Source organism: Streptomyces sp. NPDC093598 (assembly GCF_044764825.1).
Classification (GTDB): Bacteria; Actinomycetota; Actinomycetes; order Streptomycetales; family Streptomycetaceae; genus Streptomyces.
In genome coordinates, this window is record NZ_JBIWIV010000009.1 from 170,304 (window position 1) to 226,040 (window position 55,737).

52 protein-coding genes and 1 riboswitch (2 of these 53 running past the window's edge) are annotated in these 55,737 nt (G+C 71.9%); of the genes, 39 read left to right on the top strand and 13 right to left on the bottom strand.

Features of this window, described 5'->3' with window-relative positions:
• From carB to ACIRDU_RS25365, 9 genes are all read left to right on the top strand, one after another.
• On the top strand, positions 1-1,713 hold the 3' portion of the coding sequence (carB, locus tag ACIRDU_RS25325) for a carbamoyl-phosphate synthase large subunit (RefSeq protein WP_403583003.1). 1,596 nt of this gene lie to the left of the window's left edge; only the last 1,713 of its 3,309 coding nucleotides appear in the window; its start codon lies off the left edge, out of view; its stop codon occupies positions 1,711-1,713.
• 70 nt (positions 1,714-1,783) lie between these two features.
• Positions 1,784-2,890 (top strand): quinone-dependent dihydroorotate dehydrogenase, encoded by a 1,107-nt coding sequence (locus ACIRDU_RS25330; RefSeq protein ID WP_403583005.1) that lies wholly within the window; start codon positions 1,784-1,786, stop codon positions 2,888-2,890.
• Complete coding sequence (gene pyrF, locus ACIRDU_RS25335; RefSeq protein ID WP_403583008.1) at positions 2,887-3,732, top strand: orotidine-5'-phosphate decarboxylase; 846 nt, start codon at positions 2,887-2,889, stop codon at positions 3,730-3,732. Before ACIRDU_RS25330 ends, pyrF begins: the two co-directional genes overlap by 4 nt.
• 277 nt (positions 3,733-4,009) lie before the next feature.
• The gene (locus ACIRDU_RS25340; protein WP_003977346.1) at positions 4,010-4,333 is read left to right on the top strand and encodes an integration host factor; all 324 of its coding nucleotides are present in this window, start codon (positions 4,010-4,012) and stop codon (positions 4,331-4,333) included.
• 58 nt (positions 4,334-4,391) lie between these two features.
• Positions 4,392-4,985, top strand: a complete 594-nt coding sequence (gene gmk, locus ACIRDU_RS25345) for a guanylate kinase (RefSeq protein WP_403583011.1) — start codon at positions 4,392-4,394, stop codon at positions 4,983-4,985.
• Positions 4,986-5,053: 68 nt separating this feature from the next.
• Entirely contained in the window at positions 5,054-5,326 is a 273-nt protein-coding gene (gene rpoZ, locus ACIRDU_RS25350; RefSeq protein ID WP_003988945.1) for a DNA-directed RNA polymerase subunit omega, read from the top strand.
• 142 nt (positions 5,327-5,468) lie between these two features.
• Positions 5,469-6,671, top strand: coding sequence for a bifunctional phosphopantothenoylcysteine decarboxylase/phosphopantothenate--cysteine ligase CoaBC (gene coaBC / locus ACIRDU_RS25355; protein WP_403583013.1), 1,203 nt, complete (start codon positions 5,469-5,471; stop codon positions 6,669-6,671).
• A 236-nt stretch (positions 6,672-6,907) separates the two neighbouring features.
• Positions 6,908-8,116, top strand: coding sequence for a methionine adenosyltransferase (metK, locus tag ACIRDU_RS25360; RefSeq protein ID WP_403583015.1), 1,209 nt, complete (start codon positions 6,908-6,910; stop codon positions 8,114-8,116).
• 118 nt (positions 8,117-8,234) lie between these two features.
• A complete protein-coding gene (locus tag ACIRDU_RS25365; RefSeq protein WP_403583018.1) occupies positions 8,235-10,400 on the top strand; it encodes a primosomal protein N' in 2,166 nt (721 codons plus the stop codon).
• A gap of 99 nt (positions 10,401-10,499) precedes the next feature.
• Here the strand turns inward: ACIRDU_RS25365 and ACIRDU_RS25370 are convergent, their stop codons facing one another.
• The gene (locus ACIRDU_RS25370; protein ID WP_403583021.1) at positions 10,500-11,036 is read right to left on the bottom strand and encodes a hypothetical protein; all 537 of its coding nucleotides are present in this window, start codon (positions 11,034-11,036) and stop codon (positions 10,500-10,502) included.
• A 325-nt stretch (positions 11,037-11,361) separates the two neighbouring features.
• Here ACIRDU_RS25370 and fmt point away from each other — a divergent pair, with 325 nt between their 5' ends.
• Together fmt and ACIRDU_RS25380 are read left to right on the top strand one after the other, a co-directional pair.
• Positions 11,362-12,294 (top strand): methionyl-tRNA formyltransferase, encoded by a 933-nt coding sequence (fmt, locus tag ACIRDU_RS25375; protein WP_403583024.1) that lies wholly within the window; start codon positions 11,362-11,364, stop codon positions 12,292-12,294.
• A gap of 138 nt (positions 12,295-12,432) precedes the next feature.
• Positions 12,433-13,860: an RsmB/NOP family class I SAM-dependent RNA methyltransferase gene (locus ACIRDU_RS25380; protein WP_403583027.1), complete on the top strand. Its 1,428-nt coding sequence runs from the start codon at positions 12,433-12,435 to the stop codon at positions 13,858-13,860.
• Here the strand turns inward: ACIRDU_RS25380 and ACIRDU_RS25385 are convergent.
• Positions 13,841-15,982 carry an MMPL family transporter gene (locus ACIRDU_RS25385; RefSeq protein ID WP_403583030.1) on the bottom strand — a complete coding sequence of 714 codons (2,142 nt, stop codon included), beginning with the start codon at positions 15,980-15,982 and terminating at the stop codon, positions 13,841-13,843. The genes ACIRDU_RS25380 and ACIRDU_RS25385 overlap by 20 nt on opposite strands.
• Positions 15,983-16,113: 131 nt before the next feature.
• On the opposite strand from ACIRDU_RS25385, the gene rpe reads away from it, so the two are divergent.
• From rpe to ACIRDU_RS25420, 7 genes are all read left to right on the top strand, one after another.
• Positions 16,114-16,800: a ribulose-phosphate 3-epimerase gene (gene rpe / locus ACIRDU_RS25390; protein WP_031138926.1), complete on the top strand. Its 687-nt coding sequence runs from the start codon at positions 16,114-16,116 to the stop codon at positions 16,798-16,800.
• Positions 16,801-16,878: 78 nt separating this feature from the next.
• Positions 16,879-17,922 (top strand): sugar-binding transcriptional regulator, encoded by a 1,044-nt coding sequence (locus ACIRDU_RS25395; protein ID WP_184843610.1) that lies wholly within the window; start codon positions 16,879-16,881, stop codon positions 17,920-17,922.
• A 3-nt stretch (positions 17,923-17,925) separates the two neighbouring features.
• A complete protein-coding gene (locus ACIRDU_RS25400; protein ID WP_403583032.1) occupies positions 17,926-18,297 on the top strand; it encodes a barstar family protein in 372 nt (123 codons plus the stop codon).
• A gap of 108 nt (positions 18,298-18,405) precedes the next feature.
• Positions 18,406-19,848 carry a GuaB1 family IMP dehydrogenase-related protein gene (locus ACIRDU_RS25405; protein ID WP_403583034.1) on the top strand — a complete coding sequence of 481 codons (1,443 nt, stop codon included), beginning with the start codon at positions 18,406-18,408 and terminating at the stop codon, positions 19,846-19,848.
• 726 nt (positions 19,849-20,574) lie between these two features.
• Positions 20,575-22,044, top strand: coding sequence for an amino acid permease (locus ACIRDU_RS25410; RefSeq protein ID WP_403583036.1), 1,470 nt, complete (start codon positions 20,575-20,577; stop codon positions 22,042-22,044).
• A gap of 10 nt (positions 22,045-22,054) precedes the next feature.
• Entirely contained in the window at positions 22,055-22,507 is a 453-nt protein-coding gene (locus ACIRDU_RS25415) for an Lrp/AsnC family transcriptional regulator (protein WP_031138916.1), read from the top strand.
• Between the two features lie 136 nt (positions 22,508-22,643).
• A complete protein-coding gene (locus tag ACIRDU_RS25420) occupies positions 22,644-23,840 on the top strand; it encodes an MFS transporter (protein ID WP_403583037.1) in 1,197 nt (398 codons plus the stop codon).
• Here ACIRDU_RS25420 and ACIRDU_RS25425 read toward each other — a convergent pair.
• Positions 23,809-24,345: a Repetin gene (locus ACIRDU_RS25425; protein ID WP_403583039.1), complete on the bottom strand. Its 537-nt coding sequence runs from the start codon at positions 24,343-24,345 to the stop codon at positions 23,809-23,811. The genes ACIRDU_RS25420 and ACIRDU_RS25425 overlap by 32 nt on opposite strands.
• Positions 24,346-24,641: 296 nt before the next feature.
• Between ACIRDU_RS25425 and ACIRDU_RS25430 the strand changes: the two genes are divergently transcribed.
• Together ACIRDU_RS25430 and ACIRDU_RS25435 are read left to right on the top strand one after the other, a co-directional pair.
• Positions 24,642-25,430, top strand: coding sequence for a carbon-nitrogen hydrolase family protein (locus ACIRDU_RS25430; RefSeq protein ID WP_403583040.1), 789 nt, complete (start codon positions 24,642-24,644; stop codon positions 25,428-25,430).
• Between the two features lie 47 nt (positions 25,431-25,477).
• Positions 25,478-27,175 carry a flavin monoamine oxidase family protein gene (locus tag ACIRDU_RS25435; protein WP_403583041.1) on the top strand — a complete coding sequence of 566 codons (1,698 nt, stop codon included), beginning with the start codon at positions 25,478-25,480 and terminating at the stop codon, positions 27,173-27,175.
• Here the strand turns inward: ACIRDU_RS25435 and ACIRDU_RS25440 are convergent.
• Entirely contained in the window at positions 27,172-27,885 is a 714-nt protein-coding gene (locus ACIRDU_RS25440) for a DUF5995 family protein (RefSeq protein ID WP_403583044.1), read from the bottom strand. The two genes, ACIRDU_RS25435 and ACIRDU_RS25440, sit on opposite strands and share 4 nt — an antisense overlap.
• Before the next feature lie 175 nt (positions 27,886-28,060).
• Here ACIRDU_RS25440 and ACIRDU_RS25445 point away from each other — a divergent pair, with 175 nt between their 5' ends.
• Complete coding sequence (locus ACIRDU_RS25445; RefSeq protein ID WP_403583236.1) at positions 28,061-29,197, top strand: glycoside hydrolase family 6 protein; 1,137 nt, start codon at positions 28,061-28,063, stop codon at positions 29,195-29,197.
• Here the strand turns inward: ACIRDU_RS25445 and ACIRDU_RS25450 are convergent.
• Both ACIRDU_RS25450 and ACIRDU_RS25455 read right to left on the bottom strand, forming a co-directional pair.
• Entirely contained in the window at positions 29,176-30,555 is a 1,380-nt protein-coding gene (locus tag ACIRDU_RS25450; protein WP_403583046.1) for a uracil-xanthine permease family protein, read from the bottom strand. The genes ACIRDU_RS25445 and ACIRDU_RS25450 overlap by 22 nt on opposite strands.
• Before the next feature lie 86 nt (positions 30,556-30,641).
• The gene (locus tag ACIRDU_RS25455) at positions 30,642-31,991 is read right to left on the bottom strand and encodes an MFS transporter (protein ID WP_403583048.1); all 1,350 of its coding nucleotides are present in this window, start codon (positions 31,989-31,991) and stop codon (positions 30,642-30,644) included.
• On the opposite strand from ACIRDU_RS25455, the gene ACIRDU_RS25460 reads away from it, so the two are divergent.
• The 10 genes from ACIRDU_RS25460 to ACIRDU_RS25505 all read left to right on the top strand — a co-directional run bounded on the left by ACIRDU_RS25460 (position 31,982) and on the right by ACIRDU_RS25505 (position 41,137).
• Complete coding sequence (locus ACIRDU_RS25460; protein WP_403583050.1) at positions 31,982-33,316, top strand: ROK family transcriptional regulator; 1,335 nt, start codon at positions 31,982-31,984, stop codon at positions 33,314-33,316. The two genes, ACIRDU_RS25455 and ACIRDU_RS25460, sit on opposite strands and share 10 nt — an antisense overlap.
• A 176-nt stretch (positions 33,317-33,492) precedes the next feature.
• A riboswitch (FMN riboswitch) is annotated at positions 33,493-33,623 on the top strand.
• A 144-nt stretch (positions 33,624-33,767) separates the two neighbouring features.
• Positions 33,768-34,376, top strand: a complete 609-nt coding sequence (locus ACIRDU_RS25465; protein ID WP_403583053.1) for a riboflavin synthase — start codon at positions 33,768-33,770, stop codon at positions 34,374-34,376.
• Positions 34,373-35,014, top strand: a complete 642-nt coding sequence (locus ACIRDU_RS25470) for a nicotinamide riboside transporter PnuC (protein ID WP_403583056.1) — start codon at positions 34,373-34,375, stop codon at positions 35,012-35,014. The genes ACIRDU_RS25465 and ACIRDU_RS25470 overlap by 4 nt, the downstream gene beginning before the upstream one ends.
• Entirely contained in the window at positions 35,011-36,297 is a 1,287-nt protein-coding gene (locus tag ACIRDU_RS25475) for a bifunctional 3,4-dihydroxy-2-butanone-4-phosphate synthase/GTP cyclohydrolase II (protein WP_403583059.1), read from the top strand. Before ACIRDU_RS25470 ends, ACIRDU_RS25475 begins: the two co-directional genes overlap by 4 nt.
• A gap of 20 nt (positions 36,298-36,317) precedes the next feature.
• A complete protein-coding gene (gene ribH, locus ACIRDU_RS25480) occupies positions 36,318-36,803 on the top strand; it encodes a 6,7-dimethyl-8-ribityllumazine synthase (RefSeq protein WP_403583060.1) in 486 nt (161 codons plus the stop codon).
• A 34-nt stretch (positions 36,804-36,837) separates the two neighbouring features.
• On the top strand, positions 36,838-37,110 hold the full coding sequence (locus tag ACIRDU_RS25485; protein ID WP_019983911.1) for a phosphoribosyl-ATP diphosphatase: 273 nt from the start codon (positions 36,838-36,840) through the stop codon (positions 37,108-37,110).
• Between the two features lie 45 nt (positions 37,111-37,155).
• The gene (hisG, locus tag ACIRDU_RS25490) at positions 37,156-38,004 is read left to right on the top strand and encodes an ATP phosphoribosyltransferase (RefSeq protein WP_403583063.1); all 849 of its coding nucleotides are present in this window, start codon (positions 37,156-37,158) and stop codon (positions 38,002-38,004) included.
• A gap of 13 nt (positions 38,005-38,017) precedes the next feature.
• Positions 38,018-38,473, top strand: coding sequence for a PH domain-containing protein (locus tag ACIRDU_RS25495; RefSeq protein WP_403583066.1), 456 nt, complete (start codon positions 38,018-38,020; stop codon positions 38,471-38,473).
• A 247-nt stretch (positions 38,474-38,720) separates the two neighbouring features.
• On the top strand, positions 38,721-40,055 hold the full coding sequence (locus tag ACIRDU_RS25500) for a hemolysin family protein (RefSeq protein ID WP_403583068.1): 1,335 nt from the start codon (positions 38,721-38,723) through the stop codon (positions 40,053-40,055).
• Positions 40,052-41,137, top strand: a complete 1,086-nt coding sequence (locus tag ACIRDU_RS25505; protein WP_403583070.1) for a hemolysin family protein — start codon at positions 40,052-40,054, stop codon at positions 41,135-41,137. The genes ACIRDU_RS25500 and ACIRDU_RS25505 overlap by 4 nt, the downstream gene beginning before the upstream one ends.
• Before the next feature lie 19 nt (positions 41,138-41,156).
• Here the strand turns inward: ACIRDU_RS25505 and ACIRDU_RS25510 are convergent, their stop codons facing one another.
• The gene (locus ACIRDU_RS25510) at positions 41,157-43,016 is read right to left on the bottom strand and encodes an AAA family ATPase (RefSeq protein ID WP_403583073.1); all 1,860 of its coding nucleotides are present in this window, start codon (positions 43,014-43,016) and stop codon (positions 41,157-41,159) included.
• Between the two features lie 427 nt (positions 43,017-43,443).
• Positions 43,444-44,100 (bottom strand): uridine kinase, encoded by a 657-nt coding sequence (locus ACIRDU_RS25515; protein WP_403583075.1) that lies wholly within the window; start codon positions 44,098-44,100, stop codon positions 43,444-43,446.
• A 195-nt stretch (positions 44,101-44,295) separates the two neighbouring features.
• Here ACIRDU_RS25515 and ACIRDU_RS25520 point away from each other — a divergent pair, with 195 nt between their 5' ends.
• The 3 genes from ACIRDU_RS25520 (at position 44,296) to ACIRDU_RS25530 (ending at position 46,644) form a co-directional block, all read left to right on the top strand.
• Positions 44,296-45,675, top strand: a complete 1,380-nt coding sequence (locus ACIRDU_RS25520) for a peptidase C39 family protein (protein ID WP_403583078.1) — start codon at positions 44,296-44,298, stop codon at positions 45,673-45,675.
• Positions 45,676-45,771: 96 nt separating this feature from the next.
• Positions 45,772-45,912 carry an SCO1431 family membrane protein gene (locus ACIRDU_RS25525; protein WP_403583081.1) on the top strand — a complete coding sequence of 47 codons (141 nt, stop codon included), beginning with the start codon at positions 45,772-45,774 and terminating at the stop codon, positions 45,910-45,912.
• 75 nt (positions 45,913-45,987) lie between these two features.
• A complete protein-coding gene (locus tag ACIRDU_RS25530; protein WP_403583084.1) occupies positions 45,988-46,644 on the top strand; it encodes a TetR/AcrR family transcriptional regulator in 657 nt (218 codons plus the stop codon).
• Positions 46,645-46,693: 49 nt separating this feature from the next.
• On the opposite strand, the gene ACIRDU_RS25535 is transcribed toward ACIRDU_RS25530, so the two are convergent.
• Positions 46,694-47,959, bottom strand: a complete 1,266-nt coding sequence (locus ACIRDU_RS25535; RefSeq protein WP_403583087.1) for a glycoside hydrolase family 18 protein — start codon at positions 47,957-47,959, stop codon at positions 46,694-46,696.
• A gap of 332 nt (positions 47,960-48,291) precedes the next feature.
• Here ACIRDU_RS25535 and ACIRDU_RS25540 point away from each other — a divergent pair, with 332 nt between their 5' ends.
• A complete protein-coding gene (locus tag ACIRDU_RS25540; protein ID WP_403583089.1) occupies positions 48,292-49,464 on the top strand; it encodes an acyl-CoA dehydrogenase family protein in 1,173 nt (390 codons plus the stop codon).
• Here ACIRDU_RS25540 and ACIRDU_RS25545 read toward each other — a convergent pair.
• Together ACIRDU_RS25545 and ACIRDU_RS25550 are read right to left on the bottom strand one after the other, a co-directional pair.
• On the bottom strand, positions 49,427-49,675 hold the full coding sequence (locus tag ACIRDU_RS25545; protein WP_403583092.1) for a hypothetical protein: 249 nt from the start codon (positions 49,673-49,675) through the stop codon (positions 49,427-49,429). The genes ACIRDU_RS25540 and ACIRDU_RS25545 overlap by 38 nt on opposite strands.
• Positions 49,676-49,840: 165 nt before the next feature.
• On the bottom strand, positions 49,841-50,275 hold the full coding sequence (locus ACIRDU_RS25550) for a hypothetical protein (RefSeq protein WP_403583094.1): 435 nt from the start codon (positions 50,273-50,275) through the stop codon (positions 49,841-49,843).
• Positions 50,276-50,545: 270 nt separating this feature from the next.
• Here ACIRDU_RS25550 and ACIRDU_RS25555 point away from each other — a divergent pair, with 270 nt between their 5' ends.
• The 4 genes from ACIRDU_RS25555 (at position 50,546) to fxsA (ending at position 54,689) form a co-directional block, all read left to right on the top strand.
• Positions 50,546-50,986 (top strand): Lrp/AsnC family transcriptional regulator, encoded by a 441-nt coding sequence (locus tag ACIRDU_RS25555; protein WP_004002750.1) that lies wholly within the window; start codon positions 50,546-50,548, stop codon positions 50,984-50,986.
• Between the two features lie 96 nt (positions 50,987-51,082).
• Positions 51,083-52,684: an amidohydrolase gene (locus ACIRDU_RS25560; RefSeq protein ID WP_403583097.1), complete on the top strand. Its 1,602-nt coding sequence runs from the start codon at positions 51,083-51,085 to the stop codon at positions 52,682-52,684.
• A gap of 533 nt (positions 52,685-53,217) precedes the next feature.
• The gene (locus tag ACIRDU_RS25565) at positions 53,218-54,021 is read left to right on the top strand and encodes a polyprenol monophosphomannose synthase (RefSeq protein WP_403583100.1); all 804 of its coding nucleotides are present in this window, start codon (positions 53,218-53,220) and stop codon (positions 54,019-54,021) included.
• Positions 54,022-54,113: 92 nt separating this feature from the next.
• Entirely contained in the window at positions 54,114-54,689 is a 576-nt protein-coding gene (gene fxsA / locus ACIRDU_RS25570; RefSeq protein WP_403583102.1) for an FxsA family membrane protein, read from the top strand.
• Between the two features lie 123 nt (positions 54,690-54,812).
• Here the strand turns inward: fxsA and ACIRDU_RS25575 are convergent, their stop codons facing one another.
• Both ACIRDU_RS25575 and ACIRDU_RS25580 read right to left on the bottom strand, forming a co-directional pair.
• A complete protein-coding gene (locus tag ACIRDU_RS25575) occupies positions 54,813-55,187 on the bottom strand; it encodes an RNA polymerase-binding protein RbpA (protein ID WP_003977404.1) in 375 nt (124 codons plus the stop codon).
• 278 nt (positions 55,188-55,465) lie between these two features.
• Positions 55,466-55,737, bottom strand: the 3' portion of a protein-coding gene (locus ACIRDU_RS25580) for an MFS transporter (RefSeq protein ID WP_403583104.1). It continues 1,075 nt past the right edge of the window; 272 of the gene's 1,347 nt are visible here — the last part of the coding sequence; its start codon lies off the right edge, out of view; its stop codon occupies positions 55,466-55,468.

Sequence of the window (55,737 nt, forward strand, 5' to 3'; positions counted from 1 at the left end):
GCCGCCGAGTTCGCCGCGAAGACGCCGTACTTCTACTCCTCCTACGACGAGGAGACGGAGGTCGCCGCCCGCGAGAAGCCGGCCGTCATCATCCTGGGCTCCGGCCCGAACCGCATCGGCCAGGGCATCGAGTTCGACTACTCCTGCGTCCACGCCTCGTTCGCGCTGAGCGACGCGGGCTACGAGACCGTGATGGTCAACTGCAACCCGGAGACCGTCTCCACGGACTACGACACCTCCGACCGTCTGTACTTCGAGCCGCTGACGCTCGAGGACGTGCTGGAGATCGTGCACGCCGAGCAGCAGGCCGGACCGATCGCGGGCGTCGTCGTCCAGCTCGGCGGCCAGACCCCGCTGGGCCTGTCGCAGGCGCTGAAGGACAACGGCGTGCCGATCGTCGGCACCTCCCCGGAGGCCATCCACGCCGCCGAGGACCGCGGCGCCTTCGGCCGGGTCCTCGCCGACGCAGGCCTGCCGGCCCCGAAGCACGGCACCGCCACCACCTTCTCCGAGGCCAAGGCCATCGCCGACGAGATCGGCTACCCGGTCCTGGTGCGTCCGTCGTACGTCCTGGGCGGGCGCGGCATGGAGATCGTCTACGACGAGACCCGGCTGGAGTCCTACATCGCCGAGTCGACCGAGATCAGCCCCTCGCGGCCGGTCCTGGTCGACCGGTTCCTCGACGACGCGATCGAGATCGACGTGGACGCCCTGTACGACGGCGAGGAGCTGTACCTCGGTGGCGTCATGGAGCACATCGAGGAGGCCGGCATCCACTCCGGCGACTCGGCGTGCGCCCTGCCCCCGATCACGCTCGGCGGCTTCGACATCAAGCGCCTGCGCGCCTCCACCGAGGGCATCGCCAAGGGTGTCGGCGTGCGCGGCCTGATCAACATCCAGTTCGCGCTCGCGGGCGACATCCTCTACGTCCTGGAGGCCAACCCGCGCGCCTCGCGCACCGTCCCCTTCACCTCGAAGGCGACCGCGGTGCCGCTGGCCAAGGCCGCCGCCCGCATCTCGCTCGGCGCCACCATCGCCGAGCTGCGCGCCGAGGGCCTGCTCCCGGCGAACGGCGACGGCGGCGAGCTGCCGCTGGACGCGCCGATCTCCGTCAAGGAGGCCGTCATGCCGTGGTCGCGCTTCCGCGACATCCACGGCCGCGGCGTCGACACGGTCCTCGGCCCGGAGATGCGCTCCACCGGCGAGGTCATGGGCATCGACTCCGTCTTCGGCACGGCGTACGCCAAGTCGCAGGCGGGTGCCTACGGCCCGCTGCCCACCAAGGGCCGCGCGTTCATCTCGGTCGCCAACCGCGACAAGCGCTCGATGATCTTCCCGGCCCGCGAGCTGGTCGCCCACGGCTTCGAGCTGCTCGCCACCTCCGGCACGGCGGAGGTCCTCAAGCGCAACGGCATCAACGCCACCGTCGTGCGCAAGCAGTCCGAGGGCACCGGCCCGAACGGCGAGAAGACCATCGTCCAGCTCATCCACGACGGCGAGGTCGACCTCATCGTCAACACCCCGTACGGCACGGGCGGCCGCCTCGACGGCTACGACATCCGTACGGCGGCCGTGGCACGCTCCGTGCCCTGCCTGACGACGGTCCAGGCCCTCGCGGCGGCGGTCCAGGGCATCGACGCCCTCAACCGCGGCGACGTGAGCGTCCGATCGCTCCAGGAACACGCGGAACACCTGACCGCGGCCCGCGACTAGCAGCCCCGAGGGGGACACCGGAAACGGTGTCCCCCTCTTCGTGAGGACGCCATGTCTTCGTGAGGACACCATGTACAAGATCTTCTTCCGTCTCGTCTTCAAACGGCTGGACCCGGAGCAGGCCCACCACCTGGCCTTCCGCTGGATCCGCCTCGCCGCCCGCGTGCCCGTGCTGCGCACCTTCCTCGCCGCCGCGCTCGCGCCCCGGTACAAGGAGCTGCGCACCGAGGCCCTCGGCCTGCGCATGCACGGCCCCTTCGGGCTCGCCGCGGGCTTCGACAAGAACGCCGTCGGCATCGACGGCATGGCCATGCTCGGCTTCGACCACGTCGAGATCGGCACGGTGACCGGCGAACCGCAGCCCGGCAACCCCAAGCAGCGGCTGTTCCGCCTGGTCGAGGACCGGGCGCTGATCAACCGCATGGGCTTCAACAACGACGGCTCGCTGCGCGTCGCGGCCCGCCTCGCCTCCCGTACGCCCGTCTTCAAGCCGGTCGTCGGCGTCAACATCGGCAAGACCAAGGTCGTACCGGAGGAGGAGGCCGTCGCGGACTACGTGAAGTCCGCCGAGCGGCTCGCGCCGTACGCCGACTACCTGGTCGTCAACGTCTCCTCCCCGAACACGCCCGGCCTGCGCAACCTCCAGGCCACGGAGGCGCTCCGTCCTCTGCTCAGCGCCGTCCGCGAGGCCGCCGACCGCACGGTGTCCGCGCGGCGCGTCCCGCTCCTGGTCAAGATCGCTCCGGACCTCGCAGACGAGGACGTCGACGCCGTCGCCGACCTCGCCGTCGAACTCGGTCTGGACGGCATCATCGCCACGAACACCACCATCGCGCGCGACGGTCTCGGCCTGAAGGCCGACCCTTCCCGGGTCAAGGAGACCGGCGGCCTGTCCGGGGCGCCCCTGAGGGAACGCTCCCTGGAGGTCCTGCGCCGCCTCTACGCGCGCGTGGGCGACCGGATCACCCTGGTGGGCGTCGGCGGCATCGAGAACGCCGAGGACGCCTGGCAGCGCATCCTGGCGGGTGCCACGCTGGTCCAGGGCTACAGCGCCTTCATCTACGAGGGGCCCTTCTGGGGCCGCGCGATCCACAAGGGGCTCGCCGCTCGCCTGGCCACGAGCCCCTACGCCACGCTCGCCGACGCGGTGGGCGCCGACGTGAGGAAGACGGCATGAGTGGTCTCGAACCCTTCGGCGCCCGCCTGCGCCGGGCCATGGACGAGCGCGGCCCGCTGTGCGTCGGCATCGACCCGCACGCCTCCCTGCTCGCCGAGTGGGGCCTGAACGACGACGTCGCGGGCCTGGAGCGGTTCAGCCGCACGGTCGTCGAGGCCGTCGCCGACCGGGTCGCCGTGCTCAAGCCGCAGAGCGCGTTCTTCGAGCGCTTCGGCTCGCGCGGGCTCGCCGTCCTGGAGAGCTCGGTGGCCGAGGCGCGGGCGGCCGGCGCGCTGGTCGTGATGGACGCCAAGCGCGGCGACATCGGCTCCACCATGGCCGCCTACGCCGAGTCCTTCCTGCACAAGGACGCCCCGCTGTTCTCCGACGCCCTGACCGTCTCGCCGTACCTCGGCTACGGATCGCTCAGCCCGGCCGTCGCGCTGGCCAGGGAGAGCGGGGCGGGCCTGTTCGTGCTGGCGCTGACCTCCAACCCGGAGGGCGGCGAGGTCCAGCACGCCGTGCGGTCCGACGGCCGGAACGTCGGAGCGACCATGCTCGCGCACCTCGCCGCCGAGAACGCCGGGGAGCGGCCCCTCGGGTCCTTCGGCGCGGTCGTCGGCGCCACCCTCGGTGATCTGTCGAGGTACGACCTGGACATCAACGGCCCGCTCCTCGCGCCCGGCATCGGCGCCCAGGGGGCCACGCCGGCCGATCTTCCCGGGGTCTTCGGCGCGGCGGTGCGCAACGTCGTGCCGAACGTCAGCCGGGGAGTGCTACGCCACGGTCCCGACGCGGTCGCTCTGCGTGACGCCGCGGAACGCTTCGCGGAGGAGATCCGTCACATCCTGACGGCCTCGTGAGGCGGTCCAGACCTGACCGCGAGACCTCCGATGAGTGGTCCGGGGCCCGCTTGAGTCTGAATACATCCTCAAATCCGGGGCAGTATGTCCTAAATGTCCGTTCAGATGAAGGCTGACCAGGACTTTTCCGCTGTTCTCGCTGACTCTGGCGGACTTGCCCGCTAGTCTCCGACGAGAGTGAACGGGCAAGCGTGTTGCTCGTAGCTCCCCAGGTGTGGGGCGACTAGGTTCCTCACCGGTCCGTATCCGACAGTTCGACATCCGAGGTGACGTAGGCGTGGCTCTTCCGCCCCTTACCCCTGAACAGCGCGCAGCCGCGCTCGAAAAGGCCGCCGCGGCTCGCCGGGAGCGGGCCGAGGTCAAGAATCGACTCAAGCACTCCGGCGCCTCCCTTCACGAGGTCATCAAGCAGGGCCAGGAGAACGACGTCATCGGCAAGATGAAGGTCTCCGCCCTCCTCGAGTCGCTGCCCGGCGTGGGCAAGGTCCGCGCCAAGCAGATCATGGAGCGACTCGGCATCTCCGAGAGCCGCCGCGTGCGGGGTCTCGGTTCCAACCAGATCGCCTCCCTGGAGCGCGAGTTCGGCAGCACCGGCTCCTGAACCGGGCGCTCCGGGGAAGCGAGTCCCGGGCACTCCGCGATTGCTGGATAATCGCTGCATGGCTGCAACACCCCGGGGGACGTCCCCCGTACCCCCGGACGTACGTCCGCGGCTGACCGTGCTCTCCGGCCCCTCCGGGGTCGGCAAGAGCACGGTCGTCGCTCATATGCGCAAGGAACACCCCGAGGTCTGGCTCTCGGTGTCGGCGACGACCCGCAAGCCCCGCCCCGGCGAGCAGCACGGAGTCCACTACTTCTTCGTCTCCGACGACGAGATGGACAAGCTGATCGCCAACGGGGAGCTGCTGGAGTGGGCCGAGTTCGCCGGCAACCGCTACGGCACGCCGCGTGCGGCCGTGCAGGAGCGCCTGGAGAACGGCGAGCCCGTCCTCCTGGAGATCGACCTGCAGGGCGCCCGCCTGGTCCGCGAGTCGATGCCCGAGGCCCAGCTGGTGTTCCTGGCTCCTCCCTCCTGGGAGGAGCTCGTGCGCCGACTCACCGGGCGGGGCACCGAACCGCCCGAGGTGATCGAGCGCCGGCTCGAAGCGGCGAAGATCGAACTCGCGGCCGAGCCGGAGTTCGACACCACCCTGGTCAACACCTCCGTCGAGGACGTGGCGCGCGAGCTGCTAGCCTTGACGAGCGTCGTGTGACCATCGCCGATCGTTCCGGTCGGCTGATCACCCCGACAGATTCTTTCCCATCCATCGGAAGGTAGAGCGTGTCCTCTTCCATCTCCGCGCCCGAGGGCATCATCAACCCGCCGATCGACGAGCTCCTCGAGGCCACCGACTCGAAGTACAGCCTCGTGATCTACGCGGCCAAGCGTGCCCGCCAGATCAACGCGTACTACTCGCAGCTCGGCGAGGGTCTCCTCGAGTACGTCGGTCCCCTCGTCGACACCCACGTCCACGAGAAGCCGCTCTCGATCGCCCTCCGCGAGATCAACGCGGGGCTCCTGACGTCCGAGGCCGTCGAGGGCCCGGCGCAGTAAGTAGGATTTACAGCTTGACGCTGACTTTTCCACAGGCCCGGCAGGCCGACTGCCGGGCCTGTGGTGTGTCATGGAGTCGTACGGTGTGCCGGTTGCCGAGGTCGTGCCGGTTGCCGCGGTCCGGGGAGAGACGGGGAGAGACGTGGACAAGCCGAAGGTCGTTCTGGGGGTCAGCGGGGGCATCGCCGCGTACAAGGCCTGTGAGCTGCTGCGGCGGCTGACGGAGTCGGGCCACGACGTGCGCGTGGTGCCCACCGCCTCCGCGCTGCACTTCGTCGGCGCCGCCACCTGGTCCGCGCTCTCCGGCCACCCGGTTTCCACCGAGGTGTGGGACGACGTGCACGAGGTCCCGCACGTCCGCATCGGGCAGCACGCGGACCTGGTCGTCGTCGCCCCGGCCACCGCCGACATGCTCGCCAAGGCGGCCCACGGCCTCGCCGACGACCTCCTCACCAACACGCTGCTCACCGCCCGCTGCCCGGTCGTCTTCGCCCCCGCCATGCACACGGAGATGTGGGAGCACCCGGCCACCCAGGAGAACGTGGCGACGCTGCGCCGCCGCGGCGCCCTCGTCATCGAGCCGGCCGTGGGCCGCCTCACCGGCGTCGACACCGGCAAGGGCCGGCTGCCCGACCCGGGCGAGATCTTCGAGGTCTGCCGCCGCGTCCTGGCCCGGGGCGTCACCGAGCCCGACCTAGAGGGCCGGCATGTCGTCGTGAGCGCCGGTGGCACCCGCGAGCCCCTGGACCCCGTCCGGTTCCTCGGCAACCGCTCCTCCGGCAAGCAGGGCTACGCCCTCGCCCGCACCGCCGCCGCCCGAGGCGCCCGTGTCACGCTGATCGCGGCCAACAGCACCCTGCCCGCGCCGGCGGGCGTGGACGTCGTCGGCGTCGGCACCGCCGTGCAGCTGCGCGAGGCGGTGCTGCGGGCCGCCGGGGACGCCGACGCGGTGGTGATGGCCGCCGCGGTGGCGGACTTCCGCCCGGCGGCGTACGCGGCGGGGAAGATCAAGAAGAAGGACGGCCAGGAGCCGGAGCCGATCACCCTGGTGCGGAATCCGGACATTCTCGCGGAGATCTCCGCGGACCGGGCCCGCGCCGGACAGGTGATCGTCGGCTTCGCCGCGGAGACGGACGACGTCCTCGCCAACGGCCGCGCCAAGCTCAAGCGCAAGGGCTGCGATCTGCTCGTGGTGAACGAGGTGGGGGAGCGCAAGACCTTCGGTTCCGAGGAGAACGAGGCGGTCGTGCTCGGTGCCGACGGCAGTGAGACCGCAGTGGCGCACGGGCCCAAGGAGGCCCTGGCCGACACCGTGTGGGACCTGGTGGCCGAACGCCTCGGCTGACTGCTCCGTCCCCGCACGTCCGCTCGAAACCGGGTCGTCGGGGCGTGGCGCCTCTGGCCAATGCCGCTCGGGATTGGGCAGAATGCCCGTGCCGCAGGTCACAGCACTCCCGAGTGGCGAGACAGGGGGACCGTGGCCGAAGCGTGACCCGTAAACTGTTCCACGGACGGCGCCGGGTGCAGCCCCCGCCGTCCGCCAATGATCAGCCAGCAGCCGCTGCAACCTCAGGGAGCGTTGTGTCCCGTCGCCTTTTCACCTCGGAGTCCGTGACCGAGGGTCACCCCGACAAGATCGCTGACCAGATCAGCGACACCATTCTCGACGCGCTCCTGCGCGAGGACCCGTCCTCCCGGGTCGCCGTCGAGACCTTGATCACGACCGGCCTGGTGCACGTGGCCGGGGAGGTCACGACCAAGACGTACGCGGACATCGCGACGCTGGTCCGGAACAAGATCCTCGAAATCGGCTACGACTCCAGCAAGAAGGGCTTCGACGGCGCCTCCTGCGGCGTGTCGGTGTCGATCGGCGCGCAGTCCCCGGACATCGCCCAGGGCGTGGACACGGCGTACGAGACCCGCGTCGAGGGCGACGACGACGAGCTCGACAAGCAGGGCGCGGGCGACCAGGGCCTGATGTTCGGCTACGCGACGGACGAGACGCCGACGCTGATGCCGCTGCCGATCTTCCTGGCCCACCGCCTGTCGAAGCGCCTGTCCGACGTGCGCAAGAACGGCACGATCCCCTACCTGCGCCCGGACGGCAAGACGCAGGTCACCATCGAGTACGACGGCGACAAGGCGGTCCGTCTGGACACCGTCGTCGTCTCCTCCCAGCACGCCTCCGACATCGACCTGGACTCGCTCCTGGCTCCCGACATCAAGGAGTTCGTCGTCGAGCCGGAGCTGAAGGCGCTCCTGGACGAGGGCATCAAGCTCGACACGGAGAACTACCGTCTCCTGGTCAACCCCACCGGCCGCTTCGAGATCGGCGGCCCGATGGGTGACGCCGGCCTGACCGGCCGCAAGATCATCATCGACACCTACGGCGGCATGGCCCGCCACGGCGGCGGCGCCTTCTCCGGCAAGGACCCGTCCAAGGTCGACCGCTCCGCGGCGTACGCGATGCGCTGGGTCGCGAAGAACGTGGTCGCCGCGGGCCTCGCCACCCGCTGCGAGGTCCAGGTCGCGTACGCGATCGGCAAGGCCGAGCCGGTCGGTCTGTTCGTCGAGACCTTCGGCACCGCCAAGATCGACACGGAGAGGATCGAGAAGGCGATCGACGACGTCTTCGACCTCCGCCCGGCCGCCATCATCCGCGACCTCGACCTGCTCCGCCCGATCTACTCCCAGACGGCGGCGTACGGCCACTTCGGCCGCGAGCTTCCCGAGTTCACCTGGGAGCGGACGGACCGCGTGGACGCGCTGCGCGAGGCCGCGGGGCTGTAAGTCCCGTCCCCCCGGGGCACTGCGTGAGGCCCGGCTCCCCTCGGGGGCCGGGCTTTGCCGTGCCCGGGGGCCTCCCGGGAGCCGCCGGTTGTCAGTGGTGTTTGGTAAGAATGCAAGCGTGAGCAGCGAGAACGAACAGGCGGGCGGCGGGGCGGAGGGTGCGCCGCCCGAGCAGCTCGCGCTCATCCGGGACAGTGTGCGCAAGGCCAAGACGCCCCGGGCCAAGCCGCGGACCTGGCGGGGAGCCGCGCTCGCCAAGGAGCTCCCCGTCGCCCGCGTCCTCGTCGACAAGGGCGTGCTCCATCTCGACCGCTACTTCGACTACGCCGTGCCCGAGGAGCTGGACGCGGACGCCCAGCCGGGCGTGCGGGTGCGGGTGCGGTTCGGCGCCGGGCGGCACCGGGTGCGGGAGGGCCGACGCGAGGGCGGCGGCCTGATCGACGGGTTCCTCGTCGAGCGGCTGGCCGAGTCCGACTACTCCGGGCCGCTGGCCGCCCTCGCCCAGGTCGTGTCGCCCGAGCAGGTGCTGAGCGAGGAGTTGCTGGGCCTGGCCCGGGCGGTCGCCGACCGGTACGCGGGCAGCCTCGCCGATGTCCTGCAGCTCGCCGTACCGCCGCGCAACGCACGCGCCGAGCAGCGGCCCTCCCCCGAGCCGCTGCCACCGCCCCCGGCGCCCGAGGCGGGATCCTGGCAGCGCTACGAGCGGGGCGCGGCCTTCCTGGAGTCGCTCGCCTCCGGCGGAGCGCCCCGGGCCGTGTGGAACGCGCTGCCCGGCCCGCAGTGGAGCGAGGAGCTGGCCCGGGCCGTCGCCGCGACACTGGCCTCCGGGCGCGGGGCGATCGCCGTCCTGCCCGACGGACGGGCCGTCGCACGGGTCGACGCCGCCCTGACCTCCCTGCTGGGGGAGGGACGGCACGCGGTGCTCACCGCCGACGCCGGCCCCGAGAAGCGGTACGCGCAGTGGCTCGCGGTGCGACGCGGTTCCGTACGGGCCGTGATCGGGACCCGGGCCGCGATGTTCGCGCCGGTCCAGGACCTCGGCCTGGTCGCCCTCTGGGACGACGGCGACGACAGCCACAGCGAGCAGCACGCCCCGCAGCCCCACGCCCGCGAGGTGCTCCTGCTGCGCGCCGCCCAGGACAGGTGCGGCTTCCTGCTGGGCAGCTGGGGCTGCACGGTGGAGGCCGCGCAGCTCGTCGAGAGCGGCTGGGCGCGGCCGCTCGTCGCCGGCCGGGACCAGGTGCGGGGAACCGCGCCGCTGGTACGGACCGTCGGGGACCAGGATCTCGCCCGGGACGAGGCCGCCCGGGCCGCCCGGCTGCCGACCCTCGCCTGGCAGGCCGTCAGGGACGGCCTGCGGCACGGCCCGGTGCTGGTGCAGGTGCCCCGCAGGGGGTACGTACCGCGTATGGCGTGTGCCGGCTGCCGGGCGCCCGCGCGGTGCCGGCAGTGCTCCGGGCCGCTGGAGGCGCCCGACGGCGGTGCCTTGAACTGCGGATGGTGCGGACGCGAGGAGAGCGGCTGGCACTGCCCCGAGTGCGGCTCCTTCCGGCTGCGCGCCTCGGTCGTCGGGGCCCGGCGCACCGCCGAGGAACTCGGGCGGGCCTTCCCCGCCGTGCCGGTGCGCACCTCGGGGCGGGAGCACGTGCTCGACACGGTGCCGGGAGCGCCGGCGCTGGTCGTGAGCACGCCGGGGGCCGAGCCCGTCGCCGAGGGCGGGTATGCGGCGGCGCTGCTGCTGGACGGCTGGGCGATGCTCGGGCGACCCGATCTGCGGGCCGGGGAGGACGCGTTGCGGCGGTGGATCGCGGCCGCGTCCCTCGTCCGGCCGCAGTCGGCCGGCGGCACGGTGGTGGTCGTGGCCGAGCCGACGCTGCGGCCCGTGCAGGCGCTCGTACGGTGGGATCCCGTCGGTCACGCGGTGCGGGAACTCTCCGAGCGGGCCGAGTTGGGGTTTCCGCCGGTGTCGCGGATGGCCGCGGTGTCGGGGCCCGCGGAGGCGGTGGCCGACTTTCTCCGCACGGCCGAACTGCCGCCCGAGGCCGAGGTGCTGGGACCGGTGCCGTTGCCCGTCCCCGCCGCCGGGCGACCTCGGCGGGCGGGGGCGCCGCCGCCCGGGGAGCGGTGGGAGCGGGCGTTGCTGCGGGTGCCGCCGGGGAGAGGCGCCGCGCTGGCCGCCGCGCTCAAAGCGGCGCAGGCCGCGCGGATGGCCCGGGGGAGTGGCGGTGGGGCCGGAAACGGGGCTGGGGTCTGGGTGCGGGTCGATCCGGCCGACATCGGGTGAGCCGCGGCGGGCGGTAGCGGGCGTCGTCCGGGTGGGGCTTCGGCCGGATACGCGGCTGCCCTCCCGGAGGCGTTCCGAGAGGGCAGGGCAGAGAGTGCGTCAGCCGTTGCGCGGGCCGGGGAAGGCCGTCGGCCTCGCCTCGTCGCGGAGTGCGGGACTGCCGGCTGTCGGCTGTGTGGGCATGGAGCGCGCCGCCGGGACCGTCGGGAGACCGGTGGTCACCGTGACCGAGCGGCTGCCCGACGGCTCCGGGGTGCGCTCCGGCTCGGGAGCGGCCGCCTGGGCCGTGGCCCGGCGGGCGCCGTAACGGCGGTGGACCGCCTGTTTGGTGACTCCGAGTGCGGAGCCCACCGCGTCCCACGAGAAGCCGAGTGAGCGATCGAAGTCCACGGCCGCCGTGACCAGCGTCTCGACGCTGTCCCGCAGCTCCTGGGCGAGACGTACCGTCGGGGCGGGGGCGCGTCCGTAGACGACGAAGCCCGTGGAGGAGCCGGAGCGGCGCGGGCGGTAGACGTTGCCCAACTGGGCGGTGAGTGTGCGCAGTGCGTCCACCTGCCGGCGGACCCGCTCGATGTCCCGCACCAGCAAGTGCAGGCTGGCCCGAGCCTGGGCGTCGTGGGTTGCGTGGTCGGCCATGAACAAGCCTCTCGAACCGGCGTTGAAAGGAATGGGCCGCGATCGCGGCCCGTTGTGGTCAACTCTGTCTTGACCAACGCGGATTCGCTCCGCGGGTCACGGTGTGGGGGCGTGGGGGCATATGCGTGCGCCCGTTTGCGCGGGGTGTGCGCCTCGGCCTGCGGCCTTCTGGCTCTGGTCTCCCAGCCGCGCACCGCCCGTCGCTGTCCCTCCAGAGGCCCGGCTCTCCCGCGGGGGCCGGGCACCGTCGGCGGCTTTCCGTTTCCGGCTCATAGACTTGGGCGTTGCCCGTCATCGCCCCCGCCCGAGAGGCCCCCACCACCCCATGAAGCTCGTCTTCGCCGGTACACCCGAGGTCGCCGTTCCCGCTCTGGACGCTCTGCTCGCCTCCGGGCGGCACGAGGTGGCCGCCGTCGTCACGCGTCCCGACGCGCCGGCCGGGCGCGGACGCAGGCTCGTCGCGTCGCCCGTCGCCGAGCGGGCGGAGGAGGCCGGGATCGAGGTGCTGAAGCCCGCGAAGCCGAAGGACCCCGAGTTCCTGGAGCGGCTGCGGGAGATCGGGCCGGACTGCTGCCCCGTCGTCGCCTACGGAGCGCTGCTGCCCCGGGTCGCCCTCGACGTCCCCGTGCACGGCTGGGTCAATCTGCACTTCTCCCTGCTGCCGGCCTGGCGCGGAGCCGCACCCGTGCAGCACGCCATCATGGCCGGCGACGAGATCACCGGGGCGTCGACCTTCCTGATCGAGGAGGGACTGGACTCCGGGCCGGTGTACGGCACGGTGACCGAGGAGATCCGGCCCACCGACACCAGCGGGGATCTGCTGACGCGGCTGGCGTTCGCCGGTGCCGGGCTGCTGGCGGCGACCATGGACGGCATCGAGGACGGCACACTGAAGGCCGTACCGCAGCCGGCCGACGGGATCAGCCTCGCCCCGAAGGTCAACGTCGAGGACGCCCACCTCGACTGGACCGCGCCCGCGCTGCGCGTCGACCGGATGGTACGGGGGTGCACCCCGGCTCCCGGCGCCTGGACCACGTTCCGCGGTGAGCGGCTCAAGCTCATCCAGGCCGCCCCCGTGCCCGACCGGACGGACCTCGCCCCGGGGCAGATCGCCGCCGGGAAGAACAACGTGTACGTCGGCACCGGCTCGTACGGCGTCGAACTGCTGTGGGTGCAGGCCCAGGGCAAGAAGCCGATGCGGGCCGCGGACTGGGCGCGCGGGGTGCGGATCGGCGAGGGTGAGCGGCTCGGCGGCTGAAGCCGGCCGGGGCGGGGCCGACGACGCGGCTCGGTGCCACGCCGCCGGTTCTCCCTTTTCCCGGCTGCCGGTTCTCCCCTTTTCCCGGCGGCGTAGGCTGGACGGCGCACTTCTTCTCACACCCGGAGCACCTTTTTCGTGAGCGAACAGCCCCGTCGAGCCCGCACGTCAGGCAAGCCCTACCGCCGGCCCAAGAAGGACCCCGTCCGCATCCTCGCCTTCGAGGCGCTGAGGGCCGTGGACGAGCGGGACGCCTACGCCAACCTCGTTCTGCCGCCCCTGCTGCGCAAGGCGCGGGAGAAGGAGGGACCCGAGACGTTCGACGCCCGGGACGCGGCCCTCGCCACCGAGCTGGTGTACGGGACGCTGCGGCGGCAGGGGACGTACGACGCGGTCCTGGCGACCTGCGTGGACCGGCCGCTCGGGGAGGTCGACCCGCCGGTGCTGGACGTGCTCAGCCTCGGCGCGCACCAGCTGCTCGGCACGCGGATCCCGACGCACGCGGCCGTGTCCGCGACCGTCGAGCTCGCGCGGGTCGTGCTCGGCGACGGGCGGGCCAAGTTCGTCAACGCCGTGCTGCGCAAGGTGGCGCAGCACGATCTGGACGGCTGGCTGGAGCGGGTCGCGCCCCCTTATGACGAGGATCCCGAGGACCATCTCGCCGTCGTCCACTCGCACCCCAGGTGGGTCGTGTCCGCGCTGTGGGACTCCCTCGGCGGCGGGCGCGACGGTGTCGAGGAACTGCTGCGCGCCGACAACGAGCGGCCCGAGGTGACGCTGGTGGCGCGGCCCGGGCGGGCCACCGCCGAGGAACTGCTCGAAGAGGACGCGGCGGTACGGGGGCACTGGTCGCCGTACGCCGTGCGGCTGACCGAGGGCGGGGAGCCGGGGGCCATCGCGGCCGTGCGGGACGGACGTGCGGGGGTGCAGGACGAGGGCAGCCAGCTCGTGGCGATCGCCCTCGCCAACGCGCCCCTGGACGGGCCCGACCGGCGCTGGCTGGACGGGTGCGCGGGGCCGGGCGGCAAGGCGGCGCTGCTCGGCGCACTGGCTGCCGAGCGGGGTGCCCTGCTCGTCGCGTCCGAGAAGCAGACCCATCGCGCCGGCCTCGTGGCGAAGGCGCTGGACGGCAATCCCGGGCCGTACCAGGTGATCGCCGCGGACGGGACGCGTCCGGCGTGGCGGCCCGGCAGCTTCGACCGGGTGCTGGTCGACGTGCCGTGCACCGGCCTCGGCGCCCTGCGCCGCCGTCCGGAGGCGCGCTGGCGGCGCCGCCCGGAGGACCTCGAGGGCTTCGCGCCGCTGCAGCGCGGGCTGCTGCGCACCGCCCTGGAGTCGGTGCGGGTCGGCGGTGTCGTGGGCTACGCGACCTGCTCGCCGCACCTCGCCGAGACCCGGGCCGTCGTCGCCGACGTGCTCAAGCAGCATCCGGACGCCGACCTCGTCGACGCCCGGCCGCTGCTGCCCGGCGTACCGGATCTGGGCGAGGGGCCCGACGTGCAGCTGTGGCCGCATCTGCACGGGACCGACGCGATGTACCTGGCGCTCATTCGCCGGACCGGCTGACCCCCGCTCCCACGGTCGCCCGGTCCGGTGCGCCGCCGTCGTGGCGCGCCAGCCGGTGCGGCCACCACACCTTCGGCCCGACGTCCAGGAACAGCGACGTGACGAGGACCGAGCGGACGACGAAGGTGTCGATGAGGACGCCGAGGGCGACCGTGAAGCCGATCTCGGCGAAGGCGACCATCGGAAGGGTGCCGAGGGCGGCGAAGGTGCCGGCCAGGACCAGGCCGGCGGAGGTGATGACCGCTCCGGTTGCGGCGAGGCCCGTGACCACGCCCGCTCTGGTGCCCTGGCGGGCCGCCTCCTCCCGGATGCGGGTGGTCAGGAAGATGTTGTAGTCGATGCCCAGGGCGACCAGGAACACGAAGACGAACAGCGGGAAGTCGGTCGCCTCGCCCGCGTAGTCGAAGACGTACCGGAACGCGAGCGCGCTGATGCCGAGGGCCGCCGCGAACGACAGGATCACCGTGCCGATCAGCAGCAGCGGGGCGATCAGGGCGCGCAGCAGGACGCACAGGATCAGCAGGACGACGACCAGGACCAGCGGGATGATCAGCACGTTGTCGTGCGTGGTCGCCTCGTCCATGTCCAGCAGGGCCGCCGTGCCGCCGCCCACCTTGGCGTCGGCGTCGGGCACCGCGTGCACGGCGTCCCTCACCCGCTCGACCGTCTGTTTGGCGGCCTCGCTGTCCGACGGGGCGGTCATGGTGGCCTCGAAGAGGACCCTGCCCTCGGCGGCCGGTTCGGTGCCGGGCGGCAGACCGAGGGACTGGGGGACCACACCCTGCGTTCCGGCGACCGCGCGGCCCACCTGCACGGCCTGCGCCTGGTTGCTGACGATGACGAGGGGGTCGCCGCTGCCCGCCGGGAAGTAGCGCGCCGAGACCTCCTGCCCGGTGATCGAGTCCGGTTTGCCGGTGAACGCGTCCGCGTTGCCGATGCCCTCCGCGCGCAACTGGATCAGGCCCAGCGAACACACCGCGAGCGCGATCGCCGTGACGCCCCAGGTCATCCGCGGGCGGCGGGCGATACGGCGGCCCGTGCGGGCCCAGACGCCGCGCTCGGTCGGGTCGGGTGTGCCGTGGTGCGGGATCACCGGCCAGAAGATCCATCGGCCGAAGATCACCAGCAGGGCCGGGAACAGGCTCATCATCGCCAGCAGGGCGACGGCGACACCGATCGCGGCCACCGGCCCCAGGCCGCTCGTGGAGTTCATCTCGGCGGCCAGCAGCACCAGCATGCTCAGCACGACCGTCGCACCGGAGGCGAGCACGGCAGGGCCGGCCCGGTGCAGCGCCAAGGCCATCGCCTCGTGCCGGTCCTCGTGCCGGCGCAGTTCCTCCCGGTAGCGGGCCACCAGCAGCAGGGCGTAGTCCGTCCCCGCCCCGAAGACCAGCACGGTGAGGATGCCGGCGCTCTGGCCGTTGACCGTCAGGCCCGCGTGCTCGGCCAGCAGGTAGATCAGCGCCTGGGCGGTGAACAGCGCGCAGACCACCGCGATCAGGGGGACCAGCAGCAGGGTCAGGCTGCGGTACGTGATGAGCAGCATGACGACGACGACCGCCATCGCCGAGAGCAGCAGGGTCGAGTCGATGCCCTCGAAGGCCTCCGCGAAGTCCGCGGACGTGCCGCCCGGGCCCGTGATGTGCACGGCCAGACCGCCGTCGCCCGTACCGACGTCGTCCCGGATGGACTCCACGGCGGGGGAGATCCGCTCCCAGCCCTCCTCGTCCATCATGATCGGCACGAGGACCTGCGCCGCCCGCGGATCGGCCTGCCGGTCGAACACCGGCCCCCGCGTCTGCTCGCCGAGGATGCCGTGGTCACGCAGCTGCTTCAGCTGCGTGACGTCCTCGGCGATCTCCGTACGGTCCTGCGCCGTCAGGCCGCTCTCCTGCGCGTAGATCACCACCGCAGGGATCTGCTCCGGCCGGAAGTCCTCGGAGATCTGGAGCACCTGCGTCGACTCCGCGGACCCCGGCAGCCACGACGCGGCGTCGTTGTCCTGCGCGTCGGTGAGCTTCATGGCGAACGGCGCGGCGACGAACAGGACGACCACCCAGAAGACCAGCACGAGCCATTTGGCCCGCCGACCGCAGACGAGATGCGCGACGCCCTGCTTCATGCCAACCCCCTCCACGGGAGCGCCCCCTCAGGGGCGCGGGGATCTGCGCGACCAGCCGCGTACGGCCCGCACCCGACCGACCACCCGGGACCGATGCCCACAACCCCCGGAGGGCATGGCAGTCTTAGGACATGGCCGCGCAGATCAACCCCAGCATCCTCTCCGCCGACTTCGCCCGCCTCGCGGACGAGGCGAAGGCCGTGGAGGGAGCCGACTGGCTCCACGTCGACGTCATGGACAACCATTTCGTCCCGAACCTCACGCTCGGTGTGCCGGTCGTGGAGTCGCTCGCCCGTGCGACGGACACCCCGCTGGACTGCCATCTGATGATCGAGGCCCCCGATCGGTGGGCGCCCCAGTACGTCGAGGCGGGGGCCGGTTCCGTCACCTTCCACGTCGAGGCCGCCGCAGCCCCGGTCCGGCTCGCCCGGGAGATCCGCGCCAAGGGCGCCCGCGCCTCCATGGCGCTGAAGCCCGCGACCCCCATCGAGCCGTACGAGGACCTGCTCCCCGAGCTCGACATGCTGCTGATCATGACGGTCGAACCGGGCTTCGGGGGACAGGCCTTCCTCGACATCATGCTTCCGAAGATTCGCCGCACCCGCGAGTTGATCAGCAAGCACGGACTGGAGCTCTGGCTCCAGGTCGACGGCGGAGTTTCCGCCTCCACCATCGAGCGGTGCGCCGACGCCGGAGCCGACGTCTTCGTGGCCGGATCGGCGGTCTACGGGGCAAACGACCCGGCCGAGGCGGTACGTGCACTACGCACCCAGGCGGAGGCCGCGACGGCGAAGGCCTCCTGGGCCTGCGACCACTGAGCCACAGCAAAGTGAACGGCTCTCATCAGGGCTGATCATCCGCGCCACATCTGCAAGGATGAACGGCGAATCCAGAGTGTGAACAGCAGTGAGGAGATCGCCGTGTCGGGTATGTCGGCGGGCCGGTCAGCCATGCGGATGGGACCCGCTGAGCTGGTGCAGGCGGCGGCCATGGCCCGCCGCTTCTACCTCGAGGGCAAGTCCAAGATCCAGATCGCGGAGGAGTTCGGCGTCAGCCGCTTCAAGGTGGCCCGGGTCCTGGAGACCGCCCTCGAACGGGATCTCGTACGTATCGAGATCCGTGTGCCTGCGGAGCTGGACGCCGAGCGCTCGGACGCGCTCCGCGCCCGCTACGGCCTCAGGCACGCCGTCGTGGTCGAGTCCCCGGCCGAGGCCGAGGAGACACCCGACCCCGAGAACCTGGGAGAGGTGGCCGCCGACCTGCTCGGCGAACTGGTCGACGAGGGTGACGTGCTGGGCCTGGCCTGGGGCCGCTCCACCATCCACATGGCGGCGGCGCTCGACCGGCTGCCGCCCTGCACGGTGGTGCAGCTGACAGGCGTGTACGACGCCGGGACCGCCGAGCGCGGCTCCGTCGAGGCCGTGCGCCGCGCCGCCCAGGTGGCCGGCGGGGACGCACACCCCATCTACGCGCCCATGCTGCTGCCCGACGCGGCCACGGCCGCGGCGCTGCGCAACCAGACGGGCATCGCCCGGGCCTTCGAGCACTTCGACAAGGTCACCGTCGCCTGTGTCTCCATCGGCTCCTGGGAACCGGGCATCTCCACGGTGCACGACATGCTCAGCGACGAGGAGCGGGCGCACTACGCCTCCCTCGGTGTCGCCGCAGAGATGTCCGCGCACCTCTTCGACGCCGAGGGACGCCGGGTCGGCCGGGACCTGGGCGAGCGGTGCATCACCGTGAAGGCCGACCAGCTCCGCCGGATCCCCGAGGTGGTGGCGATCGCGGGCGGGCAGCGCAAGGGGCCCGCGATCGACGCGGTGCTGCGCTCCGGGCTCGTCACCAGCCTGGTGACGGACACCTCGGCCGCGGACTACCTGATGACGGCCGGACCGGCGCCGAAGTCCGCGCTCAACCGGTCCGACCCGGACGGAGTCTGACGGGTGGCCGGCCAGGCGCACGGAGTGCACGACCCGGCGGGCCGGATCGTGGTCGTCCTGGACCTCGACGGGGTCACGGACAAGGCGGGCCTCATGGACCGCTGCGCCCGTGACCTGGCCCTGCCCGAGTGGTTCGGCCGCAACTGGGACGCCCTCGCCGACTGCCTGGCCGACCCCGCCCTGTGGCCCGAGGGGGCCGGGGAGCGCGGGCTGCTGGTCGTCGTGCGGGGCTGGCGGACGTACGCCGAGACCCGGCCCGACGAGTGGCAGGTCGCGGAGGAGATCTTCGCGGAGGCGACGGACCGGGGCCCGGGCCTCTTCGTCACCCTCGGCCTTGGAGCATCCTCCGAACGGGCCCCTGACCAGCCTGGATGATCCGCTGGGGGTCGTGCACGGGTTCGGCATGGGAGAATGAAGTACGTGCTCTTTCCCCCTGGCCGGCCGGTCCGGGGGTCACCTCTGATCGACTGGGATGTGCAGCACGTGCGTTTCCTCAATGACATCCAGCCCGGGTACGACCTGACGTACGACGACGTCTTCATGGTGCCGAGCCGCTCCTCGGTGGGCTCGCGGCAGGCCGTCGACCTCGGCTCCCCGGACGGCACGGGCACCACCATCCCGCTCGTCGTCGCCAACATGACCGCCATCGCCGGCCGCCGCATGGCCGAGACCGTGGCCCGCCGCGGCGGGCTCGTGGTGATACCGCAGGACATCCCGAACGACGTGGTCACCGACGTCGTCTCCTGGGTGAAGAGCCGGCATCTGGTGCTGGACACCCCGATCATCCTGTCCCCGCACCAGACCGTCGCGGACGCCCTGGCCCTGCTGCCCAAGCGCGCGCACGACGCCGGTGTCGTCGTCGACGAGAACCACAAGCCGGTCGGCGTGGTCACCGACGCCGACCTGTCCGGCGTGGACCGCTTCACCCAGCTCGCCGAGGTCATGTCCCGGGACCTGCTGCTCATCGACGCGGACATGGACCCGGGCGAGGCCTTCGACACCCTCGACCACGCCAACCGCCGCTACGCCCCCGCGGTGAACAAGAACGGCACGCTCGCCGGCATCCTGACCCGCAAGGGCGCCCTGCGCGCCACGCTCTACACGCCGGCCACGGACGCCCGGGGACGGCTGCGCATCGCCGCCGCCGTCGGCATCAACGGCGATGTCGCGGGCAAGGCCCAGCAGCTGCTGGACGCGGGTGTCGACGCGCTCGTCATCGACACCGCGCACGGCCACCAGGAGTCGATGATCAGCGCCCTCAAGCTGGTGCGCGACCTCGACCCGCAGGTGCCCATCGTCGCGGGCAACGTGGTCGCCGCCGCGGGCGTGCGCGACCTCATCGAGGCGGGCGCGGACATCGTCAAGGTCGGTGTCGGACCCGGCGCCATGTGCACCACGCGCATGATGACCGGAGTCGGCCGGCCGCAGTTCTCCGCCGTCCTGGAGTGCGCCGCCGAGGCGAAGAAGTACGGCAAGCACGTGTGGGCCGACGGCGGCGTCCGCCACCCGCGCGACGTGGCCATGGCCCTCGCGGCCGGCGCCTCCAACGTGATGGTCGGCTCCTGGTTCGCGGGCACCTACGAGTCCCCGGGCGACCTCCAGCACGACGCCCAGGGGCGCGCGTACAAGGAGTCCTTCGGCATGGCGTCCGCGCGGGCCGTGCGCAACCGTACCTCCGAGGAGTCGGCGTACGACCGGGCCCGCAAGGCGCTCTTCGAGGAGGGCATCTCCACCTCCCGCATGTTCCTCGACCCGGCCCGCCCGGGCGTCGAGGACCTGATCGACTCGATCATCGCGGGCGTCCGCTCCTCCTGCACCTACGCCGGTGCGGGCTCCCTGGAGGAGTTCGCCGAGAAGGCCATCGTCGGCATCCAGAGCGCCGCCGGCTACGCGGAGGGCAAGCCCCTGCACGCGAGCTGGAACTGACGGCTCTCCACGCCCTTTCGCACGGCCCCCGTCGACCCGCCCTGCGGAAAAATCGGGGGCCGTTTCGCGTGCGCCGGCCCTACCGTCGGCGCCTGGGAACAGCCGAGTGCAGGGCCGGGGACATCGAGGCGCTGGAGCGCTGCATGCCGTCGCACAGCACCGACGGCAACCACGCCGCGGGTGTGAGGCGCCCCAGGTGCGGGCCGTACAGCCGGGTGCCCGGAGATAACGGCCTCTTCACTCTGGCCCGCACCGCTCCGCTCCCAAGGCATCGGCAGCGCCCTGGTGCACACCGCCGAGCGGCTGGCGCGGGAGCGCGGGATCGTCGTCAGGTGGCCTCGGCGTCGGGGACGGAAACCCCCGCGCGGCGGCGCTCTGCGCCCGGCTCGGATACCTGCCCTCCGTGGCGTACGTCGACCGGTGGTCCACCTGGACGCCGACGGCCTACGGCAGGAGCAAGCCGATCCCCTGCGTGATCCTGGTCAAGACCCTTCGACGGCTCCCGGTGCAACGGTCGACAGCCGCCCCGCAACGAACACCCGCCCAGCCCCGGGGAACGCAATGATCTTGCGGGGATGCGCAAGGTTGCTGCATTACACGGGCAACGCCGCTCCTCATAGGCTGTCGCCTCGTACGTGGCGTGGCGGGGACTCCGCTCGGTGGGTCCCTGCTCAAGGGCGCCCCCGGTCCCTGCCGCCCTGACCGGCAGCGAAAAGGAGCCAGCGCGTGCTCGACCAAGGCGCACCCCCGCAGAACCCAGGCCAGACAGCCGCCCCCGCGCCCCCCGGCACGGGCGCGCGTCTCATGCGCCGCAAGCCCGTGGAACGCCTGGTCGCAGAGGGTGGCCAGGGCGAGGGAGGGTCGCTGCGCCGCACCCTCGGGCTGTGGCAGCTCACCATGATCAGCATCGGTGCCACCCTCGGCACCGGCATCTTCGTCGTCCTCGGCGAGGCCGTCCCCAAGGCGGGCCCGGCCGTCACGCTCTCCTTCGTCATCGCCGGCCTCACCGCCCTCTTCTCGGCCCTGTCCTACGCCGAGCTCGCGGGCACCATCCCCGTCGCCGGCTCCTCGTACTCGTATGCGTACGCAACGATGGGCGAGCTGATCGCCTGGATATGCGGCTGGTGCCTGGTCCTGGAGTACGGCGTGTCGGTCGCCGCCGTCGCCGTCGGCTGGGGCGAGTACCTCAACGAACTGCTCGACGGGACCATCGGCGTCACCATCCCCGCCGCCCTGTCCGCCCCGCCCGGCGACGGCGGTGTGTTCAACCTCCCGGCGCTGATCGTCGTGCTGCTCGCCATGGCGTTCCTGCTGGGCGGCGCCCGCGAGTCGGCCCGCGCCAACACCGTCATGGTCGTCGTGAAGATCGGCGCGCTGGTGCTGTTCTGCGCCATCGGCGTCCAGGGCTTCCGCTCCGGCAACTACGACAACTTCATGCCGCTCGGCATGGCCGGGGTCAGCGCGGCGGGCGCCACGCTGTTCTTCTCCTACATCGGCTTCGACGCCGCCTCCACCGCCGGTGAGGAGGCGAAGAACGCCCAGCGCGACCTGCCCCGCGCGATCATGCTGTCGCTCGTCATCGTCACCGCGCTGTACGTCCTGGTCGCGGCCGTCGCGGTCGGCGCCAAGCCCTGGAGGAACTTCACCGACTCCGAGGCCGCCCTCGCCCAGATCATGCGCGAGGTCACCGGGCAGGGATTCTGGGGGACGCTGCTCGCGTTCTGCGCCGTCATCGCCATCGCGAGCGTGGTGCTGACCGTCCTGTACGGCCAGACCCGCATCCTGTTCGCCATGTCCCGCGACGGTCTCGTGCCGAAGGTGTTCGGCAAGGTCCACCCGAAGACCGGCGCCCCCCGCGCCAACACCCTGATCGTCTCCCTGTTCTGCGGTGTCCTGGCCGCCGCGATCCCGCTCGGGCAGCTCGCCGACGCCACCAGCATCGGCACCCTCTTCGCCTTCGCCCTCGTCAACGTGGCCGTCGTGGTGCTGCGCCGGACCAAGCCGGACATGCCCCGCACCTTCCGCGTGCCGCTCTCCCCGGTCCTGCCCGCGCTGGGCTTCGCCTTCTGCCTCTGGATGATGGGCAGCCTGTCGACCGTGACCTGGGTGGTCTTCGGTGTCTGGATGGCCGCCGGGCTCGTGTTCTACTTCGTGTACGGCTATCGCCGTTCCCGACTCGCGCCATCCGAAAAGTGATCAACCCACTGTGCTGAACGATCTCGACGAACGCATCGTGCACGCCCTCGCCGAGGACGCCCGCCGCTCCTACGCCGACATCGGCGGGCTCGTCGGCCTGTCCGCGCCCGCCGTGAAACGGCGCGTGGACCGGCTGCGGGCCACCGGAGCCATCACCGGCTTCACCGTACGGGTGGACCCGGGCGCCCTCGGCTGGGAGACCGAGGGGTTCGTCGAGATCTACTGCCGCGGTAACACCTCCCCGGAGACCATCCAGCGGGGCCTGGAGCGCTACCAGGAGGTCGTGGCCGCGTCCACCGTCACCGGGGACGCGGACGCGATCGCCCAGGTCTTCGCCTCCGACATGCGCCACTTCGAACGGGTCCTGGAGCGGATCGCCGGGGAGCCGTTCGTCGAGCGGACCAAGTCCGTGCTCGTGCTCTCGCCGCTGCTGCGGCGCTTCTCGTCGGGTTCGCCCACGTAAGTCTGTGGCCCGCCCGGGGCGGCACCTCTAGCATCGGTGTCATGACCTGGCGACATTGATCCACCAGCCGCGCCTCCCGAGGACCGCCTCGGCCGCCGTACCTCCGGCGTCCGATCCGTCCTTCCGGGAAGGCCTCATGACACTCACACCCGCACGCGTGCCCGCCACCGGTGTCCGTCGGCTGACGACCACGCTGTACGGCTACGCGTTCCTCGACGACTTCGTCCTGCTCTACCCGGTGTACGCGCTGCTGTTCGCCGACACCGGCATGTCGCTCTGGCAGATCTCCTCCCTGTTCGCCCTGTGGTCGGTCACCGGCGTGGTGCTGGAGGTCCCCTCCGGCGCCTGGGCCGACGCCGTGTCGCGTCGGAGACTGCTGTGGATCGGCCCGCTGCTGACCGCCGCCGGCTTCGCGCTGTGGGTGGCCGTCCCGTCGTACGGGGCCTTCGCGGCCGGCTTCGTCCTGTGGGGCGCGGGCGGAGCCCTCGGTTCCGGCGCGCTGGAAGCGCTGGTCTACGACGAGCTGGACCGGCTCGGTGCCGCCGGCCGCTACGCGCGGGTCATGGGCCGGGCCCGGGCCGCGCGGCTGCTGGGCACCGTGGCATCCATCGGCCTCGCGGGACCCGTCCTTGCCCACGGCGGCTACGCGGCCGTCGGTGCCGCGAGCTTCCTGGCCTGTGTGCTGGCCGCCGTCACCGCGACCCGCTTCCCCGAGCACCGGGTGCGGCCGGAGAGAACCGGCGACAGCTGGGCGGCGACCCTGCGCGCCGGACTCGCCGAGGTCCGCGGCGACCGGCCGGTGCTCGGCGCCCTGCTGCTGATCCCGGCCGTCGCCGCGGTGTGGGGCGCGCTCGACGAGTACGCCCCGCTGCTGGTCCGGGACCTCGGCGTCGCCGAGGCCACGGTGCCCTACCTGATCATGCTGATCTGGGCGGGCGTCACCCTCGGCAGCCTCCTGACCGGACCGGCCGAGCGCCTCGGCACGACCGGGCTCGCGGCGCTGCTCGCGGGTGCCGCCCTCGCCCTGGCCGTGGGAGCCACGGCCCGCTCCCTGGCCGGTGTCGCCCTCGTGAGCCTCGCCTTCGCGGGGTTCCAGCTGGCCGAGGTGCTCGCCGACGTCCGTCTCCAGCACCGCATCGACGAGTCCCGCCGGGCCACGCTCACCTCCGTGGCGAGCCTGGGCACCGAGCTGGCCACGGTCGCCGCCTTCGGCGTGTACGCGCTGCTCGGGACGGACCTGGCGCACAGCACGGTCTTCGCGGTTCTGGCGATTCCCTACCTGGTGACGGCCCTGGTGTTGGCTAGAGCTCGGGCTGCCAGGGCACGACGGTGAAGTCGCCCGTCCCCTTCAAGACCTTCTCGAAGGGGGCGGAGCTCACGCACTTGGGCAGCTCCTTCGTCTCGACGGGGCTGCCCGTGGACGCCCAGCTGTAGCCGAGCCGGTCGTGGCGGCCGAGGTCGTGGACGGTGACGCCGACCCGCTTGCCCTCGGCACCCGGGAGGTCGGACTCGGTGATGACGCCGGAGACGACGGCCACCTTGCCGCCGGTCACCAGACAGTCGACCTTCGCCAACGCCCGGGCGCCCTTGCCGTTCAGGTAGTGGCTGAACTCGAAGGTGCCGGTGGCCTTCATCGGGTCGGCGGTGTCCCGGGCCGCCAGATGTGCGTCGAAGGAGAACGTGATGTCGTCCCCTGCCGAGCGGTACAGCTTGGCGGTGCCGGTGAGGGCCGCGGCCTCCCGCTGCCGGGGCGCGTCCGACGCGGTCGCGGCCGAGGCCGCCCCGGCCGTGAGCAGCAGCGCGGAGCCGAGCACGACGATCTTCGTAAGGCGCTTCATTGCGTTCCTTTCCGCAGGTCGAGTGGACAGCCCTTACTCTCCCGGCGCGGCCGGGACAGGACATCGCGCTCGGGGCGGGACCCCGCCTCCGCCGTCCGGCGGGGGCGACCGTACGGAGCTGCGCTCCGAGGAGGAACGGGGGTCCGACCCGGGGCGCGCAACGAATCGCCGCCCGGCCCCGCGCGCACGCAACGAACCGTTCACCGGCGCGCAACGGCTCCTTCTTGTCCGCCCTGGTCAGCCGCCCGTACCGTCTACGTGGCCCCTCCAACCCTTCCGCCCGGTGAGGAACACGCATGCGCACCGCCCTGCTCCAGAGCTCCGGCCGGCCCGGCTCCACCGTCGAGAACCTCAAGGTCCTCGACGAGGCCGCCGGCCGGGCCGCCGCCGCGGGCGCCGGGCTGCTGGTCACGTCCGAGCTGTTCCTCACGGGGTACGCGATCGGCGACGAGATCGGCCGCCTCGCCGAGCCCGCCGACGGCGACTGCGCGGACGCCATCGCCGAGATCGCGACGAACCACGGCCTGGCGATCGTCTACGGCTACCCCGAGCGGGCCGGCGACACCGTGTTCAACTCCGCCCAGCTGATCTCCGCCGACGGCACCCGTCTCGCCAACCACCGCAAGACGCACCTCTTCGGCTGCTTCGAGCGCGACCACTTCACGCCCGGCGACCAGCCGGTCGTCCAGGCCGAGATCGACGGCCTCCGGGTCGGCATCCTGATCTGCTACGACGTGGAGTTCCCGGAGAACGTCCGCGCCCACGCCCTCGCCGGCACCGACCTGCTGGTCGTCCCGACCGCGCAGATGCACCCGTTCCAGTTCGTCGCCGAGTCGATGATCCCGGTGCGCGCCTTCGAGAACCAGATGTACGTCGCGTACGTCAACCGGGCCGGCCGGGAGGGTGACTTCGAGTTCGTGGGGCTGTCCACGCTCGCCGGGCCGGACGGGATCGCCCGGACCCGGGCCGGACGCGGCGAGGAACTCGTGCTCGCCGACGTCGACCCGGCCTTCCTCGCCGCGTCGCGCGAGAACAACCCGTATCTGCACGACCGGCGCCCCGGCCTGTACGGCTCGCTCGTCTGAAACCCCCTGAACCGTCCGTTCGCATCTGTGCAAGGAGTCCGTACCCCATGACGTCCACCGTGCCCAACGCCGTCGAGCACGCAGACGCGCAGCAGCCGCCGATCACCATGTTCGGCCCGGACTTCCCCTACGCGTACGACGACTTCCTCGCCCACCCGGCGGGCCTCGGGCAGATACCCGCGACCGAGCACGGCACGGAGGTCGCGGTCATCGGCGGCGGCCTGTCCGGCATCGTCGCCGCGTACGAGCTGATGAAGATGGGCCTCAAGCCGGTCGTGTACGAGGCCGACCAGATCGGCGGCCGGCTGCGCACGGTGGGCTTCGACGGGTGCGACGAGTCCCTCACCGCCGAGATGGGCGCGATGCGCTTCCCGCCGTCCTCCACGGCCCTCCAGCACTACATCGACCTCGTCGGCCTGCAGACGCGGCCGTTCCCCAACCCCCTCTCCGAGGCGACCCCGTCGACCGTCGTCGACCTCAAGGGCGAGTCGCACTACGCCGAGACGATCGGCGACCTGCCCCAGGTCTACCGGGACGTCGCCGAGGCCTGGAACCGCTGCCTGGAGGAGGGCGCCGACTTCTCCGACATGAACCGCGCCCTGCGCGAGCGGGACGTGCCGCGCATCCGCGAGATCTGGTCCCGGCTCGTCGAGAAGCTCGACAACCAGACCTTCTACGGCTTCCTCTGCGACTCCGAGGCGTTCAAGTCCTTCCGGCACCGCGAGATCTTCGGCCAGGTCGGCTTCGGCACGGGCGGCTGGGACACCGACTTCCCGAACTCCATCCTGGAGATCCTGCGCGTCGTCTACACCGAGGCAGACGACCACCACCGCGGCATCGTCGGCGGCTCCCAGCAGCTGCCGCTGCGCCTGTGGGAGCGCGAGCCGGCGAAGATCGTGCACTGGGCCCAGGGGACGTCGCTCGCGAGCCTGCACGAGGGCGGTGAGCCCCGTCCGGCCGTGACCCGGCTGCACCGCACCGCCGGCAACCGCATCACGGTGACCGACGCGCGCGGCGACATCCGCACCTTCCAGGCGGCGATCTTCACCGCCCAGTCGTGGATGCTGCTGTCGAAGATCGCCTGCGACGACTCGCTCTTCCCGATCGACCACTGGACCGCGATCGAGCGCACCCACTACATGGAGTCCTCGAAGCTCTTCGTGCCGGTCGACCGGCCGTTCTGGCTGGACAAGGACGAGGAGACCGGCCGGGACGTCATGTCGATGACGCTCACCGACCGTATGACGCGCGGTACTTACCTGCTGGACGACGGCCCGGACAAGCCCGCCGTCATCTGCCTCTCCTACACCTGGTGCGACGACAGCCTGAAGTGGCTGCCGCTGTCCGCGAACGAGCGGATGGAGGTCATGCTGAAGTCGCTCGGCGAGATCTATCCCAAGGTCGACATCCGCAAGCACATCATCGGCAACCCGGTGACCGTCTCCTGGGAGAACGAGCCCTACTTCATGGGCGCGTTCAAGGCCAACCTGCCCGGCCACTACCGCTACCAGCGGCGCCTGTTCACGCACTTCATGCAGGACCGGCTGCCCGAGGACAAGCGCGGCATCTTCCTCGCCGGCGACGACATCTCCTGGACGGCCGGCTGGGCCGAGGGCGCCATCCAGACGGCCCTCAACGCGGTCTGGGGCGTCATGCACCACCTCGGCGGCACGACCGACCCGACCAACCCGGGCCCCGGCGATGTCTATGACGAGATCGCGCCCGTCGAGCTGCCGGAGGACTAGCTCCGGAGCGGCGGTTCGGCCAGCGGCGTGAGCAGCATGCGCCCCGCGAAGCCCACCGCCGTGTCCAGGTGCTCCGTGAACTCCTCGGCGACGTCGGGGAGTTCACGAAGGGCCCACAGGGCCCGGGCCGCCGTCCACGCGGCGTCCCGCGCGCGGTCCAGGCTCCAGGAGCCGAGCAGGTGGGTCAGCGGGTCGGCGATCCGGAACAGGTCGGGGCCCGGCATCAGATCATCGCGGATGCGCTCCTCCAGCGAGACGAGGAGATCGCCCACCATGTCGAACTCGTCCTCCAGATCGACGGGTGCGCAGCGGAGCGTACGGCAGGTGTCCACGACGGCCAGCGCGAGATCGTGCCCGATGTGCGCGTTGATGCCCGCCAGCGCGAACTGCAAGGGGCGTACCCCGGGATGGCGGCGGAACTGGAACAGCGGCCGCCAGCAGGCGGGCGGGCGCCGCTCGTCCGCCGCCGTCTCGACGGCTGCGAGATACCGCTGCGCGAACCGTACGTCCAGCGTGATCGCGGCGTGGGCGTCCGCGAACCGCCCGGTGTCGACGTACCGGTCCACCGCCTCCGTCACGGCGAGGTAGACGCGGTTGAAGACCGCCACCCCGTCGCTGGGATGCAGGGCCGCGTCGAGGGCGCGCATCCGGGAGATGACTGCGTCGACCGGAGTGTCCACGGCTGGAGGGACTTGTTCGCATCGCGGCATGCGGGCAGAGTCGCAGCTCTAGGCTGGCGGAAGTACCGGCGGGCCCGGCGCTTCCCCGAAACGGGGGAACACCGCCCGCCGCAGGGGGAGGGGGAGCAGCACCGTGTCAGGCTCGCGCGCCCAGCGCCTGGCCGCCCGCAGGGCCGGGCGCAGGCGTGCCGCCCGGCGCGCCGCGATGGTCGTGGCGGCCTCGCTCGTGGTCGCGGCCGGCGCGGTCGCGGGGGTTCTCGCCGCGTTCGACGACGGGCGCGCCTCGGACGAGGCCGGACCTCCCGAGGCGTCGGCCTCTCCACGCCTGGCGCCCCTGCCGGCCGTGCCGTCGCCGACCGCACCGGCCACCGCCGAGTCCGCCTCGGCCTCCCCCTCGCCGTCGCCGTCCGCACGCAGGACGCAGAGCCCCACACCGTCGAAGACCGAGAAGAAGCGGGAGCGCACCCCCACCGTGGCCGGACGGCTCTACCGCCATCCCGACTCCCAGGTGCTCGCGTGGGTCCGCTCCCACCCCGGCGACCCCCGGCACGCGGTCATCGCGTCCCGTATCGCCGAGCGGCCCGCGGCCGTCTGGTTCGCCGACTACTCCCCGCAGACCGTCACCGCCCGGGTCGCCGCGGTGACCTCGGGCGGTGCCGCGCTGGGCCGGGTGCCCGTCGTCGTGCCGTACGCCGTCCCCGGCCGGGACTGCGGCGGCCACTCCCAGGGCGGGGCGCCCGACCTGGACGCGTACGACGCCTGGATCGACCGGTTCGCGGCGGGTCTGGGCTCCGGCGAGGTCATCGTCGTCCTGGAGCCGGACTCGGTCGCCCAGGCCGAGTGCCTCTCCGCCGGTGAACGCGCGGACCGCTTCGCCTCGCTGGCCCGGGCCGGCCGCGTCCTGAAGTCCGCCAACCCCCGGGCCCGCGTGTACTTCGACGCGGGACACTCGGGCTGGAACGCGCCCGGCAAGCAGGCGGCCTGGCTCAGGCAGGCCGGTGCCGCCTCGCCCGAGTCCTCCGACGGGATCTTCAGCAACGTCTCCAACTTCCACACCACCGCCGACGAGGTCGCCCACGACCGGCGGGTGCTGGACGCGCTCGGCGGCCCGGCGGGCCTCGGCGCCGTCATCGACACCAGCCGCAACGGCAACGGCGCCCCGGCCGACGGCGAGTGGTGCGACCCGTCGGGACGCAAGCTCGGCCGGGCCCCGACCCTGAGCACCGGCGAGTCCCGGATCGACGCCTACCTGTGGGTGAAGCTGCCGGGGGAGTCGGACGGCTGCAGGGGCAGGCCGGGGACGTTCACGGCGTCGTACGCCTACGACTTGGCGTCGTCGTAGGAGGAGGTGCCCTCGTCCAGCAGGGGCGTCTGCGTCTTGAGGTGGGGCGGGGCGAAGGCCCGCAGGGCGTGGTAGCCGGTGATGACCACCACCGTGCCGAGCGCGATGCCGCTCAGCGAGAACGTGTCCGTGAACTTCAGGGAGACGTTGCCGACACCGATGATGATGCCCGCGGCCGCCGGGACCAGGTTCAGCGGATTGCGCAGATCCACCTTGGCGTTGATCCAGATCTGCGCGCCGAGCAGGCCGATCATGCCGTACAGGATGACGGTGATGCCGCCGAGCACCCCGCCCGGGATCGCCGCCACGACCGCGCCGAACTTCGGGCAGATGCCGAACAGCAGGGCGAAGCCGGCGGCGGCCCAGTAGGCGGCCGTCGAGTAGACGCGGGTCGCGGCCATCACGCCGATGTTCTCGGAGTACGTGGTGTTGGGCGGGCCGCCGACCGCGGTGGACAGCATCGAGCCGACGCCGTCGGCCGCAATCGCCGTGCCGAGCTTGTCGTCCAGCGAGTCACCGGTCATCTCACCGACCGCCTTCACGTGCCCGGCGTTCTCCGCGACCAGCGCGATGACGACCGGCAGAGCGACCAGCATCGCCGACCACTCGAACGACGGGGCGTGCAGGGTCGGCAGCCCGATCCAGTCGGCCTTGCCCACGCCGGACAGGTCGAGCCGCCAGTGGTCGGTGAGCTTGCCGCTCGCGTCCACCGAGTGGATCTTGCCGAAGACCAGGTCGAACACCCAGGAGATGCCGTACCCGAAGACCAGCCCCAGGAAGATCGCGATCCGGGACCAGAACCCGCGCAGACAGACGACAGCCAGACCCGTGAACAGCATGACCAGCAGGGCCGTCCACTGGTCCTGCGGCCAGTACGTCGAGGCCGTCACCGGGGCCAGGTTGAAGCCGATGAGCATCACCACCGCGCCGGTCACGATCGGCGGCATCGTGGCGTGGATGATCCGCGCCCCGAACCGCCGCACGGCCAGCCCCACCAGGAACAGCGCGCCCCCCACGACGAACACCGCTCCGGTGACGGTCGCGCTGCTGCCGCCCTGCGCCCGGATGACCGCCGCCACGCCGACGAAGGAGAGCGAGCAGCCCAGGTAGCTGGGCACGCTGCCGCGGGTGGCGAGCAGGAACACGACGGTCGCGACGCCCGACATCATGATCGCGAGGTTCGGGTCCAGGCCCATCAGGACCGGGGCCACGAAGGACGCCCCGAACATGGCCACGACGTGCTGGGCACCGAGCCCGGCCGTGCGGGGCCAGGAGAGCCGCTCGTCGGGGCGGACCACCGCGCCGGGCGCCGGGGTGCGTCCGTCGCCGTGCAGTTTCCAGCGGACGCCGAGATCCATGGTGCGGTTTCGCTTTCGTCGGGCGTGCGAGTGTCCGGACCATTGTCGGGGTGCGCCCACCGTGGCGATGACCGGGGCGGGTGTCCTCAGGGCCGGGGGTCGGGGACCGCCGCGTCCGGCCGGCCGATCTTCGCCCGCTCGCCGGGGCGCAGCACCCCCGCGAACGCCACCAGGCCGCACGACAGCGCCGTCACCAGGCAGAACGACACCATCAGACTGGTCGCCTGCGCCAGCATGCCGATCGCGCTCGGCGCGATCAGCCCCGAGGTGTAGGTGATGGTCGCGACGCCCGCGATGGCCAGGCTCGGGTTGGAACCGCTGCGGCCCGCCGCCGCGAAGCACAGCGGTACGACGACGGCGATGCCGAGACCCATCAGCGCGAATCCGCTCATGGCCACCGCCGGATGGTCCGCGATCACGATCAGCAGCCCGCCGAGGACGGCGAGCACACCGCTCGCCCGCACCGTCCGCACGGCACCGAAGCGGTCCACGATCCGGTCGCCGGCGAGCCGGGCGACGGCCATGGTGAGCGTGAAGCCCGTCGTGCACGCCGCGGCGAGACCGGCCGAGGTCTCCAGCTGCTCGCGCAGATAGACCGCCGACCAGTCCAGGCTCGCGCCCTCCGCGAACACCGCGCAGAATCCGATCGCGCCGATGAGCAGCGCCGAGCGGGGCGGCAGTGCGAACCGCGGCGGCGGCTCCTCGTCCTCGGCGGGCTGAAGGTCGAGCACCCACTGGCAGGACAGCACGCCGACGACGGTGAGGACCGCGGCGGCCAGGACGTGGTGCAGCCGGGCGTCCGAGCCGAGGTGCGCGGCGAGCGTGCCGGCCGCCGAGCCGACCAGGGCGCCCGCGCTCCACATGCCGTGCAGCCCTGACATGATCGACCGGCCGAGACGGTTCTCGACCTCGACACCCAGCGCGTTCATCGCCACGTCCGCCATGCCCGCCGTCGCGCCGTACGTGAACAGGGCCAGGCAGAGCGTCAGGAGGTTCGGGGCGAGGGACGGCAGGACCAGGGACAGCGTCCACAGGGCGATCAGTCCGCGCAGCGCGTTGCGGGCGCCGAAGCGGTGGCTGATGCTGCCGGCGAGCGGCATCGCCACGGACGCGCCGAGCGCGGGGAAGGCCAGCGCGATCCCCAACTGGCCCGCGCTCACGCCCGCGTGATCCTGGATCCACGGCACGCGGGTGGCGAACGAACCCGTCACGGCGCCGTGCACCGCGAAGACGGCGGCCACGGCGTACCGGGACCGCCTCACCTGGCGCTGCTCGTCGACCACGTTGCCCATTCTGCGGTCCCCCTCCGGGTCTCTGCCGTGCTCGTGTCTGGTGCGGGCGTAAACTATCAGGAACCCTGCCTGATAATAAGAGGGTCTCCCGGCGGGCCACGGTCCACGGCCCGCCGATCTGGAAGGATCCCGGCATGCCCGCATCCCCGAGCACCGCCCGGGCCATCAACGACCGGCTCGCCCTGCGTCTGCTCCAGCAGGAGGGCCCGTTGACGGCAGGGCAGTTGAAGCAGCTGACCGGACTGTCCCGGCCGACCGTCGCCGACCTCGTCGAACGCCTCACCGCCGCCGGTCTGATCGCGGTGGTCGGCGAGGCGGGGGAGCAGCGGCGTGGCCCCAACGCGAAGGTCTACGGCATCCTCGCCGACCGGGCGCACCTGGCCGCTCTCGACGTCCGCACCGAGGGCGTCGCCGTGGCCGTCGCGGACCTGGTGGGGCGCGTGCTGGCCGAGGCGTCGGTGCCCATCGGGGGCGACACGGGGACCGGCCCCGCCGTGGAGCAGGCGGTGACGCTGGTCGAGCGCGTGGCGAAGGAGGCCGGTGCCGACCGCCTGCACACGGTCGGCATCGGGGCGCCGGGGCTGATCGACCCGTCCAGCGGCGAACTCCGGGACTCCACCGGGCTGCCGGAGTGGCACCGCCGGCTCGTCGCCACCCTCCAGGAACGACTGCCCGAGGCCCGTGTCAGCGTCGAGAACGAGACCAACCTCGCGGCGCTGGCAGAGCAGCGCGACGGAGCGGCCCGGGACCGGGACACGTTCGTCCTGCTGTGGCTGGGCCACGGAACGGGTGCGGCCGTGGTCCTCGACGGCGCCCTTCGCCGCGGCGCCTCCGGCGGCACCGGCGAGATCGGCTTCCTCCCGGTCCCGGGTACGGCCGCACTGCCGACCTCGACGGACTGCGAGGGCGGATTCCATTCACTGGCCGCGTCGGCCGCGGTCGTGGACCTCGCGGCGGACCACGGGGTTGGGGTGGGGGCGCCGGAGGCGGGCGTGGTCCGGGCGGCGGTCGATGTGGTGCGGGGGGCGGTCGCCCGGGTGCGGCAGCAGGGAGACTCTGCCCTTGCGGTACCCCGCAGTTCGGATGCCGCTGCCGCCTCTTTCCTCGACGCCCTCGCCGACCGTGTCGCCGTCGGTGTCGCCTCGGTCGTCGCGATCCTGGACCCCGGATGTGTGGTGCTCGGCGGGGAGGTCGGGCAGGCCGGCGGCCAAGAGCTCGCCGCGCGTGTGCAGGACCGGATCGCCCGGATGACCCCGCTGTCCACACAGGTGCGGACCACCACCCTGGGTGGTGGCGCGGTCCTGCGCGGTGCGCTGCTGACGGCGCGGGACCGCGCTCAGGAGGAGCTGTTCACGCCGGGGCAGCGGCCGCGTCTGGTAAGGCCCGACGGCGGGCAAGGGCCGTCGTCACCGCCGCCGGGCCGGTCAGTGGGGGTGGTCGACCGTGACGATGACCCTAGAAAGGACTAGACCACATCGTCAATAGGTGTGTACCAATGCCGGATCGCCTCAAGAGGCCGGGTCGGTGCGGAAGTTGAGGCGCCTGTCGCGCTCGGGAAGGGGTGCGACACGGTCTGTGAGGCAGCCCACACACTTCCCCTCTCTGAACGTCGATCAGGCGTGGCACACTGGCCGTGTACCAGTAGCAGCGCACTCCGGGGTCGGTGAAAGTCCGAACCGGCGGTTACAGTCCGCGACCCGGTCGCCTCCAGCGACCGGTTGACCAGGTGAAATTCCTGGACCGACGGTTAAAGTCCGGATGGGAGGCAGTGCGCGGCGAGCGGGCATTCGTGCGCGCCGCCGAGAAGTCCGTCCCCGTGGCGGACTCCGTCCGGCGTCGTCCCCGGTGTCCCTGCTCGTATCTTCTGTCGTCATCGACAGCCCCGGAGTCCGTGCCCGAAGAGGCAGGAGGACCCGGGAAGTGTTCACCGGAATCGTCGAAGAGCTGGGCGAGGTCACCGCCGTCGAGAACCTCGACGACGCCTGTCGCTTCCGCCTGCGCGGCCCCGTCGTCACCGAAGGCGCGAAACACGGCGATTCCATCGCCGTCAACGGCGTCTGCCTCACGGTCGTCGACCACGAGGGCGACGAGTTCACCGCCGACGTCATGGCCGAGACCCTGAACCGCTCCAGCCTCGGTGCCCTCCGCGCCGGCTCCCGCGTCAACCTCGAACGCCCCATGGCCGTCGGCGAACGCCTCGGCGGGCACATCGTGCAGGGCCATGTGGACGGCACCGGCGAGATCCTGGAGCGCAAGCCCTCCGAGCACTGGGAGATCGTGAAGATCTCCCTCCCCGCGGACCTCACCCGGTACGTGGTCGAGAAGGGCTCCATCACCGTCGACGGCATCAGCCTCACCGTCGTCGACGCCGGCCCCGACCACTTCACCGTGAGCCTCATCCCCACCACCCTCGCCCTGACCACGCTCGGCCACAAGCAGCCCGGCGACCCGGTCAACCTCGAGGTGGACGTCATCGCCAAGTACGTCGAGCGGATGCTGGGCGACCGTGCGCAGGGGGCGGCCCGGTGAACTCGCTGAACTCCGAGGCGTTCGTCCTCTTCGGCCAGCACATCCTCTGGTCCGACATGGTCGGCAACCTCTTCGGCCTGGCCGCCCTCGCCCTCGGCTGGCGGCGCTCCATCTGGACCTGGCCCGTGCAGTTCCTGGCCGGCCTCATCCTCTTCGGCGCCTTCTTCGGCCACCTGACCGGCAGCGCGGGCAAGCAGGCGGTCGTCATGATCGTCGCCCTCTACGGCTGGTGGCAGTGGCAGCGCGGCAAGGGCCAGGGGGAGGACGGCCACATCGCCGTACGGTTCGCCACCTGGCGCGAGCGCGCCGCGATGGCCGCGGCCGCCGCCGCCGGCACGGTCGCGGTGGCGTTGCTGTTCACGGCGTACCCGACGCTGTCCTGGGACCCCTGGCCGGACGCCTACATCTTCGTCGGCACCATCGTCGCCATGTACGCCCAGGCGCGCGGCATGGTCGAGTTCTGGTTCGCCTGGCTGCTCGTCGACCTCGTCGGCGTTCCCCTCAACTTCGCCAACGGCTACGCCTTCTCCGGCTTCGTCTACGTCATCTACGGCGGGCTCGTCCTGTGGGGCCTGCGCGACTGGTGGCTGCGCTCGCGTCAGACCGCGCGGCCCACCCTGGAAGGAGCGCCGGCATGACTGCCGCAACCCTGTACAGCTCCGACGACGTCGAGAACTTCGCCCTCGACCCCGTCGAGCAGGCCATCGCCGACATCGCGGCCGGCCGCCCCGTCGTGGTCGTCGACGACGAGGACCGGGAGAACGAGGGCGACCTCGTCATCGCCGCCGAGAAGGCGACCCCCGAGATCGTCGCCTTCATGATGAGCGAGTGCCGCGGCCTGATCTGCGCCCCCATGGAGGGCGACGAGCTGGACCGGCTGAAGCTCCCGCAGATGGTCGAGGACAACACCGAGTCGATGAAGACCGCGTTCACGGTCTCCGTCGACGCCTCCGCCGCGCACGGCGTGAGCACCGGCATCTCCGCCTCCGACCGCGCCACCACCCTCCAGCTGCTCGCCGACGGCACCGCCCAGCCCGACGACTTCGTCCGCCCCGGCCACATCTTCCCGCTGCGCGCCCGGCCCGGAGGGGTGCTGACCCGCAACGGCCACACCGAGGCCGCCGTCGACCTCGCCCGCCTCGCGGGCCTGCGCCCCGCCGGCGCGATCGTCGAGATCGCCGGCGAGGACGGTGTCATGCTGCGCCTGCCCGAGCTGATCCCCTTCGCCCGCAAGCACGGCCTGACGATCATCTCCATCGAGGACCTGATCGCCTACCGCCGCAGCAGCGAGCCCACCGTCCGCCGCGAGGCCAGGACCCAACTGCCCACCGGCCACGGCACCTTCACCGCCTACGGCTACCGCTCCACCGTCGACGGCGTCGAGCACGTCGCCCTCGTGCACGGCGAGATCGGCGACGGCCAGGACGTCCTCGTGCGCGTCCACTCCGAATGCCTCACCGGCGACGTCTTCGGATCGGCCCGCTGCGACTGCGGCCCCCAGCTGGACGCCTCCCTCGCCCGCATCCAGGCCGAGGGCCGGGGCGTGGTGGTCTACCTGCGCGGACACGAGGGCCGCGGCATCGGTCTGATGTCCAAGCTGCGCGCCTACGAACTCCAGGAGCGCGGCCGCGACACCCTCGACGCCAACCTCGAACTCGGCCTGCCCGCCGACGCCCGCGACTACGCCGCCGGCGCGCAGATCCTCGCCGACCTCGGCGTGCGCGGGGTGCGGCTGCTGACCAACAACCCCGACAAGACCGACGCGCTCGTCCGCCACGGCATCGTGGTCAAGGCCCGTGTGCCGATGCCCGTGAACGCCGGCGAGCACAACCTCCGCTACCTGCGCACCAAGCGGGACCGGATGGGCCACGACCTGCCCTGGCTGGACACGACCACCGTGCCGGCCTGCGGCAACCAGTAAGAGAGCACAGAGGGAGAGACGTGAGCGGCAAGGGTGCACCGGAACTGTCCGTACGCAATGTGGGTGACCTCCGGGTCGCCGTCATCGCGGCACAGTGGCACGAGAAGGTGATGAACGGCCTGGTCGACGGCGCCCTGCGCGCCCTGCACGACCTGGGCATCGACGAGCCGACCCTGCTCAGGGTCCCCGGCAGCTGGGAGCTCCCGGTCGTCGCCAAGGTCCTCGCCGGCCGCGGCTACGACGCGATCGTCGCCCTCGGCGTCGTCATCCGCGGCGGAACCCCCCACTTCGAGTACGTGTGCCAGGGCGTGACCCAGGGCCTCACCCAGGTCTCCGTCGACACCGGCGTCCCCGTCGGCTTCGGCGTGCTCACCTGCGACACCGAGGAGCAGGCCCTGGACCGCGCCGGAATCGAGGGCTCCCACGAGGACAAGGGGCACGAGGCGGTGACGGCGGCGGTGGCGACCGCGGCCACCCTCCGCTCAGTATCCGAACCCTGGCACTGACGAAGGCCGCGTGTGGCATAGGCTGAGCGTCACCATGTCCAAGAAGACGTTCGAGGAGCTCTTCACCGAGCTCCAGCACAAGGCAGCCCAGGGCGATCCCGCCACTTCCCGCACCGCTGAACTGGTCGGGAAGGGCGTCCACGCCATCGGCAAGAAGGTCGTCGAAGAGGCCGCCGAGGTGTGGATGGCCGCCGAGTACGAGGGCAAGGAGGCGGCCGCCGAGGAGATCTCGCAGCTGCTGTACCACGTCCAGGTGATGATGGTCGCCCGCGGCATCTCCCTCGACGACGTCTACGCCCACCTGTAAGCCGCACCCGTTCCCGTACGACACCACGCAAAGGAAGCCGACCTCATGCTGCGCATCGCCGTCCCCAACAAGGGTTCCCTGTCAGGCCCTGCGGCGGAGATGCTGCATGAGGCCGGCTACCAGCAGCGCCGGGAGTCCAAGGAACTGCGGATCGTCGACCCGGTGAACGAGGTCGAGTTCTTCTACCTCCGCCCCCGCGACATCGCGATCTACGTCGCCTCCGGTCAGCTGGACATCGGCCTCACCGGCCGGGACCTGCTCATCGACTCCGGCGCCGAAGCCGAGGAGATCCTCGCCCTCGGGTTCGCCCGCTCCACCTTCCACTACGCCGCCAAGCCCGGCACGATCAGCGGCCTGGCCGACCTGGCCGGCAAGACGGTCGCCACCTCCTACGAGGGCATCGTCGCGGCGCACCTCGCCGAGAACGGCATCGGCGCCTCCGTCGTCCACCTCGACGGTGCCGTCGAGACCGCCATCCAGCTCGGCGTCGCCCAGGTCATCGCCGACGTCGTCGAGACCGGCACCTCGCTGCGCAACGCGGGCCTCGAGGTCGCCGGCGAGCCGATCATGCAGTCCGAGGCCGTCGTGATCCGCCGTACCGGCGCGGAGCCCGACGACCCCAAGGTGCAGCAGTTCCTGCGCCGCCTCCAGGGCGTCCTGGTCGCCCGGACGTACGTGATGATGGACTACGACTGCCGCGTGGAGCAGCTGGAGAAGGCCGTCGCCCTCACCCCCGGCCTCGAGTCCCCGACCGTCTCGCCGCTGCACAACGAGGGCTGGGTCGCCGTCCGCGCGATGGTTCCGGCCAAGGAAGCCCAGCGGATCATGGACGACCTCTACGACATCGGCGCCCGGGCCATCCTGACCACGGCCATCCACGCCTGCCGTCTCTGAGGGGCGCGCACCGATGTCCGATCTGCCCACCCTGCCCGTCACCTTCCGGCCGGGCAGCACCCGTGTGGTGCTGCTCTCCGCAGCCGTCGCCATCTTCGTGGTGATCACAGCGGTCGCGATGCTGCTGAAGCAGCTCAGCCCCGGCGAGCGCGTCAGCTTCGTCTTCACGGCGCTCCTGCTCGACGCCGTGCTGCTCCTCCTGGCGCGGCCCAAGGTCGTCGCCGACGAGGACGGCGTCACCGTGGTGAACCTCACGCACAAGCGCCGGCTGGAGTGGGCCGAGATCCTCCAGGTGACCCTCCGGCCGGGTGACCCCTGGGTGTTCCTCAACCTCAGCGACGGCACCAGCCTGCCTGCTCTGGGCATCCAGCCGGGCCTGGCCAAGCAGCGCGCGATCGCCGACGCCCGGGCCCTGCGGGCGCTCGCCGAGGCCCGTTCCGCGGCGGGCCCCGAGGGGCGTCAGGACTGACTCGGGGGGTCCTCCGGGCGGCCGCCACTGCCGCATCGGGCCGTGTCTTGATTAATCTGTTGGCGGAGGCGCTGACGGATGCGCCTTCGCCCCTGCCGCCCCGCCCGGTGCGCCAGGGGCTCCTGCTAACCGAGGAGTGACCCTCTCCGGCGATGGACGGATCGTCCTGTAGTACCTGCGCCGCCCCCTGCCGACATTGCGCGGACCCCGTTCTCGAGGTGCGCGACCGTGCGGAGGCGGCGGCATCATGACCACCCCCCTGCTGCTCCTGGCAGCCGCGTTCCTGCTGATTCTCGCCAACGGATTCTTCGTGGCGGCCGAGTTCGGACTCGTGACAGTCGAGCGCCCGGAGGCCGAGAAGGCCGCCGCCGAGGGCGACCGGCGCGCCCACCGTGTCGTGGAATCGCTCAAGGAACTGTCCTTCCAGCTCTCCGGCACCCAGCTCGGCATCACCATCACCTCGCTCGTCGTCGGCATGCTCGCCGAACCGGCGCTCGCCGAGCTGCTGCACGGCCCGTTCACCTCGATCGGCATCCCCGAGGGGGCCGTCTCCGGTGTCACGGTCGTGGTCGGCATGCTGCTGGCCTCCGCCGTGCAGATGGTGATCGGCGAGCTCCTGCCCAAGAACTGGGCGGTCTCCCGGCCGCTTCAGGTCGCGCGTTTCGTCGCGGGCCCGCAGCATGTCTTCGCCCGGCTGTTCCGCCCGGTCATCGCCGGCCTCAACGCCGTCGCGAACCGGCTCGTGCGCGCCCTGGGCATCGAGCCCGCCGAGGAGCTGGCCTCCGCCCGCACCCCCGGCGAACTCGTGTCCCTAGCCCGCCACTCGGCCCGGGCCGGCGCCCTGGAGCAGGACACGGCCGACCTGTTCGTGCGGACCCTCTCGCTGGGCGAGCTGACCGCGCAGCACGTGATGACGCCGCGCGTGAAGGTCAGCGCCCTGCAGTCCTCCGCCACCGCCGAGGACGTCGTCAACCTGACCCGCGCCACCGGCCTGTCCCGCTTCCCCGTCTACCGGGAGAAGATCGACGAGGTCGTCGGCATGGTCCACCTCAAGGACGCCCTGGCCGTGCCCGTCCAGGACCGGCTGCGCACCCCCGTCGGCCGCATCGCCCGCCCGGCGCTGCTCGTCCCGGAGACGCTGCCCGTACGGCCGCTCCTCACCCGCCTGCGCAGTGAGCAGCCCATCGCGGTCGTCGTCGACGAGTACGGCGGCACCGCCGGTGTCGTCACCCTGGAGGACATCGTCGAGGAACTCGTCGGCGAGGTCCGCGACGAGCACGACGGACACGACCTGCCCGAGCTGGCCGCCGCGCCGCCGGAGGACGGCAGGCCCGCCTGGGACGTCGACGGCAGCTGCCGGGTCGACATCCTGCTGCGCATAGGCCTCGACGTGCCCGAGGGCCCGTACGAGACCGTCGCGGGCCTGATCGCCGACCTGCTGGGCCGTATCCCGGCCGTCGGCGACAAGGCGGAGCTGCCCGGCTGGCGGCTGTCGGTGCGCCAGGTCGGCCACTACCGCGCGGAACGGGTCCGGCTGGTGCGAACCGCTCCGGTGGTCTCCCTGGCGGAGGCCGTCCGATGAGCGTGCTCCAGCTTCTCTTCGCCGCGCTGCTCGTGCTCGCCAACGGCTTCTTCGTCGGCGCCGAGTTCGCGCTCGTCTCCGTGCGCCGCAGCCAGATCGAGCCGCTCGGCACCGCCCGCTCCCGGCAGGTCCTCTACGGTCTGGAGCGGCTGCCGCAGATGATGGCGGCGGCCCAGTTCGGCATCACGATCTGCTCGCTGACCCTCGGCGCGGTCGCCGAACCGACGGTCGCGCACCTGCTGGAACCGGTCTTCGAGCGGGTCCACCTGCCGGAGGGCGTGATCCACCCGCTGACCTACGTCATCGCCCTCGCGGCCGTGGTCTTCTTCCACCTCGTCATCGGCGAGATGGTCCCGAAGAACCTGGCGATGGCGGCGCCGGAGAGGACCGCGCTGTGGCTCAGCCCCGGCCTGGTCTGGTTCGCCCGGTTCTGCAAGCCCATCACCGCCGCCCTCGGCGCCTGCTCCCAGGGCATCCTGCGGCTCTTCCAGGTGGAGCCCAAGGACGAGGTCGAGGCCGTCTTCACCAGCGAGCAGCTGAACCGGCTGGTGGAGGACGCCGGCCAGGCGGGCCTGCTCGACCCCGAGGAGGCCGAACGCCTGGAGGACGCCCTGGAACTGGGCTCCCGCCCGGTGACGGACGTCCTGCTGAAGCGCGAGTCCCTGGTGACGGTCAGCCCGTCGGTCACCCCCGGGCGCATCGTCGAGCTCACGGCCCGCACGGGCTACTCACGGTTCCCGGTCGCCGCGGACAACGGCGCGTTCATGGGCTACCTGCACGTCAAGGACGTCCTCGACCTGGAGGACTCGGACCGGGCCGTCCCGCAGCACCTGTGGCGTTCCATGACGACCCTGCGGTCCGAGCTGCCGCTGGACGACGCGCTGACGGTGATGCGGCGGGCGGCGACGCACCTGGCCCAGGTGGCCGACGGGTCCGGGAAGGTGCTCGGGCTGGTCGCGCTGGAGGACGTGCTGGAACTGCTGGTGGGGGAGGTGCGGGATCCCGCGCATCGCGAGGTGCGCGAGGTGCGGCTGACCGAGCCCCGGAGCAGTGGTGCGTCGGAGGAGGTACTGGCCACCTAGGGCCCGGCGTTCGGGCTCCTCACCGTCCGGGCGGGTCCTGCGGGCCCCGCCCGGACAGCACCTCCCCGTACGCCTGCATCAGATCCGGCAGCCGAAGCGTCGCCAGATCGTCCCGCCCCAGCACCCCTGGGTACACGGACAGCCGCAGATCCCGGTACGCGCAGCTCTTCTCGTACAGCGTCCGCAGGAACCGCCCGTTGCCCAGCTCGTCGATCCACCCCTGGTCCACCACGTGTCCCGCGATGGACCGCAGCTCGTCGAGGGCCTCCTCGTCCCACAGGTCGCCGTTCTCCGCCGCGAGCACCTTGCCGATCTCGGTGAGTTCGAGCGGCCGGTACGACGGGAAGTCGACGCGGGTGGTGAAACGGGACGACAGCCCGGGGTTCGCGGCCAGCAGGCGGTCCATGCCCTCCGGGTAGCCGGCCAGGATCACCACGAGGTGGTCGCGGTTGTCCTCGGCGCGCTTCAGCAGCACCTGAAGGGCCTCGTCGCCGTACGCGTCCCCCTTGCCGTAGCCCGAGTTGGAGAGCGAGTAGGCCTCGTCGACGAAGAGGACGCCCCCGAGGGCCGAGTCGATCAGTTCGTTCGCCTTCACGGCCGTCTGCCCGAGGTACTCGCCGACGAGATCCGCCCGCTGCGCCTCCACCAGGTGGTCGCCGCCGAGCAGCCCGAGGGCGTAGAAGACGCGGCCGAGGATGCGGGCGACGGTGGTCTTGCCGGTGCCGGAGGGGCCGGAGAAGACGAAGTGGCGTTTCGGCGGCTGGACCGGAAGGCCCTGCCCCGCCCGCAGCCGGGCCATGTTCAGCTGTGCCGACAACGCCTTGACCTGGCGTTTCACCGGCTCCAAACCCACCATGCGCTCGAGCTCGGCGAGTGCCTCCTCGAGTAACGCCGGGTCGGTCGGACCGGCGGGCAGCAAGGAAGCCGGGCCGGTCCTCTCGCGGACCGGTGGGACGGTCACCGGCGGCAGGGGAGCGATCGGCGGCTCGGGATCGGGCAGTCTCAGGTCGCGCCCCTCGATGCCGAAGAGCGGGTCGAACCCGTCCGGTCCGTCCACGGCGTCCTGGCCCGCGCCGGTGAGCGTGATCGCGGCGAAGTCCGTGGCGTCGTCGTATCCGTCGCCCTCGGCGATGGCGGCGAGCCGGGCGGAGGTGTCCATGAAGGCCGGGTCGACGCGGTGCACGGCCCGGTACAGGGGGAGCGCGGCGGCGCTGCGGCCGGTGCCCTCGTGCGCCCGCGCCAGCCAGTAGCGCAGCTCCTTGCGCTGGGGCTGCTCGCTGCGGCAGCGCATCAGCGCGGCGGACAGCAGTGGTTCGGCCTGGCCGTACATCTCCAGGCGGACGCGGGCCATGCCGCCGAACAGGCCCGCCTCGATGCCGAGCATCGGGTCGTCGAGCAGCGGGTCGGTGTGCCGGACCAGCTGCTCCCAGTCCTTGACGAGATAGGCGCGGCAGGAGTGCAGGAAGCGGACCTGGTGGTCGGTGTCCACCGGCGGCAGCCCGGCCAGCGCCCGGTCCAGCTCGGGGACGTGGCGGCCGTCCAGCCAGTGGGAGGCGTGCGCGAGCAGCAGGTCGCGGGGGCTCTCCAGCACGGGCTGCACCCACCAGCCCAGCCAGTACCAGGAGTTGAGCGTGCGACGGTAGCGGGAGCGCTGCTCCCCGAAGCGGTCCCGGTGCCGGAACATCCGCAGCAGCGCGGTCGTCGTGTCGACGCGCAGCGCGTGCAGTCCGAGCCAGCCGTCGGCCATCCCGGAGTCCATGCGCACGGCGGCGCGGAACTCCTCCTCGGCCTGCGGATAGGCGCCCATGGTGTAGGCGTCCACGCCTCGCAGCCAGGCGAGGTCGGCCGGGGCCTGAGGGCCCTGCGTGCCGAAGTCCATCACGTCCCCCACAAACCGTGCCCCCGTCGGTATGCCAACGAGCCGTCCTCCAGCCGGCTGCCCTGCTCGAACCGCTGTGCCACGGACCGGAGTTGCACCGTGCGAAGCAACCGTCCGCAGGTCGCGACGAGGGCATCGTACCTTTGGGGGCGGCGCCTCCGTAGGGTGCCGCACGGGCCGTTCGGCGAGGTGGGAGCGGATGCGGCGTACTGCGCGCGGTGACCCAGGGTGAGCGTCGGGCGCCCCGCGGCGGCCGGAAAACCGGAAGAAGACAGAACGAAGCCCCCGATCACGGGGGAACAACCGGGGGCTTCGCGTCTGTGGGCGGCTCCGATGCCGCACTTTGAGAACGTAAGACCTGTACGGCCCGGCGGTCAAGCCGAGTTGAAGCACTCCGGCAAGTTGTCCCGCAAGGCTCTTCACAAGTTCAGCACACTGCGGGCGGTCCATCACCCTGCGTGATCGGCTGGTCCGGGCCAACGGTCCCGGCAGGGCCCGTGAGCACCTCATATCCCTCGTCTCGCTGCCGTACCAGTAGGCCGGCGAACGGCCGCGAGGGATCGCCGGCGAAATGCCGGCGCTCCGCCGGAACCCATCCGTCCCAGAACTCCCGCTGCTCCTCCCCGTCCCGCGACCGTCCTCGCGCCCAGGCCTCCTCGCGCGGCACGTCCATCCACAGCAGCAGGGCCAGGTGCGGGCGCAGCGCCCGGCGTCCCGCACCCACGCCCTCCACGAGGAGCACCGGAGCGGGCGGGAGCGGACGCGGCGGGCCGAAGCGGTGCTCACGCCAGTCGTAGGGGGCGTAGTGCGCGGTCCGGCCACGGGAGAGCGGCTCGATCACCTGGTCCAGCAGCCGACCGGTCCAGTCGAACAGCGCGTCGTGGCTGGCGATGTCGTCGAGGCGCAGCACCGGCGCACCGTCCAGCGCCAGGGCCAGGCGACCGGCGAACGTGCTCTTCCCGGACCCGGCGTGCCCGTCGACGCCGACGAGCCGGACCGGGCCGCAGGAAGGGGAGAGGCGGCGGATCCGGGCGGCCAGATCACGGACGGCCGGTCCCGGCGCGGAGCGGAAGGACTGATTCATCTCGGTCAGCACTCTAACGACGGGGTCCGCCGCGGATGCCACTGGTCGACGCCAATATTGGTGGGCGCGGCGCGCGTCGAAGTGCTGGCAGGACACGGCGGGCTGTGCTCATATGTGGCGCACGCACGGATGCGACCGGCCGTGCACGGACCTGCCCCGCCCCTGCCCGACTCCGACATCCGGGGGTCCCCCGCCATGCGCAGAGCCGAACAGCCCTCCCGCAGAACCGTCCTGGCCGCCGCGGTCGCCGCCGCCGTCACCGCGGGCGCGGGTCCGGCGGCCGCCGACCCCGAGGCCCCCATGACGACCGACACCGCAGACCCCGCCCGGGCGGTCCCGGCCCGCACCGTCGACAACCGGGCCTGGGTCTCGTACGGCGACTGGCACGGCGGCACCGCCAAGGGCACCCGGGCCGTCGCGGGCACCCGCCCGGGCGTGGTGATCGCGAAGCCCGCCGGAACGGCCGACTACAAGGACCCGCACACCGGCACCACGGCGGCGTGGGAGTACGGCACCTGGACCTCTCCCGTCCACCGGCTCGCCGTCCCCGCGACCGAGGCGATCGTCTCCTGGAACGCGCACACCCCGGCCGGCACCTGGATCCAGGCCGAGATCAAGGGCACCTACACCGACGGCACCAGCACCCCCTGGTACGTGATGGGCCGCTGGGCGGCCGGCGACCAGGACATCCGGCGCACCTCGGTCGACGACCAGAGCGACGGCAGGAGCACCGTCTGGACCGACACCCTGGCGATCGACGACGCGTCGACCGGCCTGCGCCTGACGGCGTACCGGCTGCGCCTGACCCTCTACCGCAAGCCCGGCGGCAAGGCGACACCCACCGTGTGGCGGCTCGGCGCCATGGGCTCCGACGTGCCCGACCGGTTCACCGTGCCGGCCTCCGCGCCCGGCCTCGCGAAGGAACTGGCCGTTCCGCGCTACTCGCAGGAGATCCACAAGGGCCAGTACCCCGAGTACGACAACGGCGGCGAGGCCTGGTGCAGCCCGACGTCCTCCCAGATGGTCATCGAGTACTGGGGCGGCCGGCTCACCGACGGGCAGCTGGCCTGGGTCGATCCGTCCTACGCCGATCCACAGGTCTGCCACGCGGCCCGCTTCACCTACGACCACCAGTACGCGGGCTGCGGCAACTGGCCGTTCAACGCCGCCTACGCGGCCACGTTCAAGGGCCTCCAGGGCGTGGTCACCCGGCTCGGCTCGCTCACCGACCTGGAGACGCTGATCGCGGCGGGCATCCCGGCCATCACGTCCCAGTCGTTCCTGAAGGAGGAGCTGACCGGCGCCGGGTACGGCACCGCCGGGCACCTGATGACCGTCATCGGCTTCACCGCCGGCGGCGACGTGATCGCCAACGACCCGTTCTCGGAGAGCAACGAGGCCGTGCGGCGGGTCTACCGCAGGCGCGAGTGGGAGAACATCTGGCTCAGGACGAAGCGCTACAACGCCTCCGGCAAGGTCGTCTCCGGCACCGGCGGGGTCTGCTACCTCTACTTCCCGGCGCGCCCGACCGCGGCCCAGCGCAAGGCACTGGCGGATGTGGGCGTCCGCGTGTGACCAAGCTCTCGGCCGCGCATGGCGCTCCCGGTGGCAAGGTGGACAGGACTTCGGGGGGGGGGGAGTCCGTCCGCACCACCGACCCTGCGAGAAGCCATGACCGCGCACCCCGCCACCGCCCCACGCGTCCGCACCGGCGGCCCTCAGGAAGACGGCCCGAAGATCGTCGAGCACGTCATGGGCTGGACCCTCGTCGTGGTCGTCGCGATGCTGGTGACGCAGCTCGGGCTGCTGTGACCTGACCCACGACCGGGCACCGGCTCCTGCCATACTGCGGATGTCCCGCCCCCGCCCGTGAGACCAGGGTCGAAATTGAATATCAGCCCACAGCCCGCCGCGCGCCCCAGAGCCCGCGGGACCGAGCGCTCGACGGCGCGTCGTGCAGAACTCATCGCCATCGGGCGGAGGTTGTTCGCCGACACGTCCTACGACGCCCTGTCGATGGACGACATCGCCCGGCAGGCGCACGTCGCCAAGGGGCTGATCTACTACTACTTCCAGTCCAAGCGCGGCTACTACCTCGCCATCATCCAGGACTCCGTCACCGAGCTGGTCACCCTGGCGGCGAGCGGTCCGGCACAGCCCCCGGTCGACCGGGTCCAGCGCACCATCGACAGCTACCTGCGGTACGCCGAGCACAACCAGGCCGCGTACCGCACGATCGTGAGCGGCGGAGTCGGCTTCGACACCGAGGTGCACGCCATCCGCGACGGGGTGCGCGAGGCCGTCGTGACCACCATCGCCGAGGGCGCGTACGGCCGCGTCGACATCACCCCGCTGGCGCGGATGGGCCTGCTGGCCTGGGTGTGCAGCGTCGAGGGCGCCACACTCGAATGGATCGACCGCCCCGAACTGCCCCGCGACACCATGTGCGAGCTGCTGGTGAAGACCCTCGGCGGCGCCCTGCGCGCGATCGAGGAGCTGGACCCCGCCCACCCGGCCCCGCAGCCGGCCCGCCGGGGCGCATGAGAAAGGGGCGGAGGGTCCGCCGCGGACCTCCGCCCCTCGCTTCTCCGCCCTACCTGATGGCCTTGATCAGCTCACCGTTCGGCGTGTCGCCGCTCAGCTCCCAGAAGAACGTGCCGCCCAGCCCCTGCTGGTTCTTGTAGTTCATCTTGGTGCCGATGGTCGCCGGGGTGTCGTAACTCCACCAGTCGCTGCCGCACTTGGCGTACGCGGTGCCGGCCACCGTACCCGTCGCCGGGCACTTCGTCTTGAGCACCTTGTAGTCCTCGATGCCCTGCTCGTAGGTGCCCGCCGCCGGGCCGGTCGCCGTGCCGCCGGGGGCCGACCGGGTGACGCCGGTCCAGCCGCGGCCGTAGAAGCCGATGCCCAGCAGCAGCTTCGAGGCGGGGATGCCGAGGCCCTTGAGCTTCGCGATGGTCGCCGAGCTGTGGTTGTCCGCCTTCGGGATGCCGGCGTACGAGGTCAGCGGCGAGTGCGGGGCCGTCGGGCCGGCGGCGTCCCAGGCGCCGAAGAAGTCGTACGTCATCGGGTTGTACCAGTCGACGTACTGGGCGGCGCCCGCGTAGTCCGCCGCGTCGATCTTGCCACCCGGTGTGGCGTCGGCGGTGATCGCCGCGGTGACGAGGTTCTTCGTGCCGAACTCGTCCCGCAGCGCCTGCATCAGGTTCCGGAAGGACGCCCTGCCGCTGGTGTCGCAGGTGGCGCCGCAGGTGTTCGGGTACTCCCAGTCGATGTCGATGCCGTCGAAGACATCGGCCCACTTGGAGTTCTCGACGAGGTCGTAGCAGGACTGGGCGAAGGCGGCCGGGTTCCTCGCCGCCTCGCCGAAGCCGCCCGACCAGGTCCAGCCGCCGAAGGACCACAGCACCTTGAGGTTCGGGTGCTTCTGCTTGAGCTTGCGCAGCTGGTTGAAGTTGCCGCGCAGCGGCTGGTCCCAGGTGTCGGCCTTGCCGTCGACGGACTCGGCGGCGGTGTGGGCCCGGTCGGTGGCGGCGTAGGCGTCGCCCAGGGCGCACTTGCCGCCGGTGACGTTGCCGAAGGCGTAGTTGATGTGGGTGAGCTTCGCTCCCGATCCGGACGTCTCGATGTTCTTGACGTAGTACTTGCGGTCGTAGGTGCCCCATTCGGTGAAGTACCCGATGACCTTGGAACCTGCGGCCCTGGCGCGGGGAGCGGCCTTCGAATCTGCGGCGGCCTCCTGAGCCGAGGTCGCCGCGGTGGCGGAGGTGCCCGCGCCGGCCAGGAGACCGGCGCCGAGGACGGCGCAGCAGGCCGCGGACACGATGGCCCGGAAGCGGGAACGGTGGGGGGTGTGCATCCGGTGTCTCCTCGTGGGGAGAGGGGAACGCGCGCCGATTGGCATGAACGCGATGAATCGGTGGAGCGAAACAGTAGGAGGACTAGACCAGTTGGGTCAATGGTTCGGACCAATTTCGCCTCTCCGGACGCGCTCGGCCATTTCTTGAAGTAAGCGGTCGTTAACTGGTGACGGGATGCCTCCGATCGGGCATACTCACAGCGCACAGCCGCTGGTCAGCAGCTTCCGAGACCCGGGACTGCAAGCATCGGCCAGGCACCAGAACGACCCGGCGGCGTCGCCCCCACCCATGGGCCCGTCCGCCAGTGCCCGACAGGGAGGAGAGCGTCGCCATGCCCGACCGCGCCCCGCAGCCGGTGGACCGACAACTGCCCACGGAGGAGGCCCGGGACCTGATCTCGCTCGTCCGTGACATCGCGCAGCAGGAGATCACCCCGAAGGCGGCCGAGGAGGAGGACGCCGGCCGCTTCCCGCGCGAGCTGTTCACCCTGCTCTCCCGCTCCGGGCTGCTCGGCCTGCCGTACGACTCCGAGTACAGCGGCGGCGACCAGCCCTATGAGGTCTACCTCCAGGTCCTGGAGGAGCTCGCCGCGGCCCGCCTCACCGTCGGCCTCGGCGTCAGCGTCCACTCCCTGGCCTCCTACGCGCTCGCCGCCTACGGCACCAAGGAGCAGCAGGTCGAGCACCTGCCCGCGATGCTCGGCGGCGGCATGCTCGGCGCCTACTGCCTCTCCGAGCCGCACTCCGGCTCGGACGCGGCCGCCCTGCGCACCAAGGCCGTGCGGGACGGTGACGGCTGGGTGATCACCGGCACCAAGGCCTGGATCACGCACGGCGGGATCGCCGACTTCTACACGGTGATGGCACGCACGGGCGAAGAGGGCCCGCGCGGGATCAGCGCGTTCCTGGTGCCCGGCGACGCCGAGGGGCTGAGCGCCGCCGTCCCGGAGAAGAAGATGGGCATGAAGGGCTCGCCCACCGCCCAGGTCCACTTCGACGGCGTGCGCGTCTCGGCCGACCGGCTCATCGGCGAGGAGGGCCAGGGCTTCGCGATCGCCCTGTCCTCGCTCGACTCGGGGCGGCTCGGCATCTCGGCGTGCGCGATCGGCGTGGCCCAGGCGGCGCTCGACGAGGCACTGGCCTACGCCTCCGAAAGGCGCCAGTTCGGCAAGCGGATCGCCGACTTCCAGGGACTGCGGTTCATGCTCGCCGACATGGCGACGCAGATCGAGGCGGGCCGTGCGCTCTACCTCGCGGCGGCACGGCTGAAGGACGCGGGCCGGCCGTTCGCGCGGCAGGCCGCCATGGCCAAGCTGCACTGCACCGACACGGCGATGCGGGTCACGACCGACGCCGTGCAGATCCTCGGCGGCTACGGCTACACCGCCGATTTCCCGGCCGAGCGCTATATGCGCGAGGCCAAGGTGCTGCAGATCGTGGAGGGCACGAACCAGATCCAGCGGATGGTCATCGCCCGTCATCTCGTGGGTCCAGAGGGACGCTGAACTGGTCCAGGCCCCGCCAAGGGGCCGCGAGTCGCATCCATTCCGGGTCGTGGCGGCCGGGCAGGGTGCGGCCGCCCTCGGCCCAGGTCCGCATCAAGTCGCGGTAGATCGGCGGGTCCTGATAGCGGGGCGGAGCCGGCCGAACCGATTCTGCGGGCGGCGGGACGTACAGGAGGCGCTGACGCCCGGTCGCTGAGGAGATGGGGGTCATACCAGGGCAACGCGGCAAACCCCGGGCAGGTCACCGGGTGGTGGAATCGGGCGTGCGTTCAGTGTCGCCCGGCTCCGGACGCACTGGTCCCGCACCACGGCGGTCTGCGAGCCGTGGCGCGGGGCAGCTACGGGAGTGGAGCGAGCGGGCGAAGAGGGCCCGCGCTCAGGCCGCGTGGCGGCGCATGACGGGGACCCTGATCGGGCGCGAGCCCGGGCCGCCGACGTGCGAGAAGGGCTGGGTCCGCCAGTCGAGCCCCTGAGGGAGCGTCAACAGCAGGGCGGTGTCCTGTTCCTGAGGTTCCACGGACTCGTCCGCGGGGCGGGCGTCCGTGGCCCTGCGGCCGGTTCCGGTGCAGACCGTGAGTCCGAAGGGGTTCCACGGCGAGGCGCACATCGCGTGCTCCGGCAGAACCTCCTCGTCCGCCAGCAGGGCGATGGGCTGCGCACAGTCCGGGCAGACGACCCGGAACATCTCGAACGTGTCGTAGGCGTCGAGTTCGTCGTCGAAGGAGTCGGGTTCGACACCCTCCGGCTCGGGCTCGACGACGAGCTGCTGCCGCTTGGGTGCGGTGCGACCAGGGCGCTTAAGACTCTGCATTGGGTTCTCCCCCTCGGGCTGGGCCGTATCAGGCACTGCGCGGCCTCGACCACAGCAAGCACTTCCCGTCCCCCCTGGGCGGTAATCACGAGAACATCACGGAGACTGTTCGAGCCCTGTGGCGTTCGTCACATGCCCCGTGCAGGTGTCCACTGCGGTGCGTTTGTCCCCCCGACGGCCGGCGGCCGGCTCCCGGCCGCATCACGAACCGGGATGACCTGGGCTGCTCAGGTATCCGAGGAGATCAACCGCACTGTAGGTTCTTGCGCCATGGAGGAGCTGGACCGACAGATCGTGCAGCTGCTCGTCAAGGACGGGCGGATGAGCTACACCGACCTGGGCAAGGCCACCGGCCTGTCCACGTCGGCCGTGCATCAGCGGGTGCGGCGGCTGGAGCAGCGGGGTGTCATCCGGGGCTATGCCGCGGTCGTCGACCCGGAGGCCGTGGGGCTGCCGATGACGGCGTTCATCTCGGTGAAACCGTTCGACCCCAGTGCGCCGGACGACATCGCGGACCGGCTGGCCGGCGTGCCCGAGATCGAGGCGTGCCACAGTGTCGCCGGCGACGAGAACTACATCCTCAAGGTGCGGGTGGCGACGCCGCACGAGCTGGAGGAGCTGCTGGCCCGGTTGCGGTCGTTGGCCGGAGTGTCCACGCGGACGACGGTGGTGCTGTCGACGCCGTACGAGGCGCGACCGCCGCGGATCTGACCGGTGGTTCGGCGGCTGCGGGTCGTGTGTGGCTGATCGCGCAGTTCCCCGCGCCCCTTGTCGGGCGTTGCAGTTCGGCCTGTGAGACTGTGCTCCATGAGTGAGTCCAGTGCGCCGCCGAAGACCGTTCTGCTTCGCCGCGGCGAGGTCCATAGCCCTGCCGATCCCTTCGCCACCGCAATGGTCGTGGAGCGGGGGCAGGTCGCCTGGGTCGGTTCCGAGGGGGCCGCCGACGCCTTTGCGGACGGGGTCGATGAGGTCGTCGACCTCGATGGAGCGCTGGTCACTCCGGCGTTCACGGACGCGCATGTGCACACCACTGCCACCGGTCTCGCCCTGACCGGACTCGACCTGTCGGGCGCCCCCTCCCTCGAAGCCGCCCTGGCCCTCGTACGGGACTTCGCCGCCGCCCGCCCGGACGACCGCGTGCTGCTCGGGCACGGGTGGGACGCCGCCCGCTGGCCCGGGGGCCGGCCCCCGACGCGGGCCGAACTCGACGAGGCCGCCGGGCACCGGCCCCTCTACCTCAGCCGGATCGACGTCCACTCGGCGGTCGTGAGCACCGCCCTGCTCGATCTGGTTCCCGGTGTCACCCGTGAGGACGGTCCGCTCACCGCTGAAGCCCATCACGCCGTGCGGGCCGCCGCGTTCGCCGCCGTGACGCCTCAGCAGCGCACCGAGGCGCAGCGCGCCGCCCTCGCGCACGCCGTCTCGCTCGGGATCGGCACGGTCCACGAATGCGCCGGGCCCGAGATCTCCTCCGAGGACGACTTCACCGGCCTGCTGCGCCTCGCCGCCGCGGAACACGGGCCGCGTGTCGTCGGCTACTGGGCCGAGCGGGACGTCGCCAAGGCGCGGGAGCTGGGCGCGGCCGGAGCCGCGGGGGACCTGTTCGTCGACGGCGCCCTCGGCTCGCACACGGCCTGTCTGCACCAGCCGTACGCCGACACCGGGCACACCGGCATCGCCTACCTGGACGCCGCCGCGGTCGCGGCACACGTCGTGGCGTGCACCGAGGCGGGCCTGCAGGCCGGTTTCCACGCCATCGGCGACGCGGCCGTGGACGCCGTGGTGGAGGGCGTGCGCGTCGCCGCCGAGAAGCTCGGCCTCGCCCGGATCCGGGCCGCCCGGCACCGCGTCGAGCACGCCGAGATGCTCACCCCGGAGAGTGTCGCCGCCTTCGCCGAACTCGGCCTCACCGCTTCCGTGCAGCCCGCCTTCGACGCCCTGTGGGGCGGCGAGGAGGGCATGTACGCGCAGCGCCTGGGCGCGGAGCGGGCCCGTGGCCTGAACCCCTTCGCCGCCCTGCTGCGCGTCGGTGTCCCGCTCGCCTTCGGCTCCGACAGCCCGGTCACCCCGCTCGACCCGTGGGGCACCGTCCGGGCCGCCGCCTTCCACCGCACGCCGGAGCACCGCGTCTCCGTGCGCGCGGCGTTCACGGCGCACACGCGCGGCGGCTGGCGGGCCGTGGGGCGGGACGACGCGGGCGTTCTGGTCCCGGGCGCCCCCGCCGACTACGCCGTCTGGCGCACCGGCGAACTCGTCGTCCAGGCCCCGGACGACCGTGTCGCGCGCTGGTCGACGGATCCCCGCTCCGGCACCCCCGGTCTGCCCGACCTCACTCCGGGCCGCGACCTGCCCGTCTGCCTGCGCACCGTGGTGGGCGGACGCACGGTCTTCGTACGGCCGGGCGAGTGATCTACGGGGGTGGCGCTCATGAAGTCGTGCGCCGCGCCCCTGCCGCGCGACCTGCGTATCCTCCGCACTGACCAGGGCTTTTCCGCGAGATGCGCAGGTCAAACGGCTGTTGACAGGTGGCCGCAAGGGGCCGGTAGGTTCGGCCGAGTCCACCACCGGACGCCCGACCGGGGAACGTCCGAGCACTCGCCGCGGCGCCGCCGGGTCAGGGACGGTGTGCCGCACCGGGGCACCGCCACTGGGAGCCAGGCTCAGGCCGGCGCAGCGCCGAGGGAACGTTCCGGCCGGTCGGGGAGGTGTGACCCGGGTGGGGCCCGGGCGCTCAGTAGACAACGGCTTTCGGTCGATCCGCAGCCGGCGGATCCCAGGCCGGCCCGAAGGGCGCCGGGCCCCCATCCGCCGTACGCGCGCCCCGGAGGCGCGCTCTTACCCGCGTCTTGCGGATTCGACACCACGATTCGAACGTCCGGTCATGTCGGCGCAGGCCGGGCCCACTATGGTGGACCTCTGCGTATGGACATGAAGGGGCAGCAGTGAACGACGGCGACGGCACCCTCGCGGCAGGAGCCCAGGGGAGGAAGTTCGGCCCGCTCGGCACGGCCTTGGTGATCATCCCGACCTACAACGAGGCGGAGAACATCAAGAGCATCGTCGGCCGGGTACGCAAGGCCGTCCCCGAGGCGCACGTGCTCGTGGCCGACGACAACAGCCCGGACGGCACGGGCAAGCTGGCCGATGAGCTGGCCGTCGAGGACGACCACGTCCACGTGCTGCACCGCAAGGGCAAGGAGGGCCTGGGCGCCGCCTACCTCGCGGGCTTCCGCTGGGGCCTGGAGCGCGACTACGGCGTGCTGATCGAGATGGACGCCGACGGCTCCCACCAGCCCGAGGAACTGCCCCGTCTGCTCACCGCCCTCAAGAGCGCCGACCTGGTGCTGGGCTCGCGCTGGGTGCCGGGCGGCCGGGTGGTGAACTGGCCGAAGTCCCGTGAGGTGATCTCCCGGGGCGGCAGCCTGTACTCCCGGCTGGCGCTCGACCTGCCGCTGCGCGACATCACCGGCGGCTACCGTGCGTTCCGCCGCGAGACCCTGGAGGGCCTCGGCCTCGACGAGGTCGCCTCGCAGGGGTACTGCTTCCAGGTGGACCTCGCTCGCCGCGCGGTCAGGGCCGGCTACCACGTGATCGAGGTGCCCATCACCTTCGTCGAGCGCGAACTCGGCGACTCCAAGATGAGCCGCGACATCCTCGTCGAGGCGCTGTGGCGCGTCACGGCATGGGGCGTGGGGGAGCGGGTCGGCAAGGTCGCGGGGCGCGTCGGCAAGCCGTCGAAGCCGTAGCCGCCGTCCCGGCCCCCTCCGGGCAGCCGATCACAGAAACAGCTGATGGTGGCCTTATCCCGTGCTGAGCCGGTGCCAGGCACACTGGAGGCATGACGACTGGCGCTCAGACTCCCCTGTCCTCTGCCCGGCCCCGGCGCTCCCGGCTGCGTACGTTCCTGCCGCTGGGTGTCGCCGCGTGGTTCGTGCTGGAGATCTGGCTGCTCACGATGGTCGCGGGGGCGACCAGCGGGCTGGTGGTCCTCCTGGTTCTGCTGACGGGTCTCGTCCTCGGCTCGGTCGTCATCAAGCGGGCCGGCCGGAGGGCCTTCCGCAAGCTGTCGGAGGCGCTGCAACAGCAGCAGAGCGGTGTGATGCCCGACGCGGCCCGGCCCGACAGCGAGGGCAACGGCCTGATGATGCTGGGCGGCCTGCTCCTGATGATCCCCGGTCTGGTGTCGGACGTGGTGGGGCTGCTCCTGCTGCTGCCGCCGGTCCAGAAGGCCGTGAGCCGTTCCGCCGAGCGCGCCTTCGAGCGCAAGCTCCGGGAGGCCCGCCCGGGCACCCTGGGCGGTGCCTTCCAGCAGGCGCGTATGCACCAGCCCGACGGCAAGGTCGTCCAGGGCGAGGTCATCAGGGACGAGCCGGGTGACGCCCCGCAGCCGCCCCGCCCGCCGCTGACGCGCTGAGCCGTCCCGGCCCACGACCGGCGGCCCGGGCACCGGGCACGCAGAAGACCGCGGGCGCCGTACTTGTCGTACGGCGCCCGCGGTCTTCTGATGCGCTGTTGCTTCGGCCAGACCCTGGCGGGACTATGCCGACTTGCGGCTGTCGCGCGGATGAACAGCGATGTTCATCGCACCGGAGCGCAGAACCGCCAGGCGCTCCTCGAGGACCTCTTCGAGCTCCTCACGGGTGCGCCGCTCCATTAGCATGTCCCAATGCGTACGCGCGGGCTTGGCCTTCTTTTCTTCCGGGCCGTCGCCGTCCACCAGGAGTGCCTGGGCCCCGCAGACCTTGCACTCCCACTCCGGCGGGATCTCCGCCTCGACCGAGAAGGGCATCTCGAAGCGGTGCCCCTTCTCGCATGCGTACTCCACGGCCTGGCGCGGGGCCAGGTCGATGCCGCGGTCCGTCTCGTAGCTGGTCACCACGAGGCGCGTGCCGCGAAGAGCTCGCTCACTCATGAATCGTGCCTCCCGGGCTTGTCGCCCACAGGACAGGTGTCGCTGTCGTCGTCATCCGGTCAACGTCCGGTCGGCGGTAAAGATTCCCGTTCCGAGTCCCGTTCCGGGTCATGCGTCGCCGTCGTAGCCGCAGCCTTGTCAACCATTGCAGTACCCACCAGCGCCCGGTTTGTCACATCTGATACCAGATGTAACCCAGCGTTTCGGCATCTTTGACGCGCAGTAACGGTACGCCTGGCAGGCCAAACGCGTACACTACAGCCCTTTCGCTCCGAGTGCTAAATCCTGTCAGGAATCGGATTCCCCGCTTCGCTGATCGCACGCCGCACCGGAACCCGTGCGAGCAGCGCGAACCCGAGAACGAAGAAGGCCACCAGCGAGATGATCGCGTCCCGGTAACTCCCGGTCAGCTGGTAGGTGACCCCGAACAGCAGCGGTCCCAGCCAGCTCATGCCGCGGTCGCTCATCTCGTACGCCGAGAAGTATTCGGCCTCCTTGCCGGCCGGGACCAGGTGGGAGAACAAGGACCGGGACAGCGCCTGGCTGCCGC

Excerpts from the sequence above, each read along its gene's own strand:
- ACIRDU_RS25330 (WP_403583005.1), top strand. The coding sequence starts at position 1,784 with ATGTACAAGATCTTCTTCCGTCTCGTCTTCAAACGGCTGGACCCGGAG.
- pyrF (WP_403583008.1), top strand. The coding sequence starts at position 2,887 with ATGAGTGGTCTCGAACCCTTCGGCGCCCGCCTGCGCCGGGCCATGGAC.
- gmk (WP_403583011.1), top strand. The coding sequence starts at position 4,392 with ATGGCTGCAACACCCCGGGGGACGTCCCCCGTACCCCCGGACGTACGT.
- ACIRDU_RS25370 (WP_403583021.1), bottom strand. The coding sequence starts at position 11,036 with ATGGCCGACCACGCAACCCACGACGCCCAGGCTCGGGCCAGCCTGCAC.
- fmt (WP_403583024.1), top strand. The coding sequence starts at position 11,362 with ATGAAGCTCGTCTTCGCCGGTACACCCGAGGTCGCCGTTCCCGCTCTG.
- ACIRDU_RS25385 (WP_403583030.1), bottom strand. The coding sequence starts at position 15,982 with ATGAAGCAGGGCGTCGCGCATCTCGTCTGCGGTCGGCGGGCCAAATGG.
- rpe (WP_031138926.1), top strand. The coding sequence starts at position 16,114 with ATGGCCGCGCAGATCAACCCCAGCATCCTCTCCGCCGACTTCGCCCGC.
- ACIRDU_RS25420 (WP_403583037.1), top strand. The coding sequence starts at position 22,644 with ATGACACTCACACCCGCACGCGTGCCCGCCACCGGTGTCCGTCGGCTG.
- ACIRDU_RS25425 (WP_403583039.1), bottom strand. The coding sequence starts at position 24,345 with ATGAAGCGCCTTACGAAGATCGTCGTGCTCGGCTCCGCGCTGCTGCTC.
- ACIRDU_RS25430 (WP_403583040.1), top strand. The coding sequence starts at position 24,642 with ATGCGCACCGCCCTGCTCCAGAGCTCCGGCCGGCCCGGCTCCACCGTC.
- ACIRDU_RS25435 (WP_403583041.1), top strand. The coding sequence starts at position 25,478 with ATGACGTCCACCGTGCCCAACGCCGTCGAGCACGCAGACGCGCAGCAG.
- ACIRDU_RS25440 (WP_403583044.1), bottom strand. The coding sequence starts at position 27,885 with ATGCCGCGATGCGAACAAGTCCCTCCAGCCGTGGACACTCCGGTCGAC.
- ACIRDU_RS25445 (WP_403583236.1), top strand. The coding sequence starts at position 28,061 with ATGGTCGTGGCGGCCTCGCTCGTGGTCGCGGCCGGCGCGGTCGCGGGG.
- ACIRDU_RS25450 (WP_403583046.1), bottom strand. The coding sequence starts at position 30,555 with ATGGATCTCGGCGTCCGCTGGAAACTGCACGGCGACGGACGCACCCCG.
- ACIRDU_RS25460 (WP_403583050.1), top strand. The coding sequence starts at position 31,982 with ATGCCCGCATCCCCGAGCACCGCCCGGGCCATCAACGACCGGCTCGCC.
- ACIRDU_RS25455 (WP_403583048.1), bottom strand. The coding sequence starts at position 31,991 with ATGCGGGCATGCCGGGATCCTTCCAGATCGGCGGGCCGTGGACCGTGG.
- ACIRDU_RS25475 (WP_403583059.1), top strand. The coding sequence starts at position 35,011 with ATGACTGCCGCAACCCTGTACAGCTCCGACGACGTCGAGAACTTCGCC.
- ACIRDU_RS25485 (WP_019983911.1), top strand. The coding sequence starts at position 36,838 with ATGTCCAAGAAGACGTTCGAGGAGCTCTTCACCGAGCTCCAGCACAAG.
- hisG (WP_403583063.1), top strand. The coding sequence starts at position 37,156 with ATGCTGCGCATCGCCGTCCCCAACAAGGGTTCCCTGTCAGGCCCTGCG.
- ACIRDU_RS25495 (WP_403583066.1), top strand. The coding sequence starts at position 38,018 with ATGTCCGATCTGCCCACCCTGCCCGTCACCTTCCGGCCGGGCAGCACC.
- ACIRDU_RS25500 (WP_403583068.1), top strand. The coding sequence starts at position 38,721 with ATGACCACCCCCCTGCTGCTCCTGGCAGCCGCGTTCCTGCTGATTCTC.
- ACIRDU_RS25505 (WP_403583070.1), top strand. The coding sequence starts at position 40,052 with ATGAGCGTGCTCCAGCTTCTCTTCGCCGCGCTGCTCGTGCTCGCCAAC.
- ACIRDU_RS25510 (WP_403583073.1), bottom strand. The coding sequence starts at position 43,016 with ATGGACTTCGGCACGCAGGGCCCTCAGGCCCCGGCCGACCTCGCCTGG.
- ACIRDU_RS25515 (WP_403583075.1), bottom strand. The coding sequence starts at position 44,100 with ATGAATCAGTCCTTCCGCTCCGCGCCGGGACCGGCCGTCCGTGATCTG.
- ACIRDU_RS25520 (WP_403583078.1), top strand. The coding sequence starts at position 44,296 with ATGCGCAGAGCCGAACAGCCCTCCCGCAGAACCGTCCTGGCCGCCGCG.
- ACIRDU_RS25525 (WP_403583081.1), top strand. The coding sequence starts at position 45,772 with ATGACCGCGCACCCCGCCACCGCCCCACGCGTCCGCACCGGCGGCCCT.
- ACIRDU_RS25535 (WP_403583087.1), bottom strand. The coding sequence starts at position 47,959 with ATGCACACCCCCCACCGTTCCCGCTTCCGGGCCATCGTGTCCGCGGCC.
- ACIRDU_RS25540 (WP_403583089.1), top strand. The coding sequence starts at position 48,292 with ATGCCCGACCGCGCCCCGCAGCCGGTGGACCGACAACTGCCCACGGAG.
- ACIRDU_RS25545 (WP_403583092.1), bottom strand. The coding sequence starts at position 49,675 with ATGACCCCCATCTCCTCAGCGACCGGGCGTCAGCGCCTCCTGTACGTC.
- ACIRDU_RS25550 (WP_403583094.1), bottom strand. The coding sequence starts at position 50,275 with ATGCAGAGTCTTAAGCGCCCTGGTCGCACCGCACCCAAGCGGCAGCAG.
- ACIRDU_RS25555 (WP_004002750.1), top strand. The coding sequence starts at position 50,546 with ATGGAGGAGCTGGACCGACAGATCGTGCAGCTGCTCGTCAAGGACGGG.
- ACIRDU_RS25560 (WP_403583097.1), top strand. The coding sequence starts at position 51,083 with ATGAGTGAGTCCAGTGCGCCGCCGAAGACCGTTCTGCTTCGCCGCGGC.
- fxsA (WP_403583102.1), top strand. The coding sequence starts at position 54,114 with ATGACGACTGGCGCTCAGACTCCCCTGTCCTCTGCCCGGCCCCGGCGC.
- ACIRDU_RS25575 (WP_003977404.1), bottom strand. The coding sequence starts at position 55,187 with ATGAGTGAGCGAGCTCTTCGCGGCACGCGCCTCGTGGTGACCAGCTAC.